Source organism: Terrimonas sp. (assembly GCF_003075435.1).
In the GTDB taxonomy this organism is placed as follows: Bacteria; Bacteroidota; Bacteroidia; order Chitinophagales; family Chitinophagaceae; genus Agriterribacter.
Genome location: NZ_QCZJ01000028.1, coordinates 1 through 57671 on the forward strand (window position 1 = coordinate 1; position 57671 = coordinate 57671).

General features: G+C 40.0%; 37 protein-coding genes and 1 pseudogene (1 of these 38 running past the window's edge). 24 read left to right on the plus strand and 14 right to left on the minus strand.

Going from position 1 to position 57671, the window contains the following annotated elements; all coding sequences use genetic code 11:
• Positions 1-167 precede the first annotated feature (167 nt).
• The gene (locus DC498_RS21555; protein ID WP_116876231.1) at positions 168-1484 is read right to left on the minus strand and encodes an alpha-L-fucosidase; all 1317 of its coding nucleotides are present in this window, start codon (positions 1482-1484) and stop codon (positions 168-170) included.
• A gap of 154 nt (positions 1485-1638) precedes the next feature.
• Between DC498_RS21555 and DC498_RS21560 the strand changes: the two genes are divergently transcribed.
• The 4 genes from DC498_RS21560 (at position 1639) to DC498_RS21575 (ending at position 9174) form a co-directional block, all read left to right on the plus strand.
• A complete protein-coding gene (locus DC498_RS21560) occupies positions 1639-2853 on the plus strand; it encodes an ROK family transcriptional regulator (RefSeq protein WP_116876232.1) in 1215 nt (404 codons plus the stop codon).
• 60 nt (positions 2854-2913) lie between these two features.
• Positions 2914-6321, plus strand: a complete 3408-nt coding sequence (locus tag DC498_RS21565) for a SusC/RagA family TonB-linked outer membrane protein (protein WP_206197721.1) — start codon at positions 2914-2916, stop codon at positions 6319-6321.
• A gap of 38 nt (positions 6322-6359) precedes the next feature.
• Positions 6360-7952: a SusD/RagB family nutrient-binding outer membrane lipoprotein gene (locus DC498_RS21570; protein WP_116876233.1), complete on the plus strand. Its 1593-nt coding sequence runs from the start codon at positions 6360-6362 to the stop codon at positions 7950-7952.
• Between the two features lie 202 nt (positions 7953-8154).
• Positions 8155-9174: a N(4)-(beta-N-acetylglucosaminyl)-L-asparaginase gene (locus DC498_RS21575; protein ID WP_116876234.1), complete on the plus strand. Its 1020-nt coding sequence runs from the start codon at positions 8155-8157 to the stop codon at positions 9172-9174.
• Between the two features lie 10 nt (positions 9175-9184).
• Here DC498_RS21575 and DC498_RS26865 read toward each other — a convergent pair.
• The 3 genes and pseudogenes from DC498_RS26865 to DC498_RS21590 all read right to left on the minus strand — a co-directional run.
• Positions 9185-9781: pseudogene (locus DC498_RS26865) on the minus strand (transposase); the annotation flags it as partial.
• Between the two features lie 494 nt (positions 9782-10275).
• Positions 10276-10707, minus strand: coding sequence for a hypothetical protein (locus DC498_RS21585; protein WP_116876236.1), 432 nt, complete (start codon positions 10705-10707; stop codon positions 10276-10278).
• A 159-nt stretch (positions 10708-10866) separates the two neighbouring features.
• Complete coding sequence (locus tag DC498_RS21590; RefSeq protein WP_116876237.1) at positions 10867-11208, minus strand: hypothetical protein; 342 nt, start codon at positions 11206-11208, stop codon at positions 10867-10869.
• 512 nt (positions 11209-11720) lie between these two features.
• On the opposite strand from DC498_RS21590, the gene DC498_RS21595 reads away from it, so the two are divergent.
• Genes DC498_RS21595 through DC498_RS21605 form a run of 3 tightly spaced genes read left to right on the plus strand, consistent with a single transcriptional unit; the run spans position 11721 to position 18278 of the window.
• Positions 11721-15044: a SusC/RagA family TonB-linked outer membrane protein gene (locus DC498_RS21595; protein ID WP_116876238.1), complete on the plus strand. Its 3324-nt coding sequence runs from the start codon at positions 11721-11723 to the stop codon at positions 15042-15044.
• A 24-nt stretch (positions 15045-15068) separates the two neighbouring features.
• Positions 15069-16625, plus strand: a complete 1557-nt coding sequence (locus DC498_RS21600; protein WP_116876239.1) for a SusD/RagB family nutrient-binding outer membrane lipoprotein — start codon at positions 15069-15071, stop codon at positions 16623-16625.
• A gap of 21 nt (positions 16626-16646) precedes the next feature.
• Positions 16647-18278, plus strand: coding sequence for an FG-GAP repeat domain-containing protein (locus tag DC498_RS21605; protein ID WP_206197722.1), 1632 nt, complete (start codon positions 16647-16649; stop codon positions 18276-18278).
• Between the two features lie 305 nt (positions 18279-18583).
• Here DC498_RS21605 and DC498_RS21610 read toward each other — a convergent pair whose 3' ends face one another.
• Positions 18584-19891: an amidohydrolase family protein gene (locus DC498_RS21610; RefSeq protein ID WP_116876272.1), complete on the minus strand. Its 1308-nt coding sequence runs from the start codon at positions 19889-19891 to the stop codon at positions 18584-18586.
• A gap of 43 nt (positions 19892-19934) precedes the next feature.
• Entirely contained in the window at positions 19935-23012 is a 3078-nt protein-coding gene (locus tag DC498_RS21615; RefSeq protein ID WP_116876241.1) for an amidohydrolase family protein, read from the minus strand.
• A gap of 185 nt (positions 23013-23197) precedes the next feature.
• Here DC498_RS21615 and DC498_RS21620 point away from each other — a divergent pair, with 185 nt between their 5' ends.
• The 10 genes from DC498_RS21620 to DC498_RS21665 all read left to right on the plus strand — a co-directional run bounded on the left by DC498_RS21620 (position 23198) and on the right by DC498_RS21665 (position 36925).
• Positions 23198-25402 carry a hypothetical protein gene (locus DC498_RS21620; protein ID WP_116876242.1) on the plus strand — a complete coding sequence of 735 codons (2205 nt, stop codon included), beginning with the start codon at positions 23198-23200 and terminating at the stop codon, positions 25400-25402.
• A 187-nt stretch (positions 25403-25589) separates the two neighbouring features.
• Positions 25590-26180, plus strand: a complete 591-nt coding sequence (locus tag DC498_RS21625) for a T9SS type A sorting domain-containing protein (RefSeq protein WP_165813923.1) — start codon at positions 25590-25592, stop codon at positions 26178-26180.
• Positions 26181-26201: 21 nt separating this feature from the next.
• Complete coding sequence (locus tag DC498_RS21630; protein ID WP_240628072.1) at positions 26202-26900, plus strand: SCO family protein; 699 nt, start codon at positions 26202-26204, stop codon at positions 26898-26900.
• Between the two features lie 23 nt (positions 26901-26923).
• Complete coding sequence (locus tag DC498_RS21635; RefSeq protein WP_116876245.1) at positions 26924-27505, plus strand: DUF420 domain-containing protein; 582 nt, start codon at positions 26924-26926, stop codon at positions 27503-27505.
• A gap of 184 nt (positions 27506-27689) precedes the next feature.
• A complete protein-coding gene (locus DC498_RS21640; RefSeq protein ID WP_116876246.1) occupies positions 27690-28115 on the plus strand; it encodes a hypothetical protein in 426 nt (141 codons plus the stop codon).
• 139 nt (positions 28116-28254) lie between these two features.
• Complete coding sequence (locus DC498_RS21645) at positions 28255-29346, plus strand: efflux RND transporter periplasmic adaptor subunit (protein WP_116876247.1); 1092 nt, start codon at positions 28255-28257, stop codon at positions 29344-29346.
• Between the two features lie 103 nt (positions 29347-29449).
• Positions 29450-32623 (plus strand): efflux RND transporter permease subunit, encoded by a 3174-nt coding sequence (locus DC498_RS21650; RefSeq protein ID WP_116876248.1) that lies wholly within the window; start codon positions 29450-29452, stop codon positions 32621-32623.
• A gap of 178 nt (positions 32624-32801) precedes the next feature.
• Positions 32802-34250, plus strand: coding sequence for a TolC family protein (locus tag DC498_RS21655; RefSeq protein ID WP_206197723.1), 1449 nt, complete (start codon positions 32802-32804; stop codon positions 34248-34250).
• A 219-nt stretch (positions 34251-34469) separates the two neighbouring features.
• Complete coding sequence (locus DC498_RS21660; RefSeq protein ID WP_116876249.1) at positions 34470-35339, plus strand: DMT family transporter; 870 nt, start codon at positions 34470-34472, stop codon at positions 35337-35339.
• Positions 35340-35620: 281 nt separating this feature from the next.
• Entirely contained in the window at positions 35621-36925 is a 1305-nt protein-coding gene (locus DC498_RS21665) for a serine hydrolase domain-containing protein (protein ID WP_116876250.1), read from the plus strand.
• Positions 36926-36938: 13 nt separating this feature from the next.
• Here the strand turns inward: DC498_RS21665 and DC498_RS21670 are convergent, their stop codons facing one another.
• From DC498_RS21670 to DC498_RS21700, 7 genes are all read right to left on the minus strand, one after another.
• The gene (locus tag DC498_RS21670; RefSeq protein ID WP_116876251.1) at positions 36939-38396 is read right to left on the minus strand and encodes a glycoside hydrolase family 30 protein; all 1458 of its coding nucleotides are present in this window, start codon (positions 38394-38396) and stop codon (positions 36939-36941) included.
• 26 nt (positions 38397-38422) lie between these two features.
• Positions 38423-39235 carry a glycoside hydrolase family 16 protein gene (locus tag DC498_RS21675; RefSeq protein WP_116876252.1) on the minus strand — a complete coding sequence of 271 codons (813 nt, stop codon included), beginning with the start codon at positions 39233-39235 and terminating at the stop codon, positions 38423-38425.
• Between the two features lie 46 nt (positions 39236-39281).
• Positions 39282-40481, minus strand: a complete 1200-nt coding sequence (locus DC498_RS21680) for a family 16 glycosylhydrolase (protein ID WP_116876253.1) — start codon at positions 40479-40481, stop codon at positions 39282-39284.
• 142 nt (positions 40482-40623) lie between these two features.
• The gene (locus DC498_RS21685) at positions 40624-41562 is read right to left on the minus strand and encodes a hypothetical protein (protein ID WP_116876254.1); all 939 of its coding nucleotides are present in this window, start codon (positions 41560-41562) and stop codon (positions 40624-40626) included.
• 11 nt (positions 41563-41573) lie between these two features.
• Entirely contained in the window at positions 41574-42677 is a 1104-nt protein-coding gene (locus DC498_RS21690) for a PKD domain-containing protein (protein ID WP_116876255.1), read from the minus strand.
• A gap of 16 nt (positions 42678-42693) precedes the next feature.
• On the minus strand, positions 42694-44208 hold the full coding sequence (locus DC498_RS21695; RefSeq protein ID WP_116876256.1) for a RagB/SusD family nutrient uptake outer membrane protein: 1515 nt from the start codon (positions 44206-44208) through the stop codon (positions 42694-42696).
• Between the two features lie 17 nt (positions 44209-44225).
• Complete coding sequence (locus tag DC498_RS21700) at positions 44226-47342, minus strand: SusC/RagA family TonB-linked outer membrane protein (protein ID WP_116876257.1); 3117 nt, start codon at positions 47340-47342, stop codon at positions 44226-44228.
• A 163-nt stretch (positions 47343-47505) separates the two neighbouring features.
• Here DC498_RS21700 and DC498_RS21705 point away from each other — a divergent pair, with 163 nt between their 5' ends.
• Positions 47506-50415 carry a triple tyrosine motif-containing protein gene (locus tag DC498_RS21705; protein ID WP_133176937.1) on the plus strand — a complete coding sequence of 970 codons (2910 nt, stop codon included), beginning with the start codon at positions 47506-47508 and terminating at the stop codon, positions 50413-50415.
• On the opposite strand, the gene DC498_RS21710 is transcribed toward DC498_RS21705, so the two are convergent.
• Positions 50394-51671, minus strand: a complete 1278-nt coding sequence (locus DC498_RS21710; RefSeq protein ID WP_133176938.1) for a glycosyltransferase family 2 protein — start codon at positions 51669-51671, stop codon at positions 50394-50396. The genes DC498_RS21705 and DC498_RS21710 overlap by 22 nt on opposite strands.
• 17 nt (positions 51672-51688) lie before the next feature.
• Here DC498_RS21710 and DC498_RS21715 point away from each other — a divergent pair, with 17 nt between their 5' ends.
• The 6 genes from DC498_RS21715 to DC498_RS21740 all read left to right on the plus strand — a co-directional run.
• Complete coding sequence (locus DC498_RS21715; protein WP_116876260.1) at positions 51689-52462, plus strand: inositol monophosphatase family protein; 774 nt, start codon at positions 51689-51691, stop codon at positions 52460-52462.
• 105 nt (positions 52463-52567) lie between these two features.
• A complete protein-coding gene (gene tnpA, locus DC498_RS21720) occupies positions 52568-53005 on the plus strand; it encodes an IS200/IS605 family transposase (protein WP_116876261.1) in 438 nt (145 codons plus the stop codon).
• A 146-nt stretch (positions 53006-53151) separates the two neighbouring features.
• Positions 53152-54180, plus strand: a complete 1029-nt coding sequence (thiL, locus tag DC498_RS21725; RefSeq protein ID WP_116876262.1) for a thiamine-phosphate kinase — start codon at positions 53152-53154, stop codon at positions 54178-54180.
• Between the two features lie 135 nt (positions 54181-54315).
• A complete protein-coding gene (locus DC498_RS21730) occupies positions 54316-55686 on the plus strand; it encodes a S41 family peptidase (protein WP_165813924.1) in 1371 nt (456 codons plus the stop codon).
• A gap of 170 nt (positions 55687-55856) precedes the next feature.
• The gene (locus tag DC498_RS21735; RefSeq protein ID WP_133176939.1) at positions 55857-56204 is read left to right on the plus strand and encodes a hypothetical protein; all 348 of its coding nucleotides are present in this window, start codon (positions 55857-55859) and stop codon (positions 56202-56204) included.
• Positions 56205-56322: 118 nt separating this feature from the next.
• Positions 56323-57671, plus strand: the 5' portion of a protein-coding gene (locus DC498_RS21740; RefSeq protein ID WP_240628073.1) for a TonB-dependent receptor. 1069 nt of this gene lie beyond the right edge of the window; only the first 1349 of its 2418 coding nucleotides appear in the window; it begins with the start codon at positions 56323-56325; the stop codon falls past the right edge of the window.

Here is a 57671-nt window from a genome sequence, read left to right on the forward strand (position 1 = left end):
CTTCTAACTCTCTGACTACTTTTTGCTTAAAGCTAATACTATACCGGATCACCGTTTGGACATCTCTTGTCATGGTATTACAGATTTTTTTGTTCTTAAATCTGTCTACTTATGCTAGGACAAGACAGATAGCTGATAGCTCATAGCTGACAGCTGATCGCTGAAAGCTAATCCAGCCCTCCTTTTCCCCTGTATAACTTTAACGGGCCATCGAGTTTTAGTTCAAGCACTGTCATATACTCATCCATAGCTGCTTCAGGAATATTATCTATATATACCAGGCCCGGCACAGGGCTCCAGGAAATTTTACCGACAATTTTATGATTGAGTTGCTGATCGCTGCCCAGGATTTTTATGCTGTTGATCTTATTATTCAGCCCTTTTATAACCAGCTTACCGGCATTTTTAGCAGGCACAAATAAGTACAGTGTTGAGGAATCCTTAGATAAAGTGCTTGCTCCATAAAAATGACCGGAAGGTAAGCCTGCAACGGTATTGAAAATAGCGGTGGAATGTTTATTTGTCCACTTGCCCAGCTCTTTTAAAAGGTTTACCTGTTCTGTAGGTATCCAGCCATTTTCGCGGGGTCCGATATCGAACAGGAGATTGCCGCCATTGCCAATTACATCTGTAAAAATGGTAATCAGTTCGTATGGTGTTTTATAAACGCTGTCGTCAGGGTGATATCCCCAGTTGTTATTGGAAGTCATGCATAACTCCCACACCCTCGAAGGCCGGGTTACAGGAAAATTTTGTTCAGGTGTATCGTAATCACCGCGGCCGGTAAGTCTTGCATTAATAATAGCGTTGGGATTGTGCTGCAGGATCATTGATCGCACTTTGTCTGCCTGCCATTCTTCAGCGCTATGCTCCCAATCACCATCAAACCAAAAAAGATCAGGGTTATAATTATCACTCAGCTCTTTTATTTGTTTTTGATAGAAAGACAGGTAGCGTTTCCAGCGCATGGTATCATTCTTTATTTGATACCTGCTGCTGTCTTTTGTAAAACCTGTATAATCCTGGTGGCTCCAATCCAGTATAGAGAAATAAGCGCCGGCTTTAAGTCCCGCGTTGCGGATGGCTGTAAAGAAAGGTGTAAGTACATCCCTTCTCGCAGGTGTAAGCTTTGCAGTGCTCATATTATTGGCTTTGGTATCCCATAAAGCAATACCATCATGGTGTTTGGTGGTAATAACAGCATACCTCGCGCCGGTTTCTTTTATAAGTTGAGCCCATGCTTCAGGGTCATAATTTTTAGCAGTAAAGCCATTGAGTTGCTTCATATAATCATTGTAAGGCATTTTTTTGTTATAAAATGCCCAGCTTTCATCTACCCCATCAACAGCATAAATGCCCCAATGAATAAAAATGCCGAGTTTGGCATCTTTAAACCACTGCATTTTGTTGCTTTCCGTGGTTTGAGCGTTTACAGATAAATATAGCAACACCAGGTTGGCAATAAATAATAGTAGTTTTTTCATGTGTTGAATTTAAACATTTTAAGGTGATGCGCCTTCATAGAAAAATGGCAAATCAAACTTAAGTTTAAATTTTTATTTAAAACTTTTTGTTTTTTAAACTTAAGTTTTGTTATTTTAACACAAAATTAAAAAGAAGTTAATCTTCTGAATCAAAATGGCTGCCAAGAATTCGGTATACCGAAAAAAGATCCTCAATAATCTTTACTTCTCAAAGATGCTTTCCTGCGCGGAAATAAGCGAGAGAATTGGTAAAAGCCTTTCTCTTACTACCAAAATATTGAATGAATTAATTGCTGAAGGACATGTAGTGGAAACGGGGTATGCGCCATCAAGTGGCGGCAGGCGTCCGCAAACATACTCACTTAAGGCAGACATAATGTATACTGTGGCGGTTGCCATGGATCAGTTTGTTACAAAACTGGCAGTAATTAATATGCATAATGAGTATGTTGGCGAGGTTGAGACGCTTGAGCTTAATCTTGCAAAGGAAAATGATGCTTTAGCTAAGCTTGTGGCAAAGATTGAGCAGGTTATTCAAAAATCCGGTGTGAGTAAAAGCAAAATTGTTGGCATTGGAATAAGCATGCCTGGTTTTATTAACTCGCATGACGGGGTTAATTATTCTTTCCTGGAGGCATATAAAGGCGGCATTACTACCTATATAACTTCCCAAACCGGTCTGCCGGCTTATCTGGATAATGATTCAAGTATTATAGCCCTTGCGGAACAAAAGTTTGGTATAGCCCGTAAGTATGCGAATGTTATGGTAATAAATATTGGCTGGGGTGTTGGGTTAGGGCTGATAATGGGAAAAGTATTGTTCAGGGGAGATGATGGTTTTGCGGGAGAGTTTAGCCATATTCCACTTTTTCAGAATGGCAAATTATGCAGTTGTGGTAAAAGTGGGTGCCTGGAAACGGAAGCATCATTGACTGCTGTAATAGAAAAAGCAATAGCAGGGTTGTCTGCCGGCAGAACATCCATATTAAAGGCAGAACAATTTAATAGTGAAACACCAGAGAAAAGCGGGAACGCCATTTTTGAAGCTGCTGCGCGTGGTGATCGTTTCGCGGTAGAATTGCTGTCCGAGGCCGGTTATAATATAGGTCGCGGTATTGCTATTCTCATTCATCTTTTAAATCCGGGGCTTGTGGTATTGAGCGGGAGGGGTTCTGTGGTTGGGAAAATATTACACGCGCCTATTCAGCAGGCTTTAAATGAACATTGTATTCCCAGCCTTGCTGCAAATACAGAAATAGTTATTTCAAACATTGGTCATAATGCCCAGTTGATCGGAAGCTCGGCTCTGGTAATGGAGAAATATGAAAAGTCAGTACCGGTAAAGAAGAAAATTCATGAAGCAGCCTGATGAAATAATAATCAGTTTGCCATAAATGGTCCCGATTCTTAATAACAAACTAAAATGTGTATGCAAAAAAAATCAATCAAACTGCTGCTGATAGCGTTCACGCTATTCTTGTCGTTGACTATGCAGGCGCAGAACAAAAAAAGTGTCACAGGAACTGTGACCAACGATTCAGGTGAGCCTGTTGCAGGAGCAACAATTACCGAGAAAGGAACAACAAACTCTGTAAAAGCAAATGATGCAGGGTACTTTGCTATTGATGTAAAAGCTAATGGTATAATTGTGATTAGCGCTACTGAATATGTTAGTCATGAGATTGCTGTTGCTGGTGTTTCGGATCCTTTGGCTATTACGCTTCAGGTAAAAGCAAACGACCTGGAAGGTGTGGTAGTAACAGCATTGGGAATTTCCCGCCAGGCTAAAAAAGTAGGGTATGCTACTCAAAAGGTAGGTGCAACAGACCTTGTTAAGGCAGCTCCGCCAAACATTGCCCAAGGATTAATGGGTAAAGTAGCAGGCTTAAACATTTCTGTTCCTAATGGAGTAGAGGGTGGTTCGCAAAAAGTGCAGATAAGAGGTAACAATGTGTTGTTGGGCAACAACCAGCCGTTGTACGTTATTGATGGCGTGCAAATGTCTGACGGGCAAATGGGCATTTCCCAAAGTAACGGTAGCGGTTACAGTATACAGGATGCTACCTATAAAACGATTGATGTAGGTGGTACAATGAATGACTGGGGAACACCTCTGAATTTTTTGAATAATGAAGATATTGAAGAAATCAATGTGTTGAAAGGCCCGGCCGCAGCAGCATTATATGGTGCGAGAGGTGCAAATGGAGTAATTCTGATCACAACAAAAAAAGGATCTAAAAAAACAGGCTTAGGGATTGATTATACATTAAGCCAGAGATGGACAAATGCATATCTCTTCCAGGATTATCAGCACGAGTATGGTTACGGTGGCTCAATTGGACTATGGACGGCTGATGATAACTTAAAACTGCCTAAAGATGCAAATGGCAATTACAGGTATCCTGCTGAAGCACCCTGGTCTGGTAGCGGCACAGAAGATAAATTCACACAATTTGGCCCATTGCCGGGTGGTTATAATTATTGGGACCTGTTTAGTTGGCCTGGCGCCGGCTTATCATGGGGTGCACGCATGGATGGCAGAAATATTGTATGGTGGGATGGGAAAACAAGGCCATATTCTCCGGATTTAGATGCTAATAAATCTTTCTTTAATACAGGTCAAACCACCAATCATAATCTTGCCTTTTCAACAGGTGGTGATTTTGGCGGGCTTCGCGTCTCTCTTGGTAAAACTGATAATAAAGCAATTGTTCCCAACAGCAAATTTGACCAAACTTCTATAAATGTAGGCTCAAACCTTAATATATCTTCAAAACTTAAAGCTGAAGTTTCTGCAGGGTACGTTAAGTATTATCGCTTAAATTCTCCAAGCATGGGTGATAATAACAGTATAGGTAAATTCCTTACTTATGGGTTCCCCTCAGACTTTACGCAAATTGAAAAGTATGTTTATCAAAATGAAGATGGATCAAAGAACCTGTTCAATAATGATAAATATCCTTATAGCTATCCTTATAGCAGTTATACTAATTTGTGGTGGAGCATTTATAATAATAATACTACTTTAAGAAGAGATCAGCTTATTGGCTCTGTTAAGCTCAGTGCTGATGTTACACCATGGTTAAATTTCATGGGAAGAACAGGCGTTAACTATGCTACCAATGAGTTTGAAACAAAAAATAAGCCTATTGATGCGGCAGGATACCAGGGAAGCTATAGCTATGAACTGAATAAGGATTATACTATGACTGCAGAAGCTTTAGGAACTCTGCACAAAGATAAAATTGTGGGCGACCTTAATGCAAGCGTTAGCTTTGGTGTGAGCACATGGTATAATAAATTTTCAGGCTCAAAAGCAACCAATAACGGGCCGTTTGCTGACCCTTTCCTTTATTATTTAAGCAACACCACGGCTACTGTTGACAGGGGTTGGTTACCTACATCATATCTGCTGGAAAGTAAAATCAATTCAGCTTACGGGATATTGAATCTGGCGTATAAAAACTATTTGTTTTTTGAAGCCACAGGTAGAAACGACTGGTCTTCAACATTACCTACGAATGCTAACTCTTATTTCTATCCTTCCGCAAGTTTAAGCTTTGTATTTACAGATGCGTTTAATATGAAGAGCAACTGGTTAGACCAGGGGCGTTTACGTCTTGCGTATGCAGGAAGTGCTAACGGAACAGATCCTTATCAAACTACGAACGTTTACGGTTCTTCTTCATTCGGAGGCGTAGTAACACGTTATCTTGATTCAAGGTTAAGGCCAACTGACTTGGGACCTCAGCGTTCACAGGATTTTGAAATAGGAACTCAGTTAAGTTTCTTTCAAAACAGGTTGTCACTTGACTTCACTTATTACAAAATCAATTCTACCAATCAAATCCTGAATGCACCTTTAGCAGTTTCATCAGGATTTACTACCCGTACATTCAATACCGGCGAATTGCAGAATCAGGGTATTGAATTTATAATAAGGGCTACTCCTGTCAGAAATACTAATTTCTCATGGGATATATCTTTGAATGGTGCGCATAACAGCAATAAAGTAATTGCACTCGATCAGGGAGTTGATAAATTTTACCTGGGTACCGTTTTCGGCGACCGTACAGGAGCTTCTATGTTCCTGAAAGTAGGCGATCAGTACGGTACAATCTATGGTCTTGACTATAGCTACCTCAACGGGCAAAAAGTAGTACGTAATATCTATGATAAGAGTGATCCGAATAAAGTGGTGGGAACACAATATGTAACTACCGCTGATCCTGTGATCATTGGCAATGCCACACCAAAATTAACAGGCGGCTTTGGTAATACTTTCAGCTATAAAGATTTCTCACTTTACATTTTAACAGATTTTAAATTAGGCGGAGATATATATTCTTTTGACTATGCGAGTGCAATGGGTGAAGGTAAGGCGCCTGAAACACTGGTGGAAAGAAATGGCGGTGGTTTGCCATATACTTATCCTGATGGTACTACAGCAAATCATGGGGTTATATTAGATGGCGTGTTTGCAGACGGAAGCAAGAATACAAATGTTGTTCATTACATGTATAAATATGCCGGACAATACGCTGCATGGACAAATGTTGATATGCCAAGGAGCAATGCTGTTTTTGAAAATACATGGATTAAATGCAGAGAAGTTACACTTACGTATAACCTTTCTCCAAGAATAGTTAAAGCTACAAGGATTTTCCAGGGGCTCAACCTTTCTCTTGTAGGAAGAGACCTGTTCTATTTTTACAGAACATTGCCTGACAATTTAAATCCAGAATCTGTAAATGGCGTAGGTAACGTGCAGGGACTGCAATGGGCAGCTTTCCCTGGCACAAGATCTTTGGGCTTTACAGTAAGGGCTAAATTCTAGGATTAACTAAAACCAAACAGACATCAAAACATTTAATTATGAAAATCAGAAATAATCAGTTTCTCATTACCTTTTGTGTAGTGCTGCTTGCAGGCGCTGCATCCTGTAAAAAAGGTTTTGAAGAAATGAATAAACCGTATAACAAACCTACTGCTGCATCGATAGGAGATTTGTTTAACAGTGCTGTTTCTTCGCTGCAGGTAGGATGGCAGGAGCAGGCAACTTATCATTCTTTTGTTTATCAAATAACCCAGCAGGCGGCACAATATGCAAACTCCGGTTATAGAATGGAGAATGCATCTTCGGAAATGTGGCAGTCTTACTATTCCTTTTTAGCTAATTCAAAATTGATTGATACGGTGATATCTGCTGAGGAAAATACCGGCAAATGGACAAACGTGTCTGCAATGAATAAAGTAATAAGGGCATATCGTACAATAAGAATGACAGAAAATTTTGGCGACATTCCTTATACAGAAGCCGGGAAAGGACAGTACCTGGGCGATGCGGTAAAGCCAAAGTATGACAGCCAGGAAAGCATTTATAAAAGCGTAATTAGCGATTTACAATGGGCTGTAAATAACCTTACAACCAGTAGCGATCAGTCATCAATAGGCTCCAGCGAGACTTTATTTAAGAATGACATCAGCTTGTGGATTAAGTTCGCCAACTCAATAAGATTGCGTGCAGCAATTACCATGTATGATAAAGATGCTGCATTTGCAGGTGCGCAAATTGCAGAAGCTGTAACCAAACCATTAATAGAAGCAGGTGAAGAGCCTGGTTTATGGCCTGCAAAAATTCCGGGATTAGTTTTTTCTATGCATGAGTGGTCTTTTTCTGCTAACCAGTATGTGAGATTAGGAACTACCATGTGGGATTATATGTCAGTGAATGATAACACGGATGGCAGCGGTATTGTAGACCCAAGAGCGAAGATTTTTTATGAACCTAATAATGCCGGGCAATGGGTTCCTTATCCGCAAAACCCCACATCTTCTACGCCTTCTGAAGGCGGTGATCCGTATAACACAAGCAGGAAAACCAATTGGAGTGGTAAAGGCACAAATAACAAATATGCCAATGTGAATTTTTATTTTGAGGATCAGAATTATATCCCTGAATTATTTATAACCGCAGCACAGGTATTATTGTACCAGGCTGAAATATATAACAGGGGTATAGGAGTAACAAAGGATCCGGCTAAGGCTAAAACATTTTATGAAGATGCAATAAAAGCCTCTTGTAATTTTTGGACTAACATAGCTATAAACACATCAATGTGGGTTGAAGCCAAACCCTCTGGCTTGCCTTCAGCCGGCGTTATAAATACATTGCTGGCATCTGCTAAAGTTAGCTATAGTGCAAATGAGGCTACTGCTTTATCGCAGATATATGCGCAGTTATGGATTGATGGTTTCCGTCAGCCATGGGATATATGGACGCTATTCAGACGTACTGGTGGAAATTTGCCTAAAGATTCTGATAATACAACTTATTGGGATAATGCATATGGCATTTATCACCGCTACATGTATCCTACTTCTGAGCAGGATTATAATATTGAGAACTGGAGAACAGCAACCGGAGGCACAGAGTCATACTCAACCAAAATCTGGTTGGAAAAATAACAGTGCTTAGTAATAAGTCTGGTATACAACCCTGATCCTTAACCCTAAATAACAAAGCTGTCAAAAAATGACAGCTTTGTTATTTAAATGAAAAAAGGTGATCGATCATCTTGCCTGTTTAGGAATACAGGACAGTAGAAATATTATCCCGCAATCCTTAACTTTAAGGTTGTTTCAGAAATAACAGTTTAAACATACAATCATGTCTACCCGCAGAAAATTTTTGCAATCCTCGGTACTTGGTTCTGTAGCAGTTATTACAGATAAAAAGGTATTGGCTCAATCACAATATAAAAATGTTACTGATCAACCCCTGGTAGTTTCTACCTGGGATTTTGGCAAAACAGCCAATGCCGCGGCATGGGATGTTTTAATAAAAAAAAGAAGAGCAGTTGATGCTGTTGAAGCCGGTGTTCGTATACCGGAAGCGGACCCTACCAATCAAACCATCGGCTATGGCGGTTTACCCGATCGGGATGGACGCGTTACACTTGATGCCTGCATTATGGATGAATATTATAACTGCGGATCAGTGATGGCATTAGAGCATGTTACTCATGCTATTTCCGTGGCAAGGTTGGTTATGGAAAAAACCCCGCATATTGTATTGGCAGGTGATGGCGCATTACAGTTTGCCCTGGCAAATGGATTTAAAAAAGAAAACCTGCTTACGGCGGAAAGCAAGAAAGCCTGGGAGGAATGGCAGAAAACATCTAAATACGAGCCTGTAATGAATATTGAGAATAAACTTTATGGCAAAGATAAAGACCCCACGCCTGGAGGACCGGATAATCATGATACCATAGGTATGATCGCAATGGATGCAAAGGGTAACCTTGGAGGTGCATGCACTACAAGTGGCATGGCATTTAAAATGCACGGCAGGGTAGGCGATTCTCCTATTATAGGGGCCGGGTTATATGTAGATAATGAGGTTGGCGCTGCAACTTCATCAGGTGTTGGAGAAGAAGTAATCCGGGTCGTTGGCTCTCATCTTGTAGTAGAATTAATGCGTCATGGGCTTTCGCCTGAAAATGCCTGTAAAGAGGCAGTACAGCGTATTATTAAGCGAAATCCGGAAAAAGCAAAGAATATCCAGGTTGGTTTTGTTGCTATCAACAAAAAAGGACAATATGGTGCATATGCTTTACAAAAGGGTTTTACTATTGCTGTAAAGAGTGGTGAGGAAGATAAAGTAGTTGCTGCTAAAAGTATTTACTAACCTTTCTTGTCATATCCTCTTCCATTTGATAATCTGTATAAATGGAATCACCATAAATCTTACTTTCCGCTGCTACCGAAAACGGCAATTTCTTTAAAGCCTGCACATCACTTTCGCAGCCTGGTACAAAACCGAATTCAACAGGAATGCCACATCGTTTACTAATACCTGAACTATTACCCCGTAAAAATATCTTCGCATGCTGCTCTGCTTCCCCCCTCCATTGTTTACCCTTTAATAGCTTGCAACGGCTGATGCGGATATTATCGCAAACAGCTACCGGAAAGGAATCTATCACATATTCAGATGCACCTGCCATGCTTTTCAATTGATGCCCCAATTGAAAAAAAGCGAAAACATCAACTCACTTACCTGATGTAAGCGCCGGTTAAAGCGGCTTTTGTCCAACATTGCAGTATCAATTTTGTCATCTTCATAAAGCCGTGGTCATTGTCTAAATGATCTCCAAAATAAAGAGCCGATACCAAGGCTGTTGTTATTACTTCACTATCACTTACTCTACGCCGGATACGCTCTTTATGACTTATTCCTTTAAAATGTCATCTACAATATAATAAATCCCTATAATTTTATTCTCTGTGAGTATTCGATAATACTATTTTAAGTGTCTTAACTCAAATTTAGTTTTTATTAATGCTCACTTCCCCTCTCTTTATTCTAGTGTCATGTCAAGTATATTATTTACCCGAAATAATATACTTGACATGACACTACTAACTTGGGTTATTTAGGGTTGATTGCATTGTGATACGCAAGATTGGAAATAAGTAAGGCATCCATTTGGAACAGAATAGGTTATTGTGTTAGGAGTGCTATTACCGTCATTAAATATAGCAACTGTATAGGTCGCCCAAGAACTATTGTTAATAGATAATTGATAAAAACCATAGGTAAGTGGAATTCCTGAAATAGTCGTTGTACCAATGACTGGGTTCAAGCACGCTTGATAATCGTAAACACATTTCCAACATTCAGGCCTTATTCCATACAGGTTATTGTCTAGCTTGGTTAATGAATCAAGTTTGGAGGAGTCTTTGCTCAATGCTACTAATGAACCTGTGTATTCAATTTCCTTATTTCTTAAAATATTAAAAAAATATTTTTGGTCATTTTTATTGAACTTTTTATATTATACTTTTCAATTAAATATCTATATAAATCGATATAGTCTTTAAAATCTTTTTGATCTTCAAATCCCATAACCATAGATATAACATAGTTGATATCATCCTCTGATAGTTTAGATTTTTTTTCTAATTTTTCTAATTTTTCTTTATCTCTGAAAGAATTACTTCTAGTCTGATATATGATATTCTGTATATCTTTTTTATATATCAATTTATAAACTGGATCGTTAAAAACATTATTAGCCAGTTTTTCAATATCTGGGGCGTTAAGATTGCCCTCAAGCTTTATTTCTTTTTTTTGTTTAGGAATGTACGATGCCAGAAATGCTGAAATTAAACAGAAGGTTAAAACTCTACACATAATAAGAGAAAATTTCTTTTTCATATAATATTATTTTAGGTTCTGTAAAGAGTATTAAGATATAACATTTTTTAGACAATAATTTTTTTTCACTATAGGTTTTTGAAATTCGAGTGATAGCTATCAAACACATCAGGGTTGGGATTACTAAAATTAAAGAGGGAGAAAAGTACTGCTAACTGATCATAAAACAACAGCTCGTAGTGTAAACCCGTAATGTTTGCGGGAAAATGCAAGGGCAATGTGTTCTGCCTTGCCTTTTAAAGCCAGCCATTGCGGCGCCGATTTATAAAAATTCTGCCGACGGTGCTTAATGCCAAAATATTGTTCGATTAATTCAATAGAGTGTAGTTTGGAGGCAGGTTCCGCTATCCGCATCACCACTAAATCTAACAGCAGGCTGTTGTTTAGTTTATCCAGCCCGATGGTGAGCATCAATCCAGATAAGGTATCGTACAGAAAAGTATAGTAGGTACCTATAAACTCCGTTTGGTTGATATAAAATAATATTGGTCTGGTGCGCATCAAAGATGCTGGTGCTGCTTTGATATTTTGTAATAAACTCCTTGGCCAAGGTAAGCAGGTCTGACTTCTCTTGTTCGGTCCGGGCCGTTCCGATATGGCGAACGATTACCCGCTTCCTGTTTTCTATCTTATACACCTGTACCGACTCCGACCCCGCAGCATACTCTATTTGCCTGATTTTGTACATTTTTACCCATTAGGTCAGCAAATTACACTTTTTAAAAATTAAAACACTGACAATATAATACTTACATAGTGTTATTTTTATGTATGGACAATTCGGGGTTAAATTTTTTTCTGCAAAGCAGCATTATACCACTGCAGAGCATCTATTTTTTAAGGTAGATGGATATTATTTGGGCTAAACTATCTCCTTCTTTACATTTTTGTTTAAATTAATTTAAAACTTTTTGTTTTTTTTAAAAAAGTTTCTTTATTTTAACATTACTCTAAGCATAGAGTAATATTAATTCTTTGAGATTTTAAAACCTAATCAATCAAAACTAACAACAATGAAACGATCTACAAGTCATTTGTTGCTTGTGGTAATGTTGCTTTCAAGCAGCATTCTCAGCTTTGCACAAAATCAAAAAACAGTTAGTGGTTTCGTAAGAGATGCAAATGGTGCGGGAGTACCGGGTGTCTCTGTTATCAAAAAAGGTGCTACATCTGGGGGTACCTTCACTAACGAAGAGGGTAAATTTTCTATTGATGCTAACAGTGCAACAATCCTGGTTTTTAGTGCAGTAGGTTATGCATCAAAAGAAGTAAAAGTTGGTGACGGAAATGTTTTGGAAGTTGTTTTAGCAGCCGCTGAAAATCAACTTAACGAAGTAGTGGTTACCGCTATGGGAATCAAAAAAGAGCAAAGAAAATTGGGCTATGCAGTTTCTACAGTTTCTTCAAAGGACATCTTATTAACTGCTCCCACTAACTTTGCTTCGGCCTTATACGGAAGGGCACCCGGGGTAAGTATTAATACCAATCCCGGTGGTGCAACCAGTGCGGTAAGTGTTGGTATACGGGGTATGAATTCAATTAGCTTTGCCCGCCAGCCTTTAATGGTAGTAGATGGTGTGGTTACCCGTAACGGAGAGGCAAACAATGACGGATTCTGGAGTTCTCCCCGTATCAACGGCAATGGGTTGCTTGATATTAACCCGGAAAATATAGAAACAGTAACAATCCTGAAAGGAGCTGCGGCATCTGCTTTATACGGGTCTGATGCTGCCAATGGCGTTATCGTAATTACTACAAAGAATGGAAAAAGCAGAAAGGGGTTAGGCGTTGATGTAAACTCTTCTTATATAAAAGAATCAGTTGCTGTTGTTCCGGAACTGCAAAACGAATATGGTCCTGGATATGATCGGGGAACGAATATGGGAAGCTTTGGTGCATCAGATGACGGATGGCTTAAAACAACAGTTAACGGTCAGGAAGTTCAGTATCCGATTTTCAGATCATATGGACAATTCGGTCCAAAGTTCGATGGACGTGAAGTGTATTGGTGGGACGGAGAGATGCGCCCTTATGTTGCACAACCGAACTACTGGAAATCTTTTTACAGAGACGGTATGAGCGCCGTTCAAAATGTTGCTGTAAGTAACGCTTCTGATAAGTTGAACTACAGGCTTTCATACACAAGGAATGACTATAAGGGTATTCAGATTGGTGGAAAACAGGAAAAAAATACATTTAACTTAAATAGTACCTATAAGATTACACCTAAGTTTAGCACCGATCTTGTAATAAGCTATATTAATGAAAGAGTACACAATCGTCCTTATCAGATTGACAGGCTTACCAACAACTATGGCGGGTTTTTAAGTGCTGCAGAACGTATGGATGTTATTTTCGATAAGTACAAAACAACCAAGGGATATAAATATGTACCGTATAACGATACCTCTAAAGATCCTGAAGAAGCGCTTAAATATAACATTCGCGGTTACGATTTCCTGGATTTTTTATGGAATCAGCTTGAGAATAATTTTGATGAAACCACCAACAGGCTACTGGCTTCGGCAACTGTTAATTATGATATAGTAAAGAACCTGCATTTCAGGGGCAGGGTGGGCACCGATTATACCGGGTATTTTGCTGAAACAAAGAATAAGTCTACCTATCCTCTTGCATTTGGAGAAAGCGGATACTATGGAACCAATTTCAACAGGTATAACTTTACATATGGCGATGTTTTGCTTACTTATAGTAACCAGCTAACGGGCAAGCTGAAACTGAACGTATCAGCAGGCTATCAGGCAAGAAAGGAAGAATATCGTTATTCCAGCCAGGGAACCCGGGATGGCTTAACACAGGAAAACTGGTTTAGCTTTAATGCTTCCAAAACTACTCCTACATCTGGATCGTCAAACAGGAGCTATTTAGTAAAAGATGGTTTATTTGGCATACTTGGATTTGAGTTTGATAATTTCTTATTTGTTGAAGGAACCCTAAGACGTGAAAGAACCTCTACATTGTACCCTGGTAACAATACCTTTTACTATCCTGCAGTAAGTGGCTCTTTTGAACTTAGCAATGCTTTTAATCTTCCTCAGTTTGTTTCTTACAGCAAGTTAAGAGCATCATGGGGTATTGTGGGTAACCCGGCCCCAGCTTATGTGGCCAATACTATTTATAATGCGGGAAGCGTAAATGGTGTAGCAACACTTTATCCCGGAAATCCATACGGAAACAACAATTTGAAGAATGAAGAAAAAACAGAAGTAGAGATTGGCTGGGAGACCAAACTATTCAATAACCGTTTTGGATTTGATATCTCATACTACAACAATAAAATATCTGACCAGATATTGAGCCTCACTGTTCCTGCAACTACCGGCTCTACAGGCATACTTGTGAATGTCGGATCTCTTAGAAACTACGGCGTTGAAGTAGGAGTTAACGGAACACCTGTAAAAGGAAGATTTTTTCAATGGGACACCAGACTGAACCTTGGCTTTAACCGTAATAAAGTGCTTTCATTAATGGAAGGACTTGAAAGAATTACCAGCTCAAATCTTGACAATGGCTCATTGTTAATAGTTTCGGAAATCGGGAAACAAGCCGGAGATATTATAGGATATAAGCGCCGTACCAATGCCAGTGGTGAATATATCATTAATGATGACGGCTATTATGATATCAATTTCGATGATCAGGTTAAAATGGGTAATATCCAGTCGAAAGTGGTTGGCGGATTGACAAACACGTTCATATACAAGAATTTCTCACTTAACTTTTTGGTTGATTTTCGTTGGGGCGGACAGGTTATTTCGCAGGCGCTATTGTATGGAACAGGAGCAGGAATGTATACTAATTCATTGTTTGGCAGAGATAAGGAACATGGTGGATTACCTTATTATGTAGATGGGAGCGGTGCTTTTGTAAAAGCTGCGGATAATGCTACTACAGGTCCAAATGGTGAAAAGCTGTATAATGACGGAATGATTTTAAAAGGTGTAAAGCAAAGTGATGGAAAAGCGAATGATATTGTTATAGACGCACCTAATTTTTACCTGAATACATATAGCTGGGGCTCATGGCCAGGCTCCGGTTCTTATAGTACATATGAAGGTGCTGTATTTGATAACAATTTTATTAAGCTGCGTGAAGTTTCTTTGACATATGCTCTTCCTGCAAAAGCTATTGAAAAAATAAAATTGCAGAACGTGTCAGTATCTATTTATGGTAGAAATCTTTTCTACTTCTATAAATCTCTTCCATACCTTGATCCTGAAGAAAGTATAGGTACAAATGCGTATTCACAGGCTTTTGCAGGTGGTGCTACTGCAGCAGCACGCTCAATAGGTGCAAGCCTCAGAATATCATTTTAATTTGTTCACATCAAATACAGAAAAATGAAAAAGTATATTATAAATAGTTTTTTGATCGGTGCGATATCAGCATCCATACTTGCCGGATGTAAAAAGTCGGACTTTGATGATAATTATAATAATCCTGAGAAAACGGTTAACTCCAACGTTGAAGGATTGTTTGCCGGAATTTTTGATAACGCCAGGGTAATGCCAAGGTATTGGAATCTCTATACTTTTCAGATACCGATGCTCGGTGCCTATTCACAAACAATTGGGTATAGTAACGGCAGTAAAATTTACGAACAGGCTATTAACTATACACAGGATAGATGGAATGATTATTATACAGGATCGTTGGCCAGATTGATTGAGCTTGAGAAAAAGTATAATACTTATGAAGATGGATCTACAAGTAAACAAGGATACCAGCTGTTTCTTGAAATTGCAAGAATATTCGTGTACGATCAAACATCGCAACTGGTAGATATGTGGGGCGATATCCCTTTCAGTACTGCAGGCCAATTAAACGCCACAGGCGGAAGCATTATATTGGCAAGCTATGATACTGACAAGGATATATATTCCTTTATAGCTACTGACTTAAAAAGAATAGCCGACTACCTGTCGTCTATATCAGTTGATCCTTTTTATACCAATCAACTGGCAAAGAGCGACTACGTTAATGATGGCAGTATTTTAAAATGGAGAAAGTATTGTAATTCCCTTCGTCTTCGCCTCGCTATGCGTACCTCCTTTTTTGATGAAGCAGGATCAAAAGCAACAGTACAGGAAATTCTGGGTAATCCAACACAGTACCCCGTAGTAGATAATATCGGCGAAGCAATACAGATCCTTGCAGAAGGTAGCCTGGAAACAGGTGATATGGAGAGCGGTTTTGGGGTTAATAGTCTTGCTCCGGGTTATATGGTAGAAGACATAATGAACCCTTCAAACGACCCACGTTTGCCTGTAATGTTTAGTACAAACAAGAAAGGAGAATACCACGGAGTTATTAATACATGGACAAACGCAAGGCAAACAGATTCTACAACGGCAGGGTACTATTCCCGGTACGATTCTGTAACGTTTATTAAAAACAGAAGCTTTCCCGGCATTATTTTAACCGCTGCTGAAGTAAGCTTTATTAAAGCTGAAGCTTATGAAAGATGGGGTGGAGGTGATGCTAAAGCTGCATATGAACAGGGCATCAGGCAATCTATTGATTTCTACTATTATCTTAATCAGTTGAACAAATCCTGGGGAACGCATGAAACAGCTCCTGCAGCTTCTGCTGTAAATGCATTTCTTTTAAACCCTATTGTAGCTTACGGTGCTGATACAGATGAAAATCTTGAGAAAATAGGAATACAAAAATGGATAGATTTTGGAATTATGCAATCGAACCAGGCCTGGGCAGAATACAGAAGAACAAAATATCCTGAGCTTAATTTTCCAACAGATGCCAGCTCAACATTGTCTCCTAATCCTCCAACCAGGTTTTTATATCCTTCTACAGAACGGATATTAAATGCTGCAAATTACGGAGTCGTTTCCTCTAAGGATAATGTTACAACAAAGGTGTTTTGGCAAACAAAGTAAAAATGCTTTAAAACATTTGGAATGTCTTTTAAGAGGCGGATTTATTTCCGCCTCTTAACTTTTGTACAATATCAATATATATTAAAACAAATGTTGTTTGTCAGAACAGGCATTATAATATTTCTTTTTATCCGCGGCTGGATGTTTTTTGCATCTAATAATGCGGAGTCGCCTGTTACTATTCAAAAAAGTCTTTTGCCCGATTCGCTCACGCAAGGCAAACAACTCGCTCTCAAATATTGCACCTCCTGCCACTTTTTTCCTGAGCCTTCATTGCTCGATAAGAAAACCTGGACAGATAAAGTATTACCCAATATGGGCTGGCGGCTTGGCATAAGGAAAAAGGGAGACGATCCTTATGCCGATATTGTTCCGGAAGAAAGAGCATTAATACAAAAGCTGAATATATATCCTGATGTAGCCACTATAACTCAGTCAGACTGGAAGAAGATAATAGCATATTTTGAACATGAAGCGCCGGAAGAACCATTGCCTCAACAAAATCATGATAGCATCTCCGGCATGCTTGCTTTATTTTCTCCAAAACAAATAGTATTCGATGATAAGCAGCTTCCAAGAACCACCATGTTGAAGTTTGATAGTGCATCAAATGAATTGTATGCCGGTGACGGGGAAAGCAAGTTGTATATCTTAAATAACAACTTCGGATTTAAATCAGCATGGAATGTAGAGAGCCCACCCGTTGATATAGATTTTCCGAACAGCGAACCACCGCGATTACTCATGGTAGGTAGTGTCAGCCCCTCTGATCAGAAAAATGGAAGACTTGTAACTTTTGATACCACATTCACCATACAAAACCCGCCGGTTAATATTGATCATTTACCAAGACCGGTGCAATTTGCGCATGCTGACCTTGATATGGATGGGAAGCAGGATGCTATAGTTTGTGGCTTTGGAAATAACACCGGGAAATTAGCATGGTATAGTGATTGCAAAATTGATGGTGAAAATATATTGAGCAACATGCCTGGTGCAAGAAAGGTAGAGATAGGAGATTTTAATAAAGATGGCAAACCTGATATAATGGTTTTAATGGCCCAGGCCCGGGAAGAAGTAGTGATCTGGTATAACCAGGGAAAAGGCAAATTCAAAGAAAAAAAATTGTTGCGCTTTCCGCCTGTATTCGGGGTTTCGTATTTCGAACTGGCAGATTTTAATAAAGATGGATATCCTGATATTTTACTTACGAATGGCGACAACTGGGATTACTCCCGCATCAATAAAAACTATCATGGCGTAAGAATTTATCTGAACGATGGTAAATACAATTTTAAGGAACATTGGTTTTTCCCGCTATACGGAGCATCAAAAGCTATAGCAAGGGATTTTGATAATGACGGCGATATTGATATAGCTGCTATATCGTTCTATAACACACTTGAAAATCCTGCAAACGGGTTTGTATATTTTTCCAATGAAGGAAATCTTGATTTTAAACCCGCTTCATTGCCTGATGCTGCTGCAGGGAAGTGGCTTACTATGGAAGCCGCAGATTTTGATCACGATGGCGATATTGATATTGTGCTTGGTTCTTATTTTCACAATATTGAAGAAATGAGCAGCCTGGTAAATATTGTTAACATATCTTCATTTCCCCAGTTACTTGTGTTGAATAATGAGACGCAATAGGGCGAAAGGCAAAGGGTGTAGGGTAGAAGGTGTAGGGTATAGAGCTTAAGACGGAAATGCTTACATGTAATTGTCATTCCTTAATCTTAGCATCTCTTTAAAATAAACTATATTATTCTTTGTGGAACTTTGTGTACGCTTTGTGTTCCTCTGTGAAATAACCTGGTTGTTTACTTGCAATCATGCTTAAACTGTTCCTGACAGGTTGGGTTTTAAATATCAAGGCAAAAAATGATTTTTATAAAAAGCCGTTACCTGATCCTGCATCTTCTACCTTACACCCTACACTCACCCTCAACGCTCTCTCACTTCAACCCATACTTACCCATATATCTTTCATACAATTGCGTTTGTTTGTTTGCCAAACTCACCATTCGGCCCTGTATAAAAGCATATGTAACAATACTGCTTTTCATGTCCAGGATATCTCCTTCACTCACTATGATATTCGCGTCTTTACCAACTTCAATCGATCCTGTTTTGTCATCAATACCCAGAATTCTGGCAGCGTTCAATGTTATGGCGCTTAATGCTTCTTCTTTGGTTAAGCCATAGGCTGCGGCAGTACCTGCATTAAAGCTGAGATTACGGAAACGCGTGTTGGCCGTATTATCATTCAATGCAAACAATACGCCTGCCTTTTGTAAGGCCGCCGGCGTTTTATAGGGCTGGTCAACATCATCATCTTCTGTGGCAGGCAATGCATGTTCGGGACCGAGTATCACCGCTATATTATGCTGTTTAAGCAATGGCGCTATCTGCCAGCTTTCATTGCCACCAACTATCACTACGGCAAACCCGAATTCTTTTACAAAATCAACTGCTGCCAGCATCTGTTTTACCTGGTCTGCATGAATAAACAGTTTCTGGGTTTTGTCAAACAAACCTTTTACCGCAGCAAATTTTAAATTGGTTTGTGCATGTTCGTTTTCCTGCAGGTATGATTTTGCTTCTGAAAAAAAACTTTTTAATGCATCAATTTTTTGCAGGGACTGCTTTTCTATGTCAACGGGTGGCTGTTGCCCTGTGGAGAAACGTGGTCCGCGCTGTGGAAGAAAAGAAGGAAATGTGACATGAATACCGTTGTCGGTTTTATATGCCGCATCTTCCCAGTTCCATGCATCCAGTTGCACAACTGATGATGAGCCGCTGATAAAACTTCCCTGCGGTGTTATATTAGCCAGCAATATTCCATTTGCTTTTAGCGTATTGATGATTTTTGAATCTGTATTATAAGAAACTATAGATCGGATATTAGGATTGAGCTCTCCTAATTCCCTGTAATCATTTGACCCTCTTACGCCATTGGCAATTTCCCTTAACCCAAGGTCGCAGTCAGAAAGGATCAGACCAGGGTATACATGTTTACCTTTTGCATCGAATACCTTTACATGGTCAGCCGGCAGGGGAATATTGGTTCCTATCTTTTCAATTTTACCATTATTCACCTGAATGGTGGTATTATCCAACACCTGTCCTGTTCCCGTATGTACGGTGCCATTAGTAATAAACAAAAGCCCTTTGTATGCAGGAGCAGGGTATATATCATCCTGGGCAGTTGCAGTAATGGCAAAAAATAACAGGAGTAATATAGAATGTGATACTTTTTTCATCGCTTCATTTTTTGATCTTCTGTAATCAGGAATTGTCAGTGAATTAATTGGTGGCATTTTCTTCAAGCTGCCCGGCTGTTTCATCATCATGATTGCTGTCGCCATCATGCTGATGCTCTCCACAGCCTAATACGATCTGCAGGCTTGGCTTAAATGGTGCTGTTGGAGTGCCGCTCTTTTTTTCGCCAATCATTTTTTGAATGATCCTGTTGCGTTCGGCAGCTATATTACTGCGCATCAACAGGTCTTTTTCACTGTCAAAGTATATTATACCATCTACTATTGTTTTTTCAGCTTTCGCGTATATGCTCAAAGGGTTATCACTCCACAATACTACATCAGCATCCTTGCCCGCTTTAATGCTGCCGGTTTTATCATTAATATGCAGTGCTTTAGCCGGGTTGATCGTAACCATTTTCAGCGCATCTTCTTCACTTATACCGCCATACTTAACTGTTTTTGCAGCCTCCTGGTTCAGCCTGCGTGCCATTTCCGCGTCGTCTGAATTGATGCAGACATTCAATCCCATTTTCTGCATAATAGCGGCATTGTAGGCAATGGCATCAGCCACTTCCGTTTTATATGCCCACCAGTCAGAAAAAGTAGATACATTGGAGCCGTGGGCTTTCAGCTTATCCGCCACTTTATATCCTTCAAGAATGTGTGTGAAGGTATTAACGCGAAATCCGAATTTTTCCGCTACACGCATGGTATAGGTTATTTCTGTTTGCACATAAGAATGGCAGGTAATAAATCTTTTTTTATTCATTATCTCTACCAGCGCATCAAGCTCAAGGTCGCGCCTTACCGTATTCCACGGGCTTACAGATGCAGCGCCTTTCTTTCCCGGGCTTTTTACAGCGGAAGCTTTTGCAATAGCGTTCTCATAATCCTTTGCTCTTTGAAAAGCATCCGTCAATACCTGCTCAACACCCATCCTGGTATCCGGAAAACGATTGTTGGCTGCTGAAGTCGTTCGCTTCACATTTTCGCCTAAGGCAAATTTGATGAAAGGATCGGCGCCCTTAAATTTCAAGCCCTCATCATCTGCGCCCCAGCGAAGTTTTATTAGCTGCGTTTGCCCGCCAATGGTATTGGCAGAACCATGCAATATGTGCGAAGTAGTAACGCCTCCGCTCAACTGGCGATAGATATTAATATCATCAGGATTTATATTATCACCTATTCTTACCTCAGATGTTACAGACTGTGCACCTTCATTTATGGAAGCGGTGGCAATGTGTGAATGTTCATCAATGATGCCTGCGGTAAGGTGCTTACCTGTACCATCAATAATTATGGCAGATGCGTCAGAAAGATTTTTACCCACCTGTGCGATCTTGCCGTCTTTAAGTAACACATCCGTATTGTCTAATTTCCCTGCATCGTCTGAAGTCCATACGGTAGCATTTTTGATGAGGATATGATGTGCTGATGGTAAACCATCCCAACCATAGCTGCCAAACGGATAGGTGATTTTTGCAAGAAGACTGGTTGTATTCTTCTTTGCTGTATCAGGTTTTGATTCAGCAGCTTTAACAAATGTGGCATTCCAAAGCAAAGGCATCCCGTTAGCATTTGTGCCATTGCCCATCCACGTATTGCCGCTAACGGTACCGGTCAGCTGAATGGTTGATTTTGATTTCTTTTCAGGAGGAAAGCTGATGTTTACCATCTTTCCGTTAAAACTGAATTTTGTGGCAAGTGTGTCTCTGTCGATTACAGCGGCTGATTTACTGTTTTTTACAGCGAGTGTAAATGTTTTTATCGTATTATCCTGGGATTGTACGGCCAAACTATAAACAGCATTAATATCATTCCAGTTTTCATTATTTACATCATATCTTTCTCCCTGCACCCAGTTTTGATATATGGTGGTTTTCTCATCAAACACAGGGCCGGAAGCAATTAAAAAACTGGCAATCTTACCTGTCTCAATGCTGCCTACTTTATCATAAATACCTAATAAGGTTGCGGGTGTTTTAGTGAGTGCTTCCAAAGCTTTTGTTTCGCTGAGCCCGGCTTCTATCGCTTTCCTTACATTAGTAAGGAACGATTTGGTATCTTTTAAATCAGCAGGGGTTAAACAAAAACTGATGCCGGCTCTTTCGAAAGCTGCCGGATTGGTTACCGCGAGCTCCCAATGTTTTAGATCATTCAGCGAAATTCTTTTGGCATCATCAGGGTCTTCTATATCCATCGCTTCGGGATAGTTGACCGGGAGTATATAAACTGCTTTTGTTTTTGCAATCTCCTGTATGCGCTGGTATTCATTTCCACCGCCTTTGATAATATATTGTATACCAAATTCATCGCCAATCCGGTCTGCGCGTATATCCTGCCACTTGTCATTGGCTTCAAATATCTGCGGCAGGCTTTGAAGATCATTCCATGCTTTCAAACTGAGGTTTACACCTTCACTTGCAGGGTTGCTTTTGTACCATTGCGCGTCTAAATAAGTTTGCCGCAATAAAGCGATAGCGCCCATTAAACTGCCGGGGTAGCTTTGGGTAGATGTGCCTTTGTTGAAAGAATAATGCGCGGAGGCTTTTTCTTTAATGATGGTAAGGTTCTCTTTTATATCTGCCAGTGATACAACAGCGCCGGTGCCTCTTGCTATTCCATCTTTTTGATGCGTAAGTACAGTACCGAAACCAATATCACGCAGAGACTTCGCCTTTATAGCATCTGCCGCAAAAACCGCCGCGCCATTTACATCAGCTTTTATTGCCTGGTTCCAGCCATAAGCGCCTTTGGTATTTGAGGTTAATTGTGCAGGCGCACTGTAATTAAAGGGCGCAGCGGAGCGTTGAGGCGCGGGTATGCCATAATCACTGTATATATCAATAAAGGAAGGAACAATATATCTGCCTTTGCAATCAATAACCACGGCATCTTCAGGCACAGCTATATTTGTTCCTGCAGCAATTATTTTTCCCTTTTTAATAATAACTACAGCCTGCTGTAATGTGGTTTGCGCATCTTTTACAACGGTAGCATTGGTAAAAGCGTAATAGCCACTACGTTCATCGGCAACGCCATTTACCGGGAACGTTTGCTGTGCGCAAATTTGATCGTGCAGCATAAATAAAATAGCGAGGAAAGCAAGTATCCTTTTCATCAGCAGATTGTTTAAACGTGAGAAGAAAATTGAAAGTTAATGCAAAATCTCTTTTAAAATGCTCATTTACTTCTACGTTTTGAGTATTAAGCGACATTCATTGTCTCTCATAGCTGTTTATTCTTATACCCGGTTCTTGCATGTGAATGGACATAGACCATTTCGTATTTTATAAAAAAAATTAAATGAGAAGAGCATCACTATATGCTGTTGGCTGTTTATTGATATTAACGGTGTGTTTATGCCGGTATACTGCAGCCCAATCCGTTCATATTGACAAACCCTTTACACAGGATTACAGTATTAAGTATTTTTCTGAGAACCCGGATATTGTTCTCTATAAAGCATATGAAGATCGTAATGGCTTTATTAAACTGCTCACTTCAAAAGGGCTTATGCGTTTGCGCGGAGGAGAGTTTTTATACCCTGGAACTATTGTGGCAGACAGCAGCTATCGTTCTCTCAATAAAAGAAATATTGCCTCCCTGGCGCTTTATCATAACCAATTCATATTTGGCGATGATAAAGCCGTTTTCAGTAATGCATGGGCCGGCGAATTGTTTTTGAAACACACGCTTGGTACTGTAAATGTTTTTAGCGGAGGAAAAGACTTTTCTTTTCTTATATCAGACGGAAAAAAGCTGCAGTATCTGAAAAACAATTCGGTATTGTGGGATGGAAGCGCGGATGCACCTGTGCTGGATATTGTTTACGATAACAGCTCAGACAGGTTTTATATTCTTACTTCAAACAAGATCAGTGTATGGTCACCCGCGGATAAATTGTTATCAACTGTTTTTGCGTCAGATAGTCTTACAGCGTTCACCCTGTACAAAAATGCAAAACAAATTGTTGCAGGCACAAATAATGGATATATAACTATAGATATTGCTGCAAAAAAGCAAATTGGTGATGTTAAAAGAAAACTCCCCTGCACAGAGATTACAGCAGTAACCGCTATAGGAGATAAACTCTGGTTTGGCTCAAAACGCGGAGCCTTTATGCTGAAGGATGATGGCAGGTATAATTATTACGCATCAAAAAGATGGTTGCCTTCTGATGAAGTTACACAAATAGCTGCCGGCGCCGATGGCAGTGTGCTTGTGCTTACCAAAGCAGGGCTGGGAAAAATATCCTTCAAACAAATGACCCTTGCGGAAAAAGCCGCTTTTTATGATAAACAGGTAAGGCTAAGGCATATCCGTAACGGATTTAATGCAACTGTTGAGGGAATGAAAGACGGCGATCTTTCAACAGGCTTTATGGAAGACTCAGATAATGATGGCTTGTGGACTTCCATGTATCTTGGTGCTGAGGCTTTTCGCTATGCAGTAACAAAATCCCCGGAGGCTTTGCAGAACTGCCGTGAATCGCTTGATGCAATGGAAAGGCTGTATTCAATAAATCCAATCAAAGGGTTTCCTGCAAGATCTTTTGAAAGACGCGGCTATGCGCTGCACGACAGAAAAGCATGGCGCCCTGCTGATGACCCGGAATGGGAATGGAAGTCTACCACGAGTAGCGATGAAGCGATAGGGCATATTTTTGTTTTTGGTGTAATAGCTGAGCTGGTGGATGATGCCGTTGTAAAAAAACAGGCAATACGGTTAATAGACTCCCTGATGCAGCATGTTATTGATAATGATATGTACCTGATAGATTGGGATGGTAAGCCTACCCTTTGGGGCAAATGGCACCCTGACTATGTAAACAGCCATCCTGAATCTGTCGGGGATAGAAAAATCAATTCATCCAATATTGTAGGGATGCTCCAGACAGCTTATCATTTTACTAAAAAAGAAGTGTATAAGCAAAAGGCGTTTGAGTTGATGAATAAATACGGTTACCTGAAAAACCTGATGCAGCCAATGAAAAATATTGGCCGTGCAGATGACAATGCAAGCGATTGGAGCAAAATGCTCTCTGAAGGCTGGAATCACTCAGACGATGAAATGTATTTTCTGGGTTACTGGGGGCTTTACCGTTATGCCTTTAATGATACGCTTAAAGCGAAATTCAAAGCGTCTATCATTGACCATTGGGAAGCAGAACGCCCTGAAAAGGATGGCGCCTGGAATATTTTTACCGCGCTTACAGGGGTAAAAAACTTCGACCTTAAAGAAGCGATATGGTACCTGCAGGAATATCCTTTGGACATGGTAGGCTGGACGGTTCGCAATAGCGACCGCAAGGATATTGAGCTTATAGCGCCTAATTTCAGAAATCAAACCACTAAAGAAGTGCTGCCCCCGGATGAGTTAAGAATAAGCCGCCATAACGCCAACCGGTTTGGATTGGATGGCGGAAGCAATGGCCGTGATGAACACAGCGCCGGCGACATATGGCTGCTGCCTTACTGGATGGGGCGATACCTCGGCGTTATTAAATAACGGTTACCCGTAAACGTTTTAATAAATTATTATGAATTAAAATATACCACTGGCATTATTTTCGCGTTTTAGTCACTCCTTTTTTGTTTATCAGCAGCTAGTTTAATACAACTAAAACGCATCTAAAACCAGTATGACTATCCGGTGTCTGCATACATGCATTGCCTTTTTACCGGGGGTACTGTGCTTGCTTTTTAGTTTAAATCTTAATGCCCAGGATACCTCTTCAGGACTGATACGTTTCTTTAAAATTGAAAAAGCAACCAACAAAAATGCGATTCATCTCAACTGGGCTATTGCGGCAAAAAACAACGATAGCGTTCATGTAGTCATTGAGCGTTCTGTTGACGGGCGTAAGTTCCAGTTATTAGAAATGATGCCTCCTTATTTTGCCGGCATGGATTCCAACTACAATTATACCGATAACCTGCCACTGTCTGACAGCAGCTTTTACCGGATCAGTTGCACCACCAATGGTCTGTCATCAAGCTATGCGGTACAGAAGGCAAATTTCTTTTCCCGCCCCAAAATTGAAATAAGCGTAATGCCTAACCCGGTATTTAATAATGCTTCTATTATTATACAAACCGAGGAAACAGGCGATATAAACTGTATGCTGTATGATCTTAGCGGCAAAACCATCCGCACTTACCAGTTTAAGAAAACAGCATATTATGCCCAGCATATATTAGATATGTATAATGTTCCCAAAGGAGAATATATTTTAAATATAAGAGGAACGGTCATTAACGAGTCAAAGCGGATACTGAAACAGTAGAAGCCCTATCTTTGCGCCGTTATGATGAGCAAGAAGTCGTTCCTGGCAATTTTAGTGGCACTTTTTCTTCCTTTAACCTGTTATTTTTTGCTGAAACATTTCAGCGCAGAAGCAGTTATAATGCCTAAACGGTACTTTTATGACAGTGTACGTACTGTTACCGAATATGGCAAAACCACAGAAGATACAGTGTGGCACAAAGTAAGAAACTTTACCCTCACTAACCAGCTTGGCAAACAGGTTTCGTTAAATGACCTGAAAGATAAAATCATCATTGCCGATTTCTTTTTCACTTCCTGCCCCAGCATTTGCCCTTCGCTTACGCGTAATATGAAGCGGCTGCAGGATGCTTTCAACAAAACCGATACTGTTGTAAGATTTATTTCCTTCAGCGTTGACCCGGTAAGGGATACACCTGAAAAGCTAAAAAAATATTCTGATAAATATGGTATTAATCCTGATACGTGGTGGTTGCTTACAGGCGACAAGGATGAGATTTACGGTATAGCCAAAAATGAATTCAAAGCCAATATTGCAGATACCAATGTGGATACGAATTTTATTCATACCGAACATTTTTTTATGCTGGATAAAGAACGTGTGGTAAGAGGCTGGTATAAAGGATTGGATAGTATTCACCTGAATAAACTGGCAGATGATGTGGTATTGCTGATGCTGGAAAAGGATAAAAAGAAAAAAAGGAAATTGTTCGGGGATTAGTATTACAATTATAAAATAACTATATGCTGCAGGCTCAGATCAAAAAGAATGATAAATCGGCTACATTGTTCATATGGGTTGTTTCCTTTGTGGTTTTTGCAGCAGTTGTAGTGCTCAGCAGGGTTAAGGTTAATGCTGACCTCGGTTTTGATGTGCACAATTTTGCTTTATTCAATGCTGTTGTTAATTCTATAGTATCTGTTTTGTTGGTAGCAGGTTTAATAGCGGCCAGGCAAAAAAAATATGTGCTTCACCGCAACATAATGGTTGCCGCGCTGGTTTGTTCCGCGCTTTTCCTGCTGTCATATATATGCCATCATCTTTTTGCCGGCGAAACAAGGTTTGGAGATACCAACCACGACGGAATAGTGAGTGATGAAGAAAAATCGGCTGCAGGGGGATTAAGAACAGTTTATTATATCATTCTCGGCACACATATTCCATTAGCAGGTATTATTTTACCATTCATATTATTTACTGCATACCGCGGATTAACCGCTGAATTTCCCCGCCATAAAAAAATCGCTAGAATTACATGGCCTATCTGGTTCTATGTATCTGTAACCGGTGTATTGGTATACCTGATGATCAGCCCGTATTATTAATAGGTATATAGGCAGGCAATAGTGTATACTTAAAAAGAAGGCTGAATTTTTAACAAATCGCTATAATTCAGCCGATTTCTTTAACATTCTTCATTAAAATTACCAGATTACAACCTTTTTCCTAAGCCATTTCGGCGTATATTTGTGTTCTTAAAAATTCAGCCCCGTTTAACTGGTGTAATGCATGATTAAAGCAGCTCAAAAGTGTAAATATTGGGTAGCAGGACTGTTACTTTTAAGCTTCCTTAATGTCCTGACTTTTTTACCAGGCAGCAGCTTTGATATTAATGAGACCATTTTCCCGCGGTATTCTGCTATTAATACTGTTGAGGATGCAGAAAACCGCTCAACTGTTCTTGAGCTCGTGCTTGAAAATATTGCAGGGCTTGAGGACTGCCTGCCGGATTCAGAGAAACCTGATTTCAGCTATACGCTCTTCAGCATTAAGTTCCGTGAAATAAGCTGGTTTTTATCAAATTTTTGCTTGCCACCCGTAGTTACGGCAATAAAGCAATATACCGCATCAAAAGAGTTTTTTGGTATAGACCGTCCCCTGCAATTGCCATTACTTCAGCATCATCATTTCATTTTCAGGTTAACTCCTTTCTGATTTTTTTCATTCTTTTTTGTATTTGCCCCTATTGAACAGGATAGTAACCCTATCAAAATAATTATGGATTGCTTGCGGTGCTTTTCTCGAAAAGTCATCATGGCATTATCATTTATTTTTTATTTAAAACAAATTAGTAATGAAAAATTATTTGTACATACTGGTTATTGCATTTGCTGCAGGATGTGCTGCCAAGGAAAATAAAGAAGAAGAAAATACATTACCCAAATTACCGGTATTGCAGGTAAATACTATAGATACAGTACTGAAGCATGATTATGTGACAAGCATTCAGGCGGTAAAAAATGTGGAGATACGCGCAAGAGTACAGGGCTTTTTGAGCAAAATATTTGTGGATGAAGGACAGGAAGTAAAAAAAGGAGCGCCCCTGTTTCAGTTAGACCAGCACGAATTTTTAAATGAAGTTGCAAAGGCAAAGGCCGGAGTAAGCAATGCGCAGGCTGAAGCTAAAACCGCGGAAGTGGAATTAAAGCGGGTAAAAGTGCTCTTGTCAAAATCAATAGTTTCGCCTACAGAGCTTGAAATGGCGGAGGCAAGACTAAAAGCTGCTAATGCTAAAATAGAAGAAGCTATATCAGCCCAAAGAAATGCCGAAACAAAATTGTCTTACACATATATTCTTTCGCCCTTTGATGGAGTTATTGACCGCATACCTTTAAAAGCAGGAAGTTTGATTGATGCCGGAGCATTACTCACAACTATTTCAGATAATCATGCGGTATATGCCTATTTCAATATCTCTGAAAACGAGTATTTAAACTACCGGAGAGGAAATGGCAACCAGAGAGATAATGCTGTACAGCTTATACTTGCCGATGGTTCAGTATATAATCAGAAGGGACAGATTGAAACCGTTGACGGGGAATTTGATGAAAAGACTGGTTCAATCGCCTTCAGGGCAAGGTTTGATAATCCTTCAAAATTACTGAGGCATGGCGCTACCGGGAAAGTGAGAATCACTTCTTATGCTAAAGACGCGCTGATCATTCCCCAGAAATCTGTATTTGAAATACAGGATAAGAACTATGTTTTTGTTGTAGGCGCAGACAGTGTTGTTACAATGAAAACAGTAATTCCGGAAACCCGCCTTTCAAAATATTATATTATAAAAGACGGACTAAACAGCGGCGACCGGATATTATACGAAGGCATACAAAGCATTAAAGAAGGTATGCGCATAGAGCCGCTGAACGTAAGCAGGCAAATGTGATGCATAAAGTCAATCAATAAAAAATTTATTGCGCAGGTAAATATTAAACCAGGTTTTATTCCGGTTGTTTGCCTGCATCTGAAAAATATTATTTACATATTTTATGGTAGAAACTTTTATCAGGAGACCAATATTATCTCTTGTAATATCTCTTATAATTACACTGCTGGGTGTGCTGGCATTGTTTACATTACCCATTACGCAGTTCCCCGATATTGTACCTCCTTCTGTAACCGTTACCGCACGTTATACCGGCGCCAATGCGCAGGTATGTACAGACGCGGTGGCCACGCCTTTGGAAAGGGCGATCAACGGCGTGCCGGGCATGACATATATGAACACGGTAACAAGTAACAATGGTGTTACACTTATCTCCATTGCATTTAAGGTTGGTATAGATCCGGACCAGGCAGCGGTTAACGTGCAGAACAGGGTAACAACTGTACTGGATGAATTACCCGAAGAAGTAATTAAAGCAGGGGTGGTAACGGAAAAAGAAGTGAACAGCATGTTGCTTTACCTGAATATTGTGAGTGAAGACAGCACAATGGATGAAGGCTTCATCTTCAACTTTACCGATATTAATGTATTAAAAGAACTAAAACGTATTGATGGTGTTGGGTTCGCGGAAATAATGGGCGCAAAGGATTACGCTATGCGTGTTTGGCTTAAGCCCGACAGAATGCTGGCGTATAATGTATCTGCCGACGAAGTGATCGCTGCTTTACGCAATCAAAACGTGGAAGCAGCTCCGGGCAAAACCGGCGAAAGCTCAGGTAAAGAACATAATACACTGGAATATGTGCTGCGGTATACCGGTAAGTTTTCTGAACCTCTGGAATATAAAAATATTGTGCTCCGGGCTGCTTCTGATGGTTCTATTCTCAGGCTTAAAGATATAGCGGATGTTGAGTTTGGCGCATTGAGCTACAGTATGGAATCTAAAACAGATGGCAAGCCTTCCGCTTCTATTATGATCAAACAACGCCCGGGTTCAAACGCGAGAGAGGTGATCAGCAATATTAAAAAGCGTATGGCCGAAATTAAAGAAGATTCTTTTGTGCCCGGTATGGATTACAACTTTGCTTATGATGTATCCCGGTTTTTAGACGCTTCAATAAAGGAGGTACTGAGAACACTGGTGGAAGCATTCATTCTTGTGTTCATTGTGGTGTTTCTGTTCCTGCAGGATTTCAGGTCAACCCTTATTCCTGCGCTGGCAGTGCCTGTTGCGCTTATCGGTACATTGGCGTTTATGCTGATGCTGGGCTTTTCTATTAACCTGCTTACGCTTTTTGCCCTGGTGCTCGCCATTGGCATTGTGGTTGACAATGCGATAGTAGTTGTAGAAGCGGTACACGTAAAAATGACGGAAGATCATATGGGTCCAATGGATGCTACAATTGCGGCAATGAAGGAGATCAGCAGCGCTATCATGGCCATCACGCTGGTTATGTCGGCGGTATTTATTCCGGTGGCATTTTTGTCCGGGCCTGTTGGTGTATTCTATCGCCAGTTTTCGCTTACGCTTGCTATATCCATTGTTATATCGGGTATAAACGCCTTAACGCTCACCCCGGCATTGTGCGCATTAATGTTAAAGCACCAGGAGCCTGGAAAGCGAAAAGGATTGCTGCAACGTTTCTTCGGAGGTTTCAACAGGGTATACGATAAAACGCAAAACAGGTATAAAGGATTGGTGGGCGCTATTGCGGGCAGAAAGATTGTTACGATGTCTCTGCTTATCATTTTCTTTTTGGCTACATGGGGCATTAGCGCGGTATTACCATCTGGCTTCATACCCACCGAAGACCAGGGTGTTATTTATGTGAATGTTACCACGCCGGCAGGATCAACAGTGGAACGTACCGGCGAAGTGCTTGATGAAGTTGAGCGGGTAGCGGCAAAGTTTGACGCGATAGAAAATATCTCAACGCTTGCCGGCTATAGTCTTGTAACAGAAGTATCCGGCGCATCTTATGGTATGGGAATGATCAATATGAAACCCTGGGATAAACGAAAGGAATCTGTAGAAGACCTGATCAGTCAGCTAAAAGAAAAAACAAAACATATAACAGATGCCAGCATAGAATTTCTTCCACCGCCTACTGTGCCTGGTTTCGGTAATTCCAGCGGATTTGAGTTCAGGTTGCTTGATAAAACAGGCAGCGGTGATCTGCAACAAACACAGGATGTGGCTAACAGGGTAATTGAAGGTGTAATGAAAACAGGCGTTGTTAATAATGCGTTTACGGGCTTTAATCCCAATTTTCCCCAGTATATGATTCATGTTGACCAGGAGATAGCAGCTAAAAAAGGCATTACCATTGATAATGCCATGAACACGCTGCAAACCTTGCTGGGCAGTTATTACGCTACCAACTTTATACGATTCGGGCAAATGTATAAAGTAATGGTGCAGGCTTATCCCCAATACCGCAAAAGTCCTGAGGATATATTGAACCTGTACCTCAAAAACGCTTCGGGTGAGATGGTGGCTTTTTCCACTTTTATCAAAATGGAAAGAGTATATGGCCCGGAGCAACTGACCAGGTATAATATGTATACATCCGCATTGATCAACGGAGATGCCGCGCCGGGCAGAAGTAGTGGTGAAGCTATAGCCGCTGTGGAGAAAGTAGCCAGGGAGGTATTACCGAGAGGATATGGCTACGAATGGTCGGGCATGACGCGGGAGCAGATATTATCAGGCAACCAGGCTGTATATATTTTTATTCTTTGCCTCGTATTTGTATACCTCATATTATGTGCACAATACGAAAGCTTTTTTCTTCCGCTTGCGGTAATACTTTCATTACCGGCAGGTATATTCGGTTCGTTTGCGGCTTTAAAACTGGCAGGTCTCGAAAACAATATTTATGCGCAGGTTGCGCTCGTCATGCTGATCGGCTTGCTGGGCAAAAATGCCATCCTGATCGTTGAGTTTGCTATACAGAGAAAAAAACTTGGCGTTTCTGCATTGAATGCAGCCATTGAGGGAGCCGCCTCCAGGTTGCGTCCTATTCTTATGACATCATTCGCATTCATAGCAGGCCTTATACCGCTATGTATCGCCTCTGGTGCAGGTGCATTAGGCAATCGTTCAATCGGCACAGCGGCGGCGGGCGGCATGCTTATAGGAACGATCTTCGGCGTAATTGTTATCCCGGGCTTATATGTACTATTTGCTGCACTGGAAGAAAAATTAGCAGGCAAAAAGAAAATGAAAATTAAAGTAAAGAATATGAAGATGAAGGTAGCATCGGAGGAATCGTGAGCGGCAAGGTTTAAGGTATAGGTTGCGGACCTTTTGCAACAAATCATATGCCTCATTCGCCTTTCTCTTTAAAAAAATGATATGGCAAATAAGGTGATCATTGTGGGAAAGGCCGTATACTTTCTATCCTTCACCTTCTGCATTAAAAATTATTATTGACAACAACAGATAAAAAACAATGAAGATTGTAAAATTGAGTATATATGGTTTTTTAATGAGCGGACTGCTGGCAGGCTTCAGCTCATGTGTAGTTCAAAAACAGCAGTCTGAACAGAAGATGCTGGCGATCCCGCAAAAATACCCGGGCATTGCTGATACAACCGCTATCGGTAAAATTTCATTCAGGTCTTTTTTTAAAGATACTATGCTGATGAAGCTTATTGATACCGCTATTGTTAATAATCTTGATCTGAAAAACGCTATGCAGCGTATCATGATTGCCAGGGCTAACCTGCTTTTTCAAAAGGGTTTGAGATTGCCGTCGCTTGATGGTTTTGTATCCGCATCGGTTGATAAATATGGTAAGTATACCATGACAGGTGTTGGAAATTTTGATACAAATCTTTCCCAGAATATTGATAAGGACCAGAAGGTAACCAACCCTGTGCAGGATTATTATTTTGGTTTAAAAAGCTCATGGGAAATTGATCTTTGGGGTAAATTAAAGGCACGCAAGACATCTGCCCAGGCGCAGTTGCTTGCAACAGAGAAAGGGCGGCAGTGGGTAATTACACAACTGGTGGCGCAGGTAGCATCGTATTATTATGAATTGCTTGCCTTAGATAACCGGCTTGAAATACTTAACCGCAATGTTAATCTACAGGAAAAAGCAGTAGAGATTGTGCAGGCGCAGATGGAAGGTGGGCGTGCCAATGCGCTGGCGGTACAGCAGTTTACCGCCCAGTTGCTGCATACACGCAGTCTGCAGTATGAAACGCTGGTAGAGGTTACCCGGCTGGAAAACGAAATGAATCTTTTAATGGGCAGATTAGCGGAAACACCTATACCCCGCGGATGGAGCATTCTTGAGCAACCCGTTTCAGGACAAATTACAGAAGGCATTCCTGCCGACCTGCTGATCAATCGCCCGGATATACAACAGGCTGAATGGCAACTGGCTGCTACCAAAGCAGACGTGGAAGTAGCAAGAAAATCGTTCTATCCTTCACTTGTGCTAACACCTTATTTTGCTTTTAATGCGTTTAAGTTCCCTTTGCTTTTTAATGGAAGTTCTATTGCATATGGCTTGCTTGGCGGATTAACACAGCCTATTTTTAACCGCTACCAGTTGAAGACTGATTTTGCTGTTGCCAATGCACAACAGGAAATAGCCTATAACGAATACAAGCTTTCTTTCTTAAGTGCATATAAAGAAGTATCAACCAATTTAAGAAACATTGAGTACTATAAAAAAATACTGGAGCTTAACAATGAGGAAGTTGAAACACTCACCAGCGCCGTAAGCATATCCAACGATTTATATTTGAGCGCTTATGCCAGCTACCTGGAAGTGATCACCGCGCAAAAAGGCGTGCTTGAGGCTGAACTGCAGCGAACAGAAGCCAGGAAAGCGCTGCTGCTTTCTTTTCTTGACCTGTACCGTTCTTTAGGCGGCGGATGGGAATAACACGGATAAAATGGGCAGTAAAAAGTGAAAGGTGAAAAATCTTTCACTTTTTTTATCTTTGCTGCTATAACAAAACTATATGAATAGAAAGAATTGTCTTCCTCCTCCTGCACTTTAGTATTTTTTAATAGCCAAGAAGTATAGTGCTATACTTTCTCTTCCAGTTTAAATATCAATATTAAAGATTTTGCCTTCTGCAGACATTCAGATAATTCTTTTATGAAAAAAACATATTTGTTCTTACATATTGCTGTAATCCTTGCAGGATTTACAGGCGTTTTTGGAAAACTTATTACGCTTAATGAAGGGTTGCTGGTTTGGTACAGGGTATTGTTTTCTACTGTTATGCTGTTTTTTGTTTTAAAGATATTCCGCGTCAACAGCAATATTACTTTTCAAGAAAAGCTTGGTATAGGAAAAGCAGGAATGTTCATTACCATACACTGGATATTTTTTTATGCAAGCATTAAATATTCCAATATTTCTATCGGCGTTGTTTGTTATTGCTTAACCAGCTTTTTTACCGCGGTATTCAAACCGATGATCGATAAAGCCCGGTTTAAAATATCAGAGTTGTTGCTGAGTGCCTTAACCGTGCTCGGCATAAGCCTTATCTTTCATTTTGACGCATCTTACCAGTTAGGTATTGGTTTAGGGGTTATCTCCTCAGCCTTTGCCGCATTGTACACTATTTACAATGAGCGCCTGGTGCAGCGGTACGACAGCAAAGTCATCAACTTTTACCAAATGCTTAGCGGTACTATCGGGCTGGGCATTTTGCTTCCGGTATATCTTTATTTTTTCCCGGTTAAGACATTTTTCCCTGGCGCCAGGGATATATTTTACCTGTTGTTGCTTTCACTTTTCTGCACGGTAGGGTTATATATATTATTTGCGGAAGTACTAAAAAAAATACCTGCGTTCACAGTTAATTTAACCTTCAATCTTGAACCTATTTACGCTATTGTACTGGCGTTCCTGTTTTTTAATGAGAGTAAAGAAGTGAATTTTTCTTTTTACCTGGGGTTGTTTTTTGTGATGGCATCGGTTGCATTGCAAACAGTTATTTCCGTAAGGAAGAGCAGGTAGAGAAGAAACTCTGCTGCCGTAATTCTTATCCCACGGATCATTCTTCTGCTGGCGGTTACATTTGCCGCAATTGCGTTTAAATCATGCAATCGGAGGGCTGGATCGAAAAGAAGGACGGGAGTGCTTTTATTTTGTAACCGGCATTTTCTGCATGGGGATATATAATTTTCGTATGTAGGTACTACTGCACAAGATTGCCATATACAGGAAGATTTGGAATGCAACGATATCAGGCATTCAATTCTTTCATCATTTTAATATATTTACAATAAACCATCAATATGACATACTTAAAGGCAACCCTGTTTACAGCTTTGATACTCGCTGTTGTTTTTACCACTCCTGCTTTTACGCAAACAAAATCCCTTACTGTTTCACCGCTGCTTGCAGAAGCTGCACCTGCAACAGCAGGCATGTCTGCAGAACGCATAGCAAAGATTGACGCTATGCTGAAAGGCGCTGTTGATCAAAAAGACCTTCCCGGTATTGTTGCGCTTATTGCAAGGAAAGGAAAGATCGTATTTTACAAAGCTTATGGCATGGCTGATAACAACTCGAAGAGAGTAATGAAAAGGGATGACATTTTCAGGATCGCTTCTCAAACAAAAGCCATTACATCAACCGCTGTAATGATGTTGTGGGAAGAAGGTAAGTTTAAGCTGGATGATCCTATCTCAAAATATATTCCTGAATTTGGGGAAGCACAGATACTGGATACGTTTAACGACAAAGATTCAAGCTATACAACAAAGCCTGCAAAAAAGCAGGTTACTATCCGCCACCTGCTTACACACACATCCGGAATTGGTTATGGATTGATTGATGGAGATGATAGGTTTAAAAAGATATTTCAAAAAGCCGGCATTACAGATGCATTTACTACAGCACCGGTTACTATTGCTGAAAATATCAAAAAGCTCGCAAAGTTACCATTGCATCATGAGCCCGGAGAGAAATGGACATATAGTGAAGGATTGGATGTACTGGGATATTTTATAGAAGTGATTTCCGGAATGCCTTTTGATCAATTCCTTCGTACAAGGTTATTTGATCCGCTCGGCATGAATGATACCCGGTTCTATCTCCCTGATAATAAAAAAAGCAGACTTGTAAGCGTAGAGGAAAAAGTGGATGGAGAATGGAGGAAATATGCCGGTAGTTTTTATGATGCGGATTACCCCATTAAAGGCGCAAAAACATTTTTTTCCGGTGGCGGCGGGCTTTCAAGCACGGCTAAAGATTATGCTACATTTTTGCAGATGTATATTAACAATGGGGAATTAAATGGCGTGAGGATTTTAAGCCGTAAAACCATAGAAGTTATTATGGCCAATCAAATCGGAGATATAATGAATGGCAACTCAACTTATGGTCTGGCATTTGGCCTTGTTACCCAGAAAGGGCAGGATGCAGGTGGCTCAGGCAGCATTGGCACCTTTGATTGGGGCGGTTATTTCAACACACAATATTTTGCCGACCCCAAAGAAAAGCTCATTGGCATTATAATGAAGCAAACCCAGGGCAGTGTAAAAGACGAAACTAGCTGGAAGCTTAGGTTGATGGCAGAGACTGCGATTGATGATTAAGCGTTTAAGTCATTTACCACACAAACGTTCCAATGGCGCCTTTATCCAGCGAAGCAACTACCCATTTGCCATTGTATTTAATATTAAATACAATGGCATTCGCTCCATCATTTTGGACAATTAATACTTTCTTTCCACCGGGTGTTTTAAAAGCAACATTATTTAGTCCGCCGGGTATTGTACTCTCTATTCTTGTTGAATTAGCAGGCACAAATTTTGAAGCATGTGCGATAATATAGAAAGCAACATTTTTAGTATACGTGCTGCCTGTTTCTATTGTAATTGCTCCTTTGCAAGTTGTACATCCGCCATCAGTATGCGGACCGAAGCTGGCATCATTGGCAAGATTCCATTCAAGCGCATTACGGCTCCAGTTACGCATTGAACCTATTATTACATTTTTTACATGCCAGTTCAAATCACCGCCAAATCCACCTGCGGAAGCAGTATACTGTTCTGTGAAATAAAGGGCTTTATCAGGATGCGCGTTTCTTACAGTGGACAAAGCACTGATATCACCGGCATATAAATGAAATGCAGAACCGTTGATATATTGTTTTGTAGCGGCATCATTTAAAATAGAGATCGGGTAATCAGGTTTGTCGCAATTATGATCGTAGATAACAATTTTTGTATTGATGCCGGCTTTTTGAAATGTAGGGCCTAGGTGATTTTTTATAAAATCAGCCTGCTGATCCGCCGTCATTAACAAGCTTGGATTATTACCCGGATGCAAAGGCTCGTTTTGTGGTGTGATAGCATCTATCGTAATGCCCTCAGCCTTCATAGCTTGTATATACTTAACAAAATACAGTGCATATACTGCATAATATTGGGGCTGTAAACTTCCGCCAACAAAGCTATTATTATCCTTCATCCATACCGGCGGCGACCAGGGGGTTGCAATAATTTTAATAGCAGGATTAATGGCGAGTATTTCTTTAAGCAAAGGAAGAAGGTTAACCGTATCTTTTGCAAGGGTGAAATGTTCAAGATTGATATCTGTTTGTCCTTCTGCAATATCATTGTACGTGAAAGGGACAGCATTTAAATCTGAAGCGCCTATACTTAGCCGTAAGTAGCTTACAGCAATGGCGTTTTCTCCTGATCCAAATAATTCCTGTAGCAGCTCCTGCTTCTTTGCTGTATTTAATGAGTTGATTACATCGGCGCTTCCACCGGTAAGGGTGTACCCAAAACCATCAATGGTTTGATATGTTGTGCCTTCATTTACCTCTATTACCGGGTATTGGTTTACAGGAGTGCCAAAAGCAAGAATGCCTGTTTGTTTTTGCAGCTTCACTGTTTCATCTGATTTGGTAAGCCAGAAATCCACTTCATTTACTGCGGGAGGGTTTACAACCGGGGGTGTATGCTCAGTTTCCTTTTGCTTACAACTCAATAATATTATCACGATTACCGTCATCAACAGCAATGCATATCGTGTAATACGTTTTTTTATACTCGTCATAATAATGTGTAATAAAATTAAAATATTTAAATTTTTTCCGGGGTATATACGCGTACATAATCTACTTCCATTACCGCGGGAAAAACGGTTTCATCAAGCCCGTATTTACCACCAAGGTTACCACCAACTGCTATATTAAGAATAATATAAAATGGCAGGTCAAAAGGCCATTCTGCAACGGTTTTGTGTTCGTTTACTACATGATTAAACAAAATACCGTCAACATAAAAATCCATTTGCTCTGGTGTCCAGTCCACTGAATAAACATGATACGTATTATAAGGATCTGCAACAAACGCCTTGCGTGTTTTTTGCGTGTTGATAATATGGTTGTAAGACTTTGAGTGAATTGTGCCGAATACAGAATCTTTTTCAAAACCAACATGTTCCATAATATCAATCTCTCCGCATTCCGGCCAGTCTACTTTATTAATATTTGTACCAAGCATCCAGAAGGCAGGCCACAAGCCACGCCCGGCGGGTAGCTTGGCACGCATTTCAATTTTGCCGTAAGTAAAATGCGCTTTGTCTTTTGTAACCAGCCGTGCGGAAGTATATTTATTACTGCCTGTTTTTTTAGAGACCGCTTTAAGCTTTAATGTGCCATTACTTACTTCAACATTTTCGGAAGATGCTTTTGTATAATACTGCAATTCATTATTTCCCCAACCATGTCCGCCAACATCATAACCCCATTTCGTGCTGTCAGGCAAACCATTATAATCAAACTCATCACTCCAGGATAGCTTCCATTTTGTTTCTGGAATGCGCTGTTGCTTTTGCGTATGCGAAAACGATCCGATGCAAAGGCTTATGAAGAGTATATAAATGAAGTGCATAGTAGTTAATTATTTTGTAGTGTTACATAATAGATATGCTGAAGTACTACTGGAAAACACGAACATAATCTACAAACATGCGTTGTGGAAATTGTGTTGTTCCATCGGGAGCACCTGGCCAATCACCGCCTACAGCCACATTGAAAATAAAAAATTGTGGTTTATTAAACGGGTACACGGCATCGCCAACCTCTGCTTTTGTTGTGGTTAAAAACAGATTATCATCTACATACCACTGCATACTGTTTCCCGTCCATACAAGAGAAAAAACATGAAACTGCTGTGAAAAATTTCCTGATGTTAAATTATAACCGGCATTTTTAGAGTTGTGAGCTGCCAAAGCATTTTGCCAGTGGGCCGTTCCGTATGTGGTAGACGGATTCTGCCCTACCAGTTCCATGATATCTATTTCACCACATGCCGGCCATCCGACGGTGGAAATATTATCTCCCAGCATCCACAAGGCAGGCCATATGCCTTTAGCTACAGGCAGTTTAGCTCTTATGTCTATCCTTCCATGTGTAAAAGTCTTTTTATTTTGTGTTGTAATTCTTGCTGAAGAATAATTAAAGCCGGTGACGCTTTCTTTTCTTGCTTCAATAATCAGGTTGCCATTAGATAGAAAAACATTTTTGTTGCTATTGGTATAATATTCGAGTTCATTATTACCCCACCCACCTGAGCCGTTACCCACCTCATAATTCCATGCTGCTGCATCAAGCATTTCGCCGGAAAATTCATCGCTCCAGGCGAGTGTATAACCAGCGTAAGTTAATGGAGTAGTATACCCTGTATTATCTGTTGTGAGATTTTTTCCATTTTCTGTTATAATAGTCCCCATTGCAGAGGTAACACCCAGTGTACAATTTTCAGGATTACTTAATTGAAGTGTGAAGTCAAGATTATTTTCCCTGTTATCTTCGGGGTCGCCTTTTATTGCAACATCCAATTGCACCTGGGCATTATTAGCCGGTATGGTTATCGTGCCTGATTTTTTTATATAGTCTCCGGGAGCAGATGCAGAACCATCAACAAGTGTATAATCTACAGATACAGGAACTGTTGTTGTTTTATTAAGCGTAATAACAAAATATAGCACCGCATCTGAAGTTGTTCTTAACTGTAAAGCATCTTCAACCTTAACAACAGGAACTACCGGGGGCGGTTCATTGCCACCTTTTTTGCACGAAATATTCATAGCAAAACAAACCACCAATAAAAAGCTGAAGCATTCTTTTTTCAACATGCGGATATAGTTATCAAAGTTTGTTATTATCTACCATCAGCATAACAGAAATAAAACAATTTGGGTAACAATAAGCACAGAGTGTTTGTGCTGAGCTTATTGTTTATGAAGATGATAAATTAAATAGGTTTTCAGGAATATTTTAATCAGCTTTTAATTTTATATACCAGGCATTCCCTGTTTCTGTACCCTGGGCGCGCAGGTACATAGCAGTTTCGGATATTGTAAGTATTTCGTATTCTTTTAATAAGGCACCGTATCCTATATAAGTATTATTACCGCCTAATGAAATAGCTGTTTTGGTTGATGGCGTTGCCGCATCTATACCAGAACCTGAAGGCACAAAAGAAAAGGAAGAAGTTCCTCCTGAATAATTATAGCAACCTTCATCGCCTGAAGCAGGAATGCCAGGTAATCCTCCGGCAAGTGTACCTGTTTTTGTAAATGCACCATCAGGGCTTGCTACCGTTAATGTAAAAGTGCCGTTAGCTTCAACTTTGGTAAAAGTAAATGAAGCAGTATAAAAACAATTGCAACATCCTACTTTTTCATTTACGGAAGCAGACCACCACTCAGGCGTAACCGAAGTAGTACTCCATGGGCCAACACCAAAATGTCCTGCTATACTTTTATCTACTCTCCAGGTTTTAGAGCCTGTACCAACCAGGTCGTTTACAATAGTTTCATCGGGAGTAAAATCACTTCTTACCTGTATATCCTTGGTAACTGTTGTTGCCGTTGCTCCTGCTCCATAAGCCACTACTGTTATTCTATAAGTATTGGTACCAACAGAAGTATACTTATATGTTATGTTCCCGGTTGGCAGGCTTGTTAAACTGATGCCATCTGTTGCATTATAATCAATTTTATAAGCCAGCACATTTTTACCGGTAAGCGAGATTGTTACATCACCTGAACCATCACCATCCGGATGACTGGCATCCTGACCAAGAATAGCTGTACTGATAACTACATCTGCAGGCGCTGTTAATTCGCCCATTTCATATTGTTTTTTCTGGCAACTGCCAATGAGCAGCATTGTTGCCATTACCCATGCATAATATTTTATATGGCGTATCATACTTTGATTGTTTAATTGGTTAATCTGAAATTGTCAACATATATAACATCGCCGGCCCCATCGGTAGCATCATTGAAACGCAATACCAATTGCCCGAACTTTTCTGATGCAGGTATGCCTGATATTGCACCAAAATCAAAAACTAATTCTTCCCATGCGCCTGAAGTGGTAAAGGCTGTTTTCAGAACAGCTATACCATTGCTTATACTGCTGCCATTTTCCAGCTCAACATTTAATTTTTTACCAACCAGCGATGGGCTTGGATTATATGCGAGCACTTTTATTTTTTTTCCTGCCGACATATCAATAGGGTTATCAAGCGGGCTGTATGTTCCGCTCCAGCCCTGGTTGCCACGCGTAAACTTACCAACCATTGCAGATGTGTTTAAACCGCTGGCACTCGGGTTTGCTACTTTCTGGAACTGTTGCCCGTCGCCAAATGTGCCGAAGAAATAATTAATTGCTGATGATTCAAATGTTATGGGTAAGCCAAAAGCATCGTAAATGGTTACCTCGGTTGTATTTTCGGCAGTTGCTGCGCCACCACTTAAGGCAACTACTTTTACGGTATACGTTCCGGCATTTGCATATTCATGTGATAGTTCAGCACCGGCGGCAAGCGGTGTTCCTGTTTCATTGGCTGCATCACCAAAGTATACCATATAAGATTTTGCATATAGTGCAGCAGCTTTTACTTTTAATACATGCACAGTTGAAGATGTTGTGATCTCTATATTTTCAGGTGCACGATATGTAACCTGCAAAGGATAGGTATTCGTAGTTTCTTCTCCTGAGAGGCTTTTTGCTACAATAGTAACAGTGTATGAACCTTCGGGATATGCATGCGTAACACTATTACCGGGTGATACTACCGCTGATGCGCCTGCTCCTGTGCCTTCTCCAAAATTCACTACAAAGGAAGAAGCGCCTTCGGCAGTAGGTGTAATTTTTACATTGCCTGAATTATCATTGCTGATGTCGAATATACTGTTGGGTTTGGCCGTTTTTGAAGAATTAAGAAAAGACAGATCATCGTCAATTCCCTCAATTTTACTGCACCCTACACCAACAAGCATAAACGTACTTATACTGAATATGATTGGAAATTTTTTCATTGCTTAAAGTTTAAGGTTATTCGTAGTTAGGGTTTTGTACAAGCTTGGTGCCCTGCAGTTCAATAAATGGTATAGGAAATATTTCATTTCTTCCTGCCTGGAAACCTCTGCTCCCTAATACGTTTGCTGCATCTCCCCAGCGCACAAGGTCAAAAAATCTGTGCCCTTCTCCAGCCAACTCTAACCTGCGTTCTTTTTTAATGGCATCCAGCGAAACAGGCACAGACGCAAGCCCTACTCTTGCACGTACTGCATCAAGCAATGCCTGGGCTCTTGTGCCGGTGCCACCCAAGGCTTCAGCTTCCATCAGGTATGTGTCTGCAAGCCTGATGATATAAGTATCCTGCTGATAGTTTAATTCAACGGCGCCGCCACCAGTTCTTACATCTGCTCTTCCGGGTAAAAACTTCTTAAGAAAATATCCTGTATTCTGGTAGCCCGCTATATAATCAGCCTGCCCCGCAGTTTTTAAAGCATTCAAATTAAAAACAGTAGCGTCGCGTCTCGGGTCATTTTTAATAACTTCATAAAAATCGTCCGTAAATACATTAAAGCTCCAACCTGATGGTATATCAGGTGCCGTTGAACCTGCCGGTCTTGAATAACTTCTTGGCCCCACCATTATATTTACAGAGTTGCCTTCGTCAGCTCCACTTCCCCAAAAGCCCCAATCTGCGTTTGACTGGTTGGTATGTACGCATTCAAGAATGGATTCTGAATTGAATTTGTTGGTGAATACCCACAGATCGCTGAATTTATCTAATAAGCGATACCCATATTGGCTTGTTTGACCGGGCGTGCCATTTACTTCCTGGAATTGAGCCGCCGCTTCTCCGTTTTTATTAGCATATAAATATACCTTGCCAAGCATTGCCTGTGCAGCACCTTTGGTTAATCTTCCGGTTTCAGTTGCCAAAGTAACGGTTGCGGGCAATACGCTGATGGCTTCGGATAAGTCCTTTTCAATTTGAGCATAAACATCTGCTACGGGAGCCTGTTCAACCTCATACATATTAGCAGCAGTTAAAGGCTCTGTAGTAAGCGGAATATTTTTAAACATCCTCACCAGGTTAAAATAATAGATGGCGCGTAATGCTTTTGTTTCGGCTTCAAACCTTGCCTTTAAAGCGGCATCCATCTCTGTTTCAGGAAGCTTGGAAAGCAAAATATTTGCCCTGAAAATGCCCTGGTAATGATCATTCCAGAAGCTTGCCGGAACGATATTGGAATTGAGGGTATATTTTGAAAAACCCTGGATGCCTGCTCCATCCGTTTCGCCACCGCCACCGGCATACTGGTCATCTGACCCGGCATTCATCATAGTGATCATGTTTTCAAAACCACCGGAATTTTTACGCAACACATCGTACACACTTATTAAAGCACTGTAAGCCTGGTTGCTGTTGGAATAATAATTTTCCGTAAGAAATTGCCCTTTAGGTTCAACCGTTACAAAGCTTTTGCCACAGGATGTAACCAGCAGCAGCGCAGTTGAAGCAAGAACTAAATAATTTATTTTAATCTTTTTCATACTAATTTTTTTAAGGATTAAAACTGTACCTGTATACCGCCAATAAATGATCTTGCCTGTGGGTACTGTCCTTTATCTATACCAAATACACCGCCGCCAACTTCAGGATCATAACCGGTATAGTTAGTGAGCGTAAGCAGGTTTTCTGCAGTTATATAAACCCTTAGCCTGCTTAACCCGATTTTTGTGAAGAATGGATTATTTGGCAGTGAGTAACCAATCTGTACAATTTTAAGTCTCAGGTAATCTCCTTTTTCAAGATAGAAATCAGACATCTTGCCGAAGTTGCCATTGGGGTCATTGCTTACGAGTCTTGGATATTTGTCAGAGGTTCCTTCGCCAGTCCAGCGGCTCATGGCAATTGTAGGATAATTGCCATTGCCTATATCAAGGCGTCGCAAACCCTGGAAAATTTTATTGCCTGCCGCACCTTGTGCAAAGGCCATAAAATCGAAACCTTTATAATCAAGATTTACAGTTAAGCCGAATGTATACTTCGGAATATTTGATCCGAGAAATGTTTTATCATCTTCATTGATCTGCCCGTCATTATTCATATCAACCCAGCGAAAATCTCCGGGGCGTGCATCAGGTTGAATAGGAATACCTGATGAGTTTTTATAGTCATTGATCTGTGCATCATTCTGAAATATACCTGCTGTTTTATAACCATAAAACGCATTGTAGGATTGCCCAACCTGTATTCTTGTAACATTACCCATCGACTGAAATCCGGCTTCACCTGATATAAAGTCAGCATCAGCCGCTACATAGGTAACTTCATTTTTCAGATAAGCTACGTTACCAAAAGCTGAGAAATTAAAATCACCGAATTTTTTGCGGTAACCTAACTCTACTTCAATACCGCTATTTTCCATATCCGCTACGTTGCCACTGGGCAGGTTTGATACCCCCACATAACCAGGTATGGTAATAGGACGAAGAATACCGGTTGTTTTCTTTTTATATACATCAACCGTAAGTGATAATGTGTTAAACAATTGCGCTTCAACACCAATATTGGCCTGTGAGGTTTGTTCCCATCTTAAATTTGGATTATCCAGTGTTCTTGGTGCATAACCTGTTGTAATAGCACCGCTATTGCCCACAGAATAATTATAACCGCCTACAACGGTAGAGAGATAACCAAAATCTCCAATGGCATCGTTACCTACAACACCATAGCCCCCTCTTATTTTTAATGAACTGATAATGTCGTTTGCCTGCCAGAAATCTTCTTTGTCAATTACCCAGCCGGCAGAGAATGAAGGAAATATTCCGAACTTATTATTCAAGCCAAAGCGGGATGAACCATCGCGCCTTAATATACCGGTAAAGAGATATTTGTCTTTATAACCATAGTTCACACGTCCGAATAATGAGGTGAGTTTATGTTGTATGGCATCGTAAGAACCTGAATTCCGGTTCGCCTGGGGAATATCAAAACTAAAAGAGGCATCTTTATAGCTGCTTATAGGTAAATTAAAAAGCGTTAGTGATGAACCGCCACCAATACTCTCTACATAAGATCCCTGTCCGAGTAAAACAGTAAAGTTATGTTCGCCTAAATGCTTCGTATATGTAATGGTGTTTTCTATATTCCAGTTAAACACTTTGTTCTCACTTTTGCCATAACTGTTTTGATTGGTACTGTTGGTAGCGCTGAGATAAAATAAAGGCGTAAACCCAACGCCGCCCCAATAGGCCAGCTTTGCGCCCATTGTTGATCTTACTTTCAAATCCTTTGTGATAGCAGCTTCCAGGTAGGCATTGCCCACAATATCATCAGACCAGCTATAATTACCCATTCTTGTTTGTATATAAGCAAGAGGATTGGTCATTTCCTGTCCCACAATGGAAGATATGCCATAAGGATTACCATTTGCGTCGCGGATCACAGGGTTGGAATTATATGGCGGTGCACTTGCTGCTGTTGGGTCAGTAACAACCAGGGGTGTGATGGGATCGAGGTTGATTGCAGAACTTAAGGGCCCTCCAAATTCACTGTTTGTATTGCCAAGTCCAATACCCTTTTGGTGACTATAACCCAATGTTTGTCCAAAAGTGAAAACAGAAGATATTTTGTGCGTTGAGTTAAGGCGGATATTCTTTCTTGAATATTTAGAAATATCTGTTGCAACAATACCATCCTGGTTAAGAATACCGGCTGAAACAAAATAAGTTGATCTGTCGTTACCGCCGCTCAGACTTATTTCATTTGAAGAACGTGGCGCTTTGTTATTAAATATAGCTTTCTGCCAATCAGTCCCTTTACCTAAAGACGCCACATCAGTAAACATTATGTCTCCGCCACCTGCTACAGATCTTTCATTAAGTAATGTAGCATACTGGGTGGCATTAAGCAGATTCAGCACTTTGGCTGGTGCTGACTGACCGTAAAATCCGTTATAAGCAACCGTCATCTTGCCTGCCTTACCTTTTTTTGTAGTTACAAGAATAACTCCCGTTGCAGCACGTGTACCATATATGGCTGCGGAAGCCGCATCTTTCAATACTTCTATTGATTCGATATCCGATTGATTAAGATACCCGATACCGCCGGCATCTACCACCACGCCGTCAACTACCCAGAGTGGGTTGTTTCCACCATCGCCAAATGTAGTAACGCCTCTTACACGAATGGTTGAATTTGAACCCGGCTGACCGGAGTTTTGCAAAATAGTTACGCCTGAAACGCGACCCTGCAAAGATTGTTCAATCCTCCCGTTGGGAACGTTTTCAAGATCTTTTGCTTTTACACTTGAAATAGAGCCGGTAACTACCTTTTTCTTTTGCGTACCATATCCAACTACTACCACTTCTTCAAGATTGGCGTTAGCCATCTTTTCAAGCGTCACATTTATAATATCGCCGGTAATTGTTACTTCTTTGGAGCCAAAACCTACCGAACTAACAATAAGTATTTTGGCTGAAGCAGGTACAGAAAGTGTAAATACTCCTGTTTCGTTGGTAGTGGTTCCGGTTTTTGAACCCTTAACAATTACCGTTGCTCCTGCAATGGGTTCACTTAATTCATCTGTGATTTTTCCTGTAATAGTTTTGTTCTGTGCCCAGGAGATGGAGGAGATCAGAACAAGCATAGGGAGCAGCACCCCTTTTCGAAGTCTTTTCATATGCAAGTATTTAGTTTTAGTGCAAAGCAAATGTAAACAGCTCTTGCTCCTAAAAAGCAGCAGATACTACATCAAAACTACATCATCAAATATTAATCAATTGATTATCAATATTTACAAAATACATCATCCTTACATCTCCTGAAATTTTTAGATTTACAGCGTGAAAGTTTTTCTTCTGTCTCTCGCCATACTGTTGCTCAGCATTAATGTTGCAGCCCAAAACACTATCGGGCTGCCACTTGTTGCAAATTTTAATAATACCATTTATAAAGGCGGTACGCAAACATGGGATATTAAGCAGGATAAATCCGGCAGGATGTATTTTGCCAACAATGAAGGTTTGCTTATATATGACGGCAGTTACTGGAAGACCTACGCACAACCTAATAAAACTATTTTACGATCAGTTGCACTGGATGGTGAAAGAATTTATGCAGGCGGCCAGGATGAAATAGGATATTTTGCACCGGATGAGCATGGTGTATTACGATACACTTCGCTAATTCCCTTATTACCAAAGGGACAGGAAAAATTTACCGATGTTTGGGAAGTTGAGATTTTTAAAGGCTCCGTTTTTTTTCGTACCTGGAACTGGATTTTTGAATATAAAGGCAATGCCATTTACGGGCATAGCGCGCTCAGCGGCTGGCATATACTAAAAAAAATAGGCGACAGGTTGATAGCGCAGGACAAGAAAAACGGCATATTTGAATTTACTGGTGGAAAATGGCAGCCATTGCTTAAAGATGCTGAAACTCCTGCTTTCGAAATTACCGGGATGGCATCATTGGGAGAAGATAGTCTTTTGATAAGCACCCTGGGAGATGGGTTATATACATATTATAAAGGCAGGCTTACCCGAAAAATGACTTCACTTGACGGTGAGTTTATTAAAAGCCATATTTATTGCTTTGAACGGATAAATAATAATGAATTTGTAGCAGGCACTACCTCACAAGGCTGTGTAATACTGAATGCTGCAGGAGCGGTAGTGCAAAAAATAACCAGGGCTGAAGGGCTCCAGAATAATAATGTGCTTTGTGCTTTTATCGACAGGCAGCAAAATTTATGGCTCGGTCTTGATAATGGGATTAGTTTTATAGGTTATAACGCTCCCATTAAATACATAAAACCACAGGCGCCGGAAGAATTATCGGGTTATTCCATAAAGATCTTTAATGATCAATTGTATATAGGTACATCAGATGGTGCTTATGTAGCACCCCTTTCTGTAACAGCCAGGGACCTAAGTTTTTCAAAAGGCATTTTTCAGAAGATTGAAAACAGCAATGGTCAGGTTTGGCGTTTTGATGAAGTAAACGGACAGTTACTGATGGGACATCACAACGGAAGTTTCCTTATCAGTAAAAACAAGGCAAAAAAAATTACAGGAGAAAGCGGATCCTGGCTTTTTATGCCTTTGTCATCTATATATCCTTCGCAAAACGTATTGGTTGGAACCTATGCGGGGTTAACCATGCTGGATTTTAAGCATAATGATTTCGTTAATGCAGGAGAAATAAAAGGGATGTATGAGTCACTCAGGTTTTTAGCTATAGATAACAGCAATGTGATCTGGGCATCGCACCCCTATCGTGGTATATACAAAATCATATTGTCGCCTGATAAAAAATCATTCACTTATTCATTATATACAGAAAAGGAAGGCCTGCCATCTACATTCAGGAATAATGTTTTCAGGGTTAAGAACAATATTGTGTTTGCAACAGAAAAAGGCATTTATGAGTTTGATGAGCAACAGAACAGGTTTGTGAAATCTCATTTGCTGTATAACCTTTTTGGAGAGCTCACCATACAATACCTCAATGAAGATGAAGACGGAAATATCTGGTTTTGTTCAGGAAAGAAAATGGGGGTGGTAAGCTATAAAAATGAACGCCCGCAGCTTATATATTTTCAGGAGCTTGAAGGAAAAATACTTTCGGGTTTTGAAAGTATATATCCATACAACAGCGAAAATATATTTATTGCTTCCAACACCGGTATTGTTCATCTTAATTATAAAAAATATATAGCTAGCAACGTAGTTCCTAATATTTTGATCACCCAAGTTAAACTAACGAGCAAGAAAGACAGTGTAATTTATAATGGCTTTTTTAATGCATCGGTAGATTCCTTTAATACAAATAAAGAAAACAAACTCCTGCATTTTAATGATGCGGACAATTCATTTCATTTTGAGTTTAGCTCTCCGGCTTACGGACTATCCAATAATATATCATACAGTTACCAGCTAAAGGGATATGATCAGCAATGGTCAATACCCACTTTTAAAACAGAAAAGGATTATACTAATTTACCGGAAGGCAGTTATACTTTTAAAGTTAAAGCGCTCGATAATTTTGGCAATCAATCATCTGAAGTAAGTTATAGTTTTGTGATTAACCACCCCTGGTATAAAACGCCCTGGACCTATGCTGCATATGTTTTACTGTTGGTTGGACTGGGGTATACAGGATATAAATGGCAACAGCGGCAGCTCGACAGGCAATTGCAAAAATTTGAAGAAGAGCAAAAAAGATTAAGATATATTCATCAGCTTGAAGTTGAAAAAAATGAGAAAGAAATTATAAAGCTTCAGAATGAAAAACTTATTAATGAAGTAATTTATAAGAATAAAGAGCTGGCAGATGTAAGTCTTCACCTCGTAGAAAGAACAGATGCCCTGGTAAAAGTAAAAGATGAATTACAAAGATTGCAAAAGAAAACAGGGGGAAGCCTTGATGTAAAACGTGTAATTCAATTGGTAGATGAAATTGAAAAGAACGATGCTAACTGGGAGCAGTTTGCCGTGCATTTTGATGAGATCAATAATGATTTTATAAAAAAGCTTAAAAAGCGGTTTCCGCTTCTTACCAGTACAGATTTAAAAGTGTGCGCTTACCTGCAATTAAAACTGGCTTCAAAAGAAATTGCACAACTGATGAATATCTCCGTAAGAGGCGTTGAGATAAGCAGGTACCGGTTAAGAAAAAAATTACAGATACCTGCCAAGCAAACTTTGAATGATTTTTTGAATGATATTCATCAAAAGGGTGAGCCCGGATAGGAAATGGTTTCTCCCCTTTTATTCCTGCCGGGGCTTCCAACAATGCTTGTACTTCCCCGGGCATAAATCATCGCGTTGCAGGGGTTGGTTTCATCAAGTTGTTTTATAATTTGCCCAAACGACATTCTTTCGCCTTCGCAATACACAACTGTATATGTCTGTTTTGTAGTTCGGGTTGTTTCTTCCTCCGGCATAATTACGCTGAAACCAGCATCCTTCACAATGCTTTCTGCATTTGCAATTGTTTCGGGTGAACCGGTTAATACCAGGGGACCGGCAGTATGAAGTAATCCGTTTTGTTTCCCCGGAAATATTAATCGTTTAATAACCAGAATTATTTTGCTTATTATTTTATTGATAATACTTAAAAGGTATCTGAGTAAAATGGCGGCGTTAATCATAAAACGGTAAATGGCTCCTTTACTTCCTTTATAATGTTTACTTACAAAAATGCTCATCGCTTTATAAAAAGTGTACACATAGCGAAAGCTTTCTTTTTGCGTGCTTTCGCCTTTAAAATGTATAATGCTTACTTCCGGCAAATAATAATTTTTAAAGCCGGCTTGTTGTATCCGGTAACTCAGATCTATATCTTCACCATACATAAAAAATACTTCATCAAAACTTCCCGTTATATCAAGCACATTTTTTTTGATCATCATAAACGCGCCAGGTAGTATATCAACTGCACTGGTTTGATATTCTCCAATATTGGTGAGATAATATTTTGCAAAAAAAGCCGATCTTGGAAATAAAGAAGATAGCCCTGTGAGCTTAAAAAAAGTTGTTGTTAATGAAGGTTTCCCTCTTTTGCTTTCTTTTAAAAAATTGCCGGAGCCATCCAGCATGCGCACGCCCAATGCACCTGCATCAGTGTGGTTATCTAAAAATTGAATGCATTTTTCAAGACTGTCTTCCGGGAGAATAGTATCGGGGTTTAAAAATAAAATATGTGTTCCCTGCGATAGTTGCAGTCCATAGTTACAAGCCTTTGCAAAGCCAAGATTTTCTTTTATAACATGGTATCCTGCTCTAGGGAACTTTCGTTGAATGTACGCTGTGCTTCCATCTGTTGAATTATTATCAACCACAATAACCTCCATATCAATATTGCTACCCGCTTTATATACTGAAAGGAGGCATTGCTCAAGAAAATACTTTACGTTATAGTTAACAATAATTACCGATAGCACCATTGAGAATATAATTGCTGCAAAATAGTGTTTGAAGGTGGATTTAGCGAGGTATTTTTTCAAGTCCCTATCTTTGCGCCATGTTGAAAAATATTTTACTGCAGGCTACGGAAAAAGCCGGTGCTGTCATGCGTGATTCCATAAACACTTCTTTTAAGATCTCCAATAAAGAAGGATTGAATAACCTGGTAACAGAAGTGGATCATGCGTGCGAGAAAGCCATTTTTGAAATTATTCAGAAAAATTATCCTGACCATTTTATCCTCAGCGAGGAATCAGGCGAAATTGTAATGGATTCTTCTTATAAATGGATTATTGATCCCATAGACGGGACTATCAATTTTGCCAATGGTATACCACTTTGCTGTGTAAGTATAGCTGTAGAGCATGAAGGTAAAATGATATTAGGCGCAGTGTATAATCCATTTCTACATGAATTGTTCTTTGCAGAAAAAGGAAAAGGAGCAACGTTGAATGATAACGCCATACACGTCAGCTCAAAAACTGAAGTCGATCATTCCTGCCTGGTTACAGGTTTTCCGTATACCTATCTCGATCAACCCAATGGGCCACTGGTAGTATTTGATAAGCTTATACGTAAGGGTATTCCGGTTCGCCGGCTTGGCTCAGCCGCAATTGACCTTTGCTGGGTGGCAATGGGAAGATTTGATGGTTTTTACGAACACAAGCTGAATGCATGGGATAGTGCCGCCGGATTTTTAATAGTAGAAGAAGCGGGAGGGAAAGTAACTGATTTTGCAGATCATCCGTATTCCCCTTACCAGCCGCATATAGTGGCAACCAATGGAAAAATCCATGCAGACTTGCTTGATTATATTAATGGAAGAAAATAATTTTTTCTCCGGATGAATCCGGAGGCAATCCAATCCGGGGAAATATTCCATTTTCTTTAATTTTATCCTGAATACTCTTTCGCTAACCAACTAAAATATGAAATAATGCCATTCGTAAAAGTACATATCCATTTTGTGTGGAGTACTAAAAACAGGTACCCCTTTTTGGATTCAAAAGATGTGCGTTTTTGGGTATGGAGTCATATGAGGGAAAATGCAAAAGAAAAAGGTATTTTTATAGATTTCATAAATGGTTATTCTGATCATTGTCATTGTTTAGTATCAATGGGAGCAGATCAAACTATCCAAAAAGTAATGCAATTGGTTAAAGGAGAATCTGCATACTGGATAAACAAAAACAATCTGACAAAAGAGGCATTTGAGTGGCAGGATGAATATTTTGCTGTATCTGTTTCCGAATCAATGCTAAACAAAGTAAGAACCTATATCAAATACCAGGAAGAGCATCACGCAAAAAAATCATTTCAGCAGGAATATGATGAATTTATCAGCAAATATGGATTTGAAAAATTTAATGACTAAGGCACTCCTGATAAATCCGGAGGCAATTCAGCACTTGGGGCACAATTCAATATGATATGAATAGAAATGGGCTTTAGCCCATTATATATTTTATATCCATTATATATTTTCCATAGCAACCCATTCATTTTTTATAAATACACAATATGCCATCACGTACAGAAATAGCTTCGCTTGGCGAGTTCGGATTAATAGATCATTTAACCAGAAATAATGAAACCCGTCATGCCTCAACTATAGTAAGTGTTGGCGATGATGCTGCAGTGCTGGATCATTTTGGTAAGCAGATAGTTGTGACAACAGACCTGCTGATTGAGGGAGTACACTTTGACCTTGTATACACCCCGCTCAATCATCTTGGGTATAAAAGTGTGATAGTTAACCTGAGTGATGTGTATGCTATGAATGCCATACCAACACAAATAACCATAAGCATTGGTGTAAGCAACCGTTTCAGCGTGGAGGCGCTTGATGAATTCTACGAAGGCGTTTATGCTGCCTGTGAAAGATATAATGTTGATCTTATTGGTGGAGACACTACAACATCGGCAAAAGGATTTGTAATTAGTATAACTGCTATTGGTGAAGTCGCTCCAGATAAATTTGTTAAACGTGATGGCGCCAAAAAAGGCGATTTAATATGTGTGAGCGGCGACCTGGGGGCTGCATATCTCGGTTTATTATTAATGGAAAGAGAAAAAAAAATATTTTTGGAAAGCCCTGGAGTACAACCCGATCTTGAAGAGCAGGATTATATTTTGCGGAGGCTATTAAAGCCCGAGGCAAGAAAAGATATTATTGATTTTTTTCAAAAAAACAATATTGTACCAACCAGTATGATGGATATCAGCGATGGTTTAAGCAGTGAAATTTTACACATTTGCAAACAAAGTGAAACCGGCTGCGTTCTATATGAGGAAAAGATACCTGTGGCAGATCAATCGCGTGAATTTGCCTTTAAGCTCGGGCTTGATCCTACAGCCTGTGCTTTGAGTGGCGGCGAGGATTATGAACTGCTTTTTACAATAAAGCAGGAGGAATATGATAAGCTGGTACTGAATGAACAAATAAGCGTGATAGGCTATATTACGGAAGCTGCAGAAGGATGTAATATTATAACAAAGTCTGATAAAAAACACCCTGTAACAGCACAAGGATGGAACCCGCTAAAATAATATTGATGTAAGATAATGAGGCAATTCTTTTTCTCAATATTATTGCTGTTAGTCATTTGTTCCAATACAAGTTGTTCTAAAAAACTGTATACACCTTCAAGAAAATTTGCTGCGGACAATTTAAGAAAGGATTATATGATCCTGCGTGAATTACTCGAAAAGTTTCATCCTGCATTATATTGGTACACGCCTAAAGACAGCATGAATTATTTTTTTGACAGATATTATAATTCCATCACCGATTCTATGACCAGGCAGCAATTCGGGTTTTCGGTAATAGCGCCTTTGACCGAAAAAATCCGCTGCGGGCATACCAGTTTCAGCTATCCTTCTGCTTATAGCAGGCAAATAAGGGAGCATCCTCACCTATCGATTCCGCTTTATATGAAAATATGGCAGGATACTATGGTTTTAACACTGAATCTTAATAAGAAAGACAGCATACTTAAACCTGGTACTATCATAACCCGGATTAATGGAATGTCTGAAAAACAGCTTACAGATACCATGTTCCGGTTTATGCCTTCTGATGGTTATTCTGAAAATGTAAATTATATAAGATTAAGCGGAGCTTTTCCTTATTACCATCGTAATATCATAGGCTTATCATCAACCTATGAAGTACAATATATTGATAGCGCCGGTATAGAGCAAACAACTATGATACCTGTATATGATCCCTCTACAGATAGTATTTCAAAAAGAATAGTGCAGGCCCGTACCAGGCAGGTTGATCCAAAACACAAGCCTCAAAAGTGGGAAAACATACGTTCTTTTACACGGGATACTGCAAATCAGTATGCTGTAATGACGCTTAATAGTTTTACCGGCGGAAGATTACCATCCTTTTTTAAAAGAAGCTTCAGGCAATTAAGAAAAAATAAAATCCCTAATCTTATTATTGATATCAGGAATAATGGCGGCGGCAATGTAAGTAACTATACCGCTCTTACAAAATACGTAAGAGATACAGACTTTAAAGTTTGTGACACGATGATTACTAACACAAACGGGCTCGGTAAACATAAAAAGTATTTTAAAGAGGGTTTACTGAATTCGCTGATATTGTTATTTGTTTCCAAAAAAGGAGATGACGGTGAATATCATTTCCGGTATTGGGAGAAGCATACCTTTCATCCCCGCATAAAAAACCATTATAAAGGACAGGTATATATTTTAATCAGCGGACCTACCTTTTCAGCATCAACATTGTTTGCCCATGCTGTTAAGGGTCAGCAGAATGTTACCCTGTTAGGTGAAGAGGCCGGGGGAGGCGCATATGGCAACAGTGGTATACGCATCCCGGATGTAGTACTTCCGTATACAAAAATGAAAGTAAGACTTCCATTATTCAGGATAGTTCAGTATCAGCATGGAGCAAAAGACGGCAGGGGTGTAATGCCCGATGTTTTTATACCGCCAACAGTAGAAAATATTCGAAATAATGTAGATGGCAAAATGAAAAAAGTGCTGGAAATAATCAATAATAATATAAACAGGCAATAAAGATTATTGCTTCAGAGCTATTCTATATCTTTTTATCTCTCACTTTGCGATTCCGGCAATGCCAGGCAAGCTCACGCTTGGTTATAGTTTATGACTGAACGTACATGGAAAACATAAAAAATGCATCATTGTTTCATTTTTTAAATTAACTTCGTCTTTCAATTTGAAAAGTGACGCGGCAGAAACAAAAATATCGTTTTTATACAGCACTCTTTTTGTTGCTGAGCTTTGCTGCTACCCAACTGCCTTTTGAACTTTTCCACACGCATAATACAGGTATTGCATGTATTGAAAAAGAAAGCAAGGATGGCTTTTGCCACCACAAGTCGCATTTGGGAAACCAGGAGCGTTTTTGCTGGGCATGTACGATACAGGTAGAGAAAGTTTTTGATCTGCCGGAATATACACAGCAGTACAGTATAACAGGGAATCAATGCCATACGATTCCTTACCGGTTGGAACTTCATCATACTGAAAATTTTCATGTTTTTTTAAGGGGCCCGCCTTCGCTTGCATAGAAATGTTGATACAGGCGGGATGGTAATTTGCCATCCCCTTCTTTATACTCATACCACAAATGATGATTGCTGCTTGCCGCTTCAGGCAACTATCAATTTACATTAAACAATTATTACATTGAAACATTACTATAGTTTATCGCTGTTTGCGATACTGGCTTTTTTAATGCCGTCTTTTATTTTTGCCAATACAGATGCATCGGGCATTGATGCTAAAGTGTCCATATCAGGTAAAGTTACTGATGCGCTTACCGGCGAACCGATACAGGGCGCTTCCCTATATTTTGCAGATGCCAAAACCGGTGCTGTGACCAACAGCAAAGGCGAGTATCTTATCAGGAGCATATCTTCTGGCTCATACCTTTTAGAAGTTTCATCAGTTGGCTATAACAGTATAACAGAACATATAATACTCAACGGAGATTTGCAGAAGGATTTTGCATTATCTCCTGCTGTCCGGGAAAATGAAGGTATAACCGTAACAGGTGTATCAACGGCTACCAAATTAAAGAGAACACCTACACCGGTTGATATCATCAGCAGAACAGAACTTACGCAGGCAACATCCACCAATCTTATTGATGCCATCAGCAAAACACCGGGTGTTGCCCAGTTAACAACAGGTCCGTCTATATCAAAACCAATGATACGGGGTTTGGGATATAACCGGGTTGTAATATTGAATGATGGTATACGGCAGGAAGGCCAGCAATGGGGCGATGAGCATGGTATTGAAATTGATGAATACAGTGTAAGCAAAGTGGAGGTTCTGAAAGGCCCTGCTTCGCTTATATATGGCAGTGATGCGATGGCAGGCGTGATCAATATTTTAACCAACGTTCCTGTGCCCGAAGGAACCATCAGGGGTAATATCATCAGTAATTATCAAACCAATAATCACCTGCGCGGTGTTGGCGCAAACCTGGCTGGCAATAAAAATGGTTTTAACTGGAATGTATACGGCTCTTACAAAGGCGCTGAAGATTATAAAAATAAATATGACGGACGTGTATTGAATTCAAAATTCAATGAAAAGAATTTCGGCGGATATATTGGGTATAACGGCTCATGGGGCTACAGCCATATTATAGTGAGCAGCTTTGATCAGAAACCAGGTCTGATAGAAGGAGAAAGAGATGAGATTACAGGGCAATTTATAAAGCCCGTTGAGGTAAATGGCGAGGCAGAAGAAGCTATAGCCGGAAAAGATGATTTTAAAGGAACAAAGCCAGGCATTCCATATCAGCATATACAGCACTTTAAAGTAGCGCTGGATAACAGGGTTAACATAGGCGAGGGAAAACTGGATATTCATATTGGCTACCAGGATAATAAAAGAAAGGAATTTGGAGATATACTTGAACCAACAACACCGGAATTATTTTTTGACCTGAATACATTTACCTACAACCTGCAGTTTCATTTGCCGGATATTAACGACTGGAAAACAACCATCGGGGTTAATGG

What these genes read in the sequence shown, in the direction of transcription:
- DC498_RS21555 (WP_116876231.1), bottom strand. Translation starts at nt 1,484, where the DNA reads ATGAAAAAACTACTATTATTTATTGCCAACCTGGTGTTGCTATATTTA.
- DC498_RS21560 (WP_116876232.1), top strand. Translation starts at nt 1,639, where the DNA reads ATGGCTGCCAAGAATTCGGTATACCGAAAAAAGATCCTCAATAATCTT.
- DC498_RS21565 (WP_206197721.1), top strand. Translation starts at nt 2,914, where the DNA reads ATGCAAAAAAAATCAATCAAACTGCTGCTGATAGCGTTCACGCTATTC.
- DC498_RS21570 (WP_116876233.1), top strand. Translation starts at nt 6,360, where the DNA reads ATGAAAATCAGAAATAATCAGTTTCTCATTACCTTTTGTGTAGTGCTG.
- DC498_RS21575 (WP_116876234.1), top strand. Translation starts at nt 8,155, where the DNA reads ATGTCTACCCGCAGAAAATTTTTGCAATCCTCGGTACTTGGTTCTGTA.
- DC498_RS21585 (WP_116876236.1), bottom strand. Translation starts at nt 10,707, where the DNA reads ATGAAAAAGAAATTTTCTCTTATTATGTGTAGAGTTTTAACCTTCTGT.
- DC498_RS21590 (WP_116876237.1), bottom strand. Translation starts at nt 11,208, where the DNA reads ATGCGCACCAGACCAATATTATTTTATATCAACCAAACGGAGTTTATA.
- DC498_RS21595 (WP_116876238.1), top strand. Translation starts at nt 11,721, where the DNA reads ATGAAACGATCTACAAGTCATTTGTTGCTTGTGGTAATGTTGCTTTCA.
- DC498_RS21600 (WP_116876239.1), top strand. Translation starts at nt 15,069, where the DNA reads ATGAAAAAGTATATTATAAATAGTTTTTTGATCGGTGCGATATCAGCA.
- DC498_RS21605 (WP_206197722.1), top strand. Translation starts at nt 16,647, where the DNA reads ATGTCTTTTAAGAGGCGGATTTATTTCCGCCTCTTAACTTTTGTACAA.
- DC498_RS21610 (WP_116876272.1), bottom strand. Translation starts at nt 19,891, where the DNA reads ATGAAAAAAGTATCACATTCTATATTACTCCTGTTATTTTTTGCCATT.
- DC498_RS21615 (WP_116876241.1), bottom strand. Translation starts at nt 23,012, where the DNA reads ATGAAAAGGATACTTGCTTTCCTCGCTATTTTATTTATGCTGCACGAT.
- DC498_RS21620 (WP_116876242.1), top strand. Translation starts at nt 23,198, where the DNA reads ATGAGAAGAGCATCACTATATGCTGTTGGCTGTTTATTGATATTAACG.
- DC498_RS21630 (WP_240628072.1), top strand. Translation starts at nt 26,202, where the DNA reads ATGATGAGCAAGAAGTCGTTCCTGGCAATTTTAGTGGCACTTTTTCTT.
- DC498_RS21635 (WP_116876245.1), top strand. Translation starts at nt 26,924, where the DNA reads ATGCTGCAGGCTCAGATCAAAAAGAATGATAAATCGGCTACATTGTTC.
- DC498_RS21640 (WP_116876246.1), top strand. Translation starts at nt 27,690, where the DNA reads ATGATTAAAGCAGCTCAAAAGTGTAAATATTGGGTAGCAGGACTGTTA.
- DC498_RS21645 (WP_116876247.1), top strand. Translation starts at nt 28,255, where the DNA reads ATGAAAAATTATTTGTACATACTGGTTATTGCATTTGCTGCAGGATGT.
- DC498_RS21650 (WP_116876248.1), top strand. Translation starts at nt 29,450, where the DNA reads ATGGTAGAAACTTTTATCAGGAGACCAATATTATCTCTTGTAATATCT.
- DC498_RS21655 (WP_206197723.1), top strand. Translation starts at nt 32,802, where the DNA reads ATGAAGATTGTAAAATTGAGTATATATGGTTTTTTAATGAGCGGACTG.
- DC498_RS21660 (WP_116876249.1), top strand. Translation starts at nt 34,470, where the DNA reads ATGAAAAAAACATATTTGTTCTTACATATTGCTGTAATCCTTGCAGGA.
- DC498_RS21665 (WP_116876250.1), top strand. Translation starts at nt 35,621, where the DNA reads ATGACATACTTAAAGGCAACCCTGTTTACAGCTTTGATACTCGCTGTT.
- DC498_RS21670 (WP_116876251.1), bottom strand. Translation starts at nt 38,396, where the DNA reads ATGACGAGTATAAAAAAACGTATTACACGATATGCATTGCTGTTGATG.
- DC498_RS21675 (WP_116876252.1), bottom strand. Translation starts at nt 39,235, where the DNA reads ATGCACTTCATTTATATACTCTTCATAAGCCTTTGCATCGGATCGTTT.
- DC498_RS21680 (WP_116876253.1), bottom strand. Translation starts at nt 40,481, where the DNA reads ATGTTGAAAAAAGAATGCTTCAGCTTTTTATTGGTGGTTTGTTTTGCT.
- DC498_RS21685 (WP_116876254.1), bottom strand. Translation starts at nt 41,562, where the DNA reads ATGATACGCCATATAAAATATTATGCATGGGTAATGGCAACAATGCTG.
- DC498_RS21690 (WP_116876255.1), bottom strand. Translation starts at nt 42,677, where the DNA reads ATGAAAAAATTTCCAATCATATTCAGTATAAGTACGTTTATGCTTGTT.
- DC498_RS21695 (WP_116876256.1), bottom strand. Translation starts at nt 44,208, where the DNA reads ATGAAAAAGATTAAAATAAATTATTTAGTTCTTGCTTCAACTGCGCTG.
- DC498_RS21700 (WP_116876257.1), bottom strand. Translation starts at nt 47,342, where the DNA reads ATGAAAAGACTTCGAAAAGGGGTGCTGCTCCCTATGCTTGTTCTGATC.
- DC498_RS21715 (WP_116876260.1), top strand. Translation starts at nt 51,689, where the DNA reads ATGTTGAAAAATATTTTACTGCAGGCTACGGAAAAAGCCGGTGCTGTC.
- tnpA (WP_116876261.1), top strand. Translation starts at nt 52,568, where the DNA reads ATGCCATTCGTAAAAGTACATATCCATTTTGTGTGGAGTACTAAAAAC.
- thiL (WP_116876262.1), top strand. Translation starts at nt 53,152, where the DNA reads ATGCCATCACGTACAGAAATAGCTTCGCTTGGCGAGTTCGGATTAATA.
- DC498_RS21730 (WP_165813924.1), top strand. Translation starts at nt 54,316, where the DNA reads ATGATCCTGCGTGAATTACTCGAAAAGTTTCATCCTGCATTATATTGG.